Annotated in this window: 59 protein-coding genes and 1 tRNA gene (2 of these 60 cut by a window edge); 28 read left to right on the top strand and 32 right to left on the bottom strand. The window is 66.0% G+C overall.

The window, feature by feature from the left end:
* Both ACGGKE_RS07715 and ACGGKE_RS07710 read left to right on the top strand, forming a co-directional pair.
* Positions 1–721 carry the 3' portion of an SDR family oxidoreductase gene (locus ACGGKE_RS07715; protein ID WP_394436697.1) on the top strand. It extends 17 nt beyond the left edge of the window, so the window shows 721 of its 738 coding nt (coding positions 18–738); its start codon lies beyond the left edge, outside the window; its stop codon occupies positions 719–721.
* Positions 722–843: 122 nt separating this feature from the next.
* Positions 844–1,164, top strand: coding sequence for a DMT family transporter (locus tag ACGGKE_RS07710; protein ID WP_394436694.1), 321 nt, complete (start codon positions 844–846; stop codon positions 1,162–1,164).
* 3 nt (positions 1,165–1,167) lie between these two features.
* Here ACGGKE_RS07710 and ACGGKE_RS07705 read toward each other — a convergent pair whose 3' ends face one another.
* A complete protein-coding gene (locus ACGGKE_RS07705; RefSeq protein ID WP_394436691.1) occupies positions 1,168–1,848 on the bottom strand; it encodes a winged helix-turn-helix transcriptional regulator in 681 nt (226 codons plus the stop codon).
* A gap of 121 nt (positions 1,849–1,969) precedes the next feature.
* Here ACGGKE_RS07705 and ACGGKE_RS07700 point away from each other — a divergent pair, with 121 nt between their 5' ends.
* From ACGGKE_RS07700 to ACGGKE_RS07685, 4 genes are read left to right on the top strand one after another with little or no spacing between them, the layout of a single operon-like run.
* Positions 1,970–2,332, top strand: coding sequence for a DUF1428 domain-containing protein (locus ACGGKE_RS07700; protein ID WP_394436689.1), 363 nt, complete (start codon positions 1,970–1,972; stop codon positions 2,330–2,332).
* Positions 2,333–2,356: 24 nt separating this feature from the next.
* Entirely contained in the window at positions 2,357–3,157 is an 801-nt protein-coding gene (locus ACGGKE_RS07695) for a VOC family protein (protein WP_394436687.1), read from the top strand.
* The gene (locus ACGGKE_RS07690; protein ID WP_394436685.1) at positions 3,157–3,648 is read left to right on the top strand and encodes a VOC family protein; all 492 of its coding nucleotides are present in this window, start codon (positions 3,157–3,159) and stop codon (positions 3,646–3,648) included. Before ACGGKE_RS07695 ends, ACGGKE_RS07690 begins: the two co-directional genes overlap by 1 nt.
* On the top strand, positions 3,645–4,112 hold the full coding sequence (locus tag ACGGKE_RS07685) for an SRPBCC domain-containing protein (RefSeq protein ID WP_394436682.1): 468 nt from the start codon (positions 3,645–3,647) through the stop codon (positions 4,110–4,112). The genes ACGGKE_RS07690 and ACGGKE_RS07685 overlap by 4 nt, the downstream gene beginning before the upstream one ends.
* A 12-nt stretch (positions 4,113–4,124) precedes the next feature.
* On the opposite strand, the gene ACGGKE_RS07680 is transcribed toward ACGGKE_RS07685, so the two are convergent.
* From ACGGKE_RS07680 to ACGGKE_RS07665, 4 genes are all read right to left on the bottom strand, one after another.
* Positions 4,125–5,003 (bottom strand): mechanosensitive ion channel family protein, encoded by an 879-nt coding sequence (locus ACGGKE_RS07680; RefSeq protein WP_394436679.1) that lies wholly within the window; start codon positions 5,001–5,003, stop codon positions 4,125–4,127.
* A gap of 60 nt (positions 5,004–5,063) precedes the next feature.
* Positions 5,064–6,329 carry an oligogalacturonate lyase family protein gene (locus ACGGKE_RS07675; RefSeq protein WP_394441817.1) on the bottom strand — a complete coding sequence of 422 codons (1,266 nt, stop codon included), beginning with the start codon at positions 6,327–6,329 and terminating at the stop codon, positions 5,064–5,066.
* Positions 6,330–6,510: 181 nt separating this feature from the next.
* Positions 6,511–9,300, bottom strand: coding sequence for a TonB-dependent receptor (locus tag ACGGKE_RS07670; protein ID WP_394436676.1), 2,790 nt, complete (start codon positions 9,298–9,300; stop codon positions 6,511–6,513).
* A 245-nt stretch (positions 9,301–9,545) separates the two neighbouring features.
* On the bottom strand, positions 9,546–10,514 hold the full coding sequence (locus ACGGKE_RS07665; protein WP_394436673.1) for a magnesium and cobalt transport protein CorA: 969 nt from the start codon (positions 10,512–10,514) through the stop codon (positions 9,546–9,548).
* Between the two features lie 228 nt (positions 10,515–10,742).
* On the opposite strand from ACGGKE_RS07665, the gene ACGGKE_RS07660 reads away from it, so the two are divergent.
* The 7 genes from ACGGKE_RS07660 to ACGGKE_RS07630 all read left to right on the top strand — a co-directional run bounded on the left by ACGGKE_RS07660 (position 10,743) and on the right by ACGGKE_RS07630 (position 17,718).
* On the top strand, positions 10,743–11,273 hold the full coding sequence (locus ACGGKE_RS07660) for a hypothetical protein (RefSeq protein WP_394436670.1): 531 nt from the start codon (positions 10,743–10,745) through the stop codon (positions 11,271–11,273).
* Positions 11,274–11,397: 124 nt separating this feature from the next.
* A complete protein-coding gene (locus tag ACGGKE_RS07655) occupies positions 11,398–12,105 on the top strand; it encodes a response regulator transcription factor (protein ID WP_394436668.1) in 708 nt (235 codons plus the stop codon).
* A 118-nt stretch (positions 12,106–12,223) separates the two neighbouring features.
* Entirely contained in the window at positions 12,224–12,922 is a 699-nt protein-coding gene (locus ACGGKE_RS07650; RefSeq protein WP_394436666.1) for a carbonic anhydrase, read from the top strand.
* A 3-nt stretch (positions 12,923–12,925) separates the two neighbouring features.
* On the top strand, positions 12,926–14,422 hold the full coding sequence (locus tag ACGGKE_RS07645) for a SulP family inorganic anion transporter (RefSeq protein ID WP_394436664.1): 1,497 nt from the start codon (positions 12,926–12,928) through the stop codon (positions 14,420–14,422).
* Positions 14,423–14,673: 251 nt separating this feature from the next.
* On the top strand, positions 14,674–15,519 hold the full coding sequence (locus tag ACGGKE_RS07640) for a TorF family putative porin (RefSeq protein ID WP_394436662.1): 846 nt from the start codon (positions 14,674–14,676) through the stop codon (positions 15,517–15,519).
* 163 nt (positions 15,520–15,682) lie between these two features.
* Positions 15,683–16,393, top strand: coding sequence for a response regulator (locus ACGGKE_RS07635; RefSeq protein WP_394436660.1), 711 nt, complete (start codon positions 15,683–15,685; stop codon positions 16,391–16,393).
* An 8-nt stretch (positions 16,394–16,401) separates the two neighbouring features.
* A complete protein-coding gene (locus tag ACGGKE_RS07630; protein ID WP_394436658.1) occupies positions 16,402–17,718 on the top strand; it encodes an ATP-binding protein in 1,317 nt (438 codons plus the stop codon).
* Positions 17,719–17,739: 21 nt separating this feature from the next.
* Here the strand turns inward: ACGGKE_RS07630 and ACGGKE_RS07625 are convergent, their stop codons facing one another.
* Positions 17,740–19,410 (bottom strand): alkaline phosphatase family protein, encoded by a 1,671-nt coding sequence (locus tag ACGGKE_RS07625; RefSeq protein WP_394441814.1) that lies wholly within the window; start codon positions 19,408–19,410, stop codon positions 17,740–17,742.
* Positions 19,411–19,487: 77 nt separating this feature from the next.
* Here ACGGKE_RS07625 and ACGGKE_RS07620 point away from each other — a divergent pair, with 77 nt between their 5' ends.
* The 10 genes from ACGGKE_RS07620 (at position 19,488) to ACGGKE_RS07575 (ending at position 29,755) form a co-directional block, all read left to right on the top strand.
* On the top strand, positions 19,488–21,518 hold the full coding sequence (locus tag ACGGKE_RS07620; protein WP_394436655.1) for a protein-disulfide reductase DsbD domain-containing protein: 2,031 nt from the start codon (positions 19,488–19,490) through the stop codon (positions 21,516–21,518).
* Complete coding sequence (locus ACGGKE_RS07615) at positions 21,518–22,255, top strand: TlyA family RNA methyltransferase (RefSeq protein WP_394436653.1); 738 nt, start codon at positions 21,518–21,520, stop codon at positions 22,253–22,255. The genes ACGGKE_RS07620 and ACGGKE_RS07615 overlap by 1 nt, the downstream gene beginning before the upstream one ends.
* Positions 22,256–22,352: 97 nt before the next feature.
* Positions 22,353–23,402, top strand: a complete 1,050-nt coding sequence (locus ACGGKE_RS07610) for an efflux RND transporter periplasmic adaptor subunit (protein WP_394436651.1) — start codon at positions 22,353–22,355, stop codon at positions 23,400–23,402.
* Positions 23,403–23,414: 12 nt separating this feature from the next.
* Positions 23,415–26,519 (top strand): efflux RND transporter permease subunit, encoded by a 3,105-nt coding sequence (locus ACGGKE_RS07605; RefSeq protein WP_394436648.1) that lies wholly within the window; start codon positions 23,415–23,417, stop codon positions 26,517–26,519.
* Between the two features lie 28 nt (positions 26,520–26,547).
* Positions 26,548–27,099: a TspO/MBR family protein gene (locus tag ACGGKE_RS07600; RefSeq protein WP_394436646.1), complete on the top strand. Its 552-nt coding sequence runs from the start codon at positions 26,548–26,550 to the stop codon at positions 27,097–27,099.
* A gap of 38 nt (positions 27,100–27,137) precedes the next feature.
* Positions 27,138–27,482, top strand: a complete 345-nt coding sequence (locus ACGGKE_RS07595) for an accessory factor UbiK family protein (protein ID WP_394436643.1) — start codon at positions 27,138–27,140, stop codon at positions 27,480–27,482.
* A gap of 41 nt (positions 27,483–27,523) precedes the next feature.
* Positions 27,524–28,030: a YbjN domain-containing protein gene (locus tag ACGGKE_RS07590; protein WP_317516490.1), complete on the top strand. Its 507-nt coding sequence runs from the start codon at positions 27,524–27,526 to the stop codon at positions 28,028–28,030.
* Positions 28,031–28,034: 4 nt separating this feature from the next.
* A complete protein-coding gene (locus tag ACGGKE_RS07585) occupies positions 28,035–28,847 on the top strand; it encodes a pyrroline-5-carboxylate reductase family protein (protein WP_394436641.1) in 813 nt (270 codons plus the stop codon).
* Between the two features lie 64 nt (positions 28,848–28,911).
* A complete protein-coding gene (locus tag ACGGKE_RS07580) occupies positions 28,912–29,415 on the top strand; it encodes an asparaginase domain-containing protein (RefSeq protein WP_394436639.1) in 504 nt (167 codons plus the stop codon).
* Between the two features lie 82 nt (positions 29,416–29,497).
* Positions 29,498–29,755, top strand: a complete 258-nt coding sequence (locus ACGGKE_RS07575) for a hypothetical protein (RefSeq protein WP_394436637.1) — start codon at positions 29,498–29,500, stop codon at positions 29,753–29,755.
* Positions 29,756–29,834: 79 nt separating this feature from the next.
* On the opposite strand, the gene ACGGKE_RS07570 is transcribed toward ACGGKE_RS07575, so the two are convergent.
* The 5 genes from ACGGKE_RS07570 to ACGGKE_RS07550 all read right to left on the bottom strand — a co-directional run bounded on the left by ACGGKE_RS07570 (position 29,835) and on the right by ACGGKE_RS07550 (position 32,714).
* A complete protein-coding gene (locus ACGGKE_RS07570; RefSeq protein WP_009822450.1) occupies positions 29,835–30,362 on the bottom strand; it encodes a CarD family transcriptional regulator in 528 nt (175 codons plus the stop codon).
* A gap of 237 nt (positions 30,363–30,599) precedes the next feature.
* Positions 30,600–30,938 carry a ferredoxin FdxA gene (fdxA, locus tag ACGGKE_RS07565; RefSeq protein WP_228165631.1) on the bottom strand — a complete coding sequence of 113 codons (339 nt, stop codon included), beginning with the start codon at positions 30,936–30,938 and terminating at the stop codon, positions 30,600–30,602.
* Positions 30,939–31,054: 116 nt separating this feature from the next.
* Positions 31,055–31,702: a heme exporter protein CcmB gene (locus tag ACGGKE_RS07560; RefSeq protein WP_394436633.1), complete on the bottom strand. Its 648-nt coding sequence runs from the start codon at positions 31,700–31,702 to the stop codon at positions 31,055–31,057.
* Positions 31,699–32,310: a heme ABC exporter ATP-binding protein CcmA gene (ccmA, locus tag ACGGKE_RS07555; protein WP_394436631.1), complete on the bottom strand. Its 612-nt coding sequence runs from the start codon at positions 32,308–32,310 to the stop codon at positions 31,699–31,701. The genes ACGGKE_RS07560 and ccmA overlap by 4 nt, the downstream gene beginning before the upstream one ends.
* Positions 32,307–32,714, bottom strand: coding sequence for a metallopeptidase family protein (locus ACGGKE_RS07550; protein ID WP_394436629.1), 408 nt, complete (start codon positions 32,712–32,714; stop codon positions 32,307–32,309). The genes ccmA and ACGGKE_RS07550 overlap by 4 nt, the downstream gene beginning before the upstream one ends.
* A gap of 41 nt (positions 32,715–32,755) precedes the next feature.
* Here ACGGKE_RS07550 and ACGGKE_RS07545 point away from each other — a divergent pair, with 41 nt between their 5' ends.
* Entirely contained in the window at positions 32,756–33,046 is a 291-nt protein-coding gene (locus ACGGKE_RS07545) for a 4a-hydroxytetrahydrobiopterin dehydratase (RefSeq protein WP_394436626.1), read from the top strand.
* Position 33,047: 1 nt separating this feature from the next.
* On the opposite strand, the gene ACGGKE_RS07540 is transcribed toward ACGGKE_RS07545, so the two are convergent.
* From ACGGKE_RS07540 to ACGGKE_RS07530, 3 genes are all read right to left on the bottom strand, one after another.
* Entirely contained in the window at positions 33,048–33,563 is a 516-nt protein-coding gene (locus ACGGKE_RS07540) for a hypothetical protein (protein ID WP_394441811.1), read from the bottom strand.
* A 29-nt stretch (positions 33,564–33,592) separates the two neighbouring features.
* Positions 33,593–35,926 (bottom strand): patatin-like protein, encoded by a 2,334-nt coding sequence (locus ACGGKE_RS07535; protein ID WP_394436623.1) that lies wholly within the window; start codon positions 35,924–35,926, stop codon positions 33,593–33,595.
* Positions 35,927–35,995: 69 nt separating this feature from the next.
* Positions 35,996–36,694, bottom strand: a complete 699-nt coding sequence (locus tag ACGGKE_RS07530) for an endonuclease/exonuclease/phosphatase family protein (RefSeq protein WP_394436620.1) — start codon at positions 36,692–36,694, stop codon at positions 35,996–35,998.
* A gap of 87 nt (positions 36,695–36,781) precedes the next feature.
* Here ACGGKE_RS07530 and radA point away from each other — a divergent pair, with 87 nt between their 5' ends.
* Both radA and ACGGKE_RS07520 read left to right on the top strand, forming a co-directional pair.
* Positions 36,782–38,149, top strand: a complete 1,368-nt coding sequence (gene radA, locus ACGGKE_RS07525; RefSeq protein ID WP_394441642.1) for a DNA repair protein RadA — start codon at positions 36,782–36,784, stop codon at positions 38,147–38,149.
* A gap of 11 nt (positions 38,150–38,160) precedes the next feature.
* Positions 38,161–38,679 (top strand): CvpA family protein, encoded by a 519-nt coding sequence (locus ACGGKE_RS07520; RefSeq protein WP_394441639.1) that lies wholly within the window; start codon positions 38,161–38,163, stop codon positions 38,677–38,679.
* Positions 38,680–38,682: 3 nt separating this feature from the next.
* On the opposite strand, the gene ACGGKE_RS07515 is transcribed toward ACGGKE_RS07520, so the two are convergent.
* From ACGGKE_RS07515 to ACGGKE_RS07495, 5 genes are all read right to left on the bottom strand, one after another.
* Complete coding sequence (locus ACGGKE_RS07515; RefSeq protein ID WP_394441636.1) at positions 38,683–38,883, bottom strand: hypothetical protein; 201 nt, start codon at positions 38,881–38,883, stop codon at positions 38,683–38,685.
* A gap of 53 nt (positions 38,884–38,936) precedes the next feature.
* Entirely contained in the window at positions 38,937–39,833 is an 897-nt protein-coding gene (locus ACGGKE_RS07510; RefSeq protein WP_394441808.1) for an NAD-dependent epimerase/dehydratase family protein, read from the bottom strand.
* 23 nt (positions 39,834–39,856) lie between these two features.
* A complete protein-coding gene (gene proB, locus ACGGKE_RS07505; RefSeq protein ID WP_394441633.1) occupies positions 39,857–40,990 on the bottom strand; it encodes a glutamate 5-kinase in 1,134 nt (377 codons plus the stop codon).
* A gap of 94 nt (positions 40,991–41,084) precedes the next feature.
* Positions 41,085–42,179 carry a GTPase ObgE gene (obgE, locus tag ACGGKE_RS07500; protein WP_394441630.1) on the bottom strand — a complete coding sequence of 365 codons (1,095 nt, stop codon included), beginning with the start codon at positions 42,177–42,179 and terminating at the stop codon, positions 41,085–41,087.
* Between the two features lie 30 nt (positions 42,180–42,209).
* Positions 42,210–42,827, bottom strand: a complete 618-nt coding sequence (locus tag ACGGKE_RS07495; RefSeq protein WP_394441627.1) for a TetR family transcriptional regulator — start codon at positions 42,825–42,827, stop codon at positions 42,210–42,212.
* A gap of 54 nt (positions 42,828–42,881) precedes the next feature.
* On the opposite strand from ACGGKE_RS07495, the gene ACGGKE_RS07490 reads away from it, so the two are divergent.
* Positions 42,882–43,733, top strand: coding sequence for a metal-dependent hydrolase (locus ACGGKE_RS07490; RefSeq protein WP_394441624.1), 852 nt, complete (start codon positions 42,882–42,884; stop codon positions 43,731–43,733).
* Positions 43,734–43,765: 32 nt separating this feature from the next.
* The gene (locus tag ACGGKE_RS07485; protein ID WP_394441621.1) at positions 43,766–44,299 is read left to right on the top strand and encodes a GNAT family N-acetyltransferase; all 534 of its coding nucleotides are present in this window, start codon (positions 43,766–43,768) and stop codon (positions 44,297–44,299) included.
* A gap of 94 nt (positions 44,300–44,393) precedes the next feature.
* Here the strand turns inward: ACGGKE_RS07485 and ACGGKE_RS07480 are convergent, their stop codons facing one another.
* From ACGGKE_RS07480 to ACGGKE_RS07420, 13 genes are all read right to left on the bottom strand, one after another.
* On the bottom strand, positions 44,394–44,966 hold the full coding sequence (locus ACGGKE_RS07480; RefSeq protein WP_394441618.1) for a GNAT family N-acetyltransferase: 573 nt from the start codon (positions 44,964–44,966) through the stop codon (positions 44,394–44,396).
* 271 nt (positions 44,967–45,237) lie between these two features.
* Complete coding sequence (gene rpmA, locus ACGGKE_RS07475; RefSeq protein WP_009822431.1) at positions 45,238–45,507, bottom strand: 50S ribosomal protein L27; 270 nt, start codon at positions 45,505–45,507, stop codon at positions 45,238–45,240.
* A gap of 29 nt (positions 45,508–45,536) precedes the next feature.
* Complete coding sequence (rplU, locus tag ACGGKE_RS07470) at positions 45,537–45,836, bottom strand: 50S ribosomal protein L21 (protein WP_228165646.1); 300 nt, start codon at positions 45,834–45,836, stop codon at positions 45,537–45,539.
* 123 nt (positions 45,837–45,959) lie between these two features.
* Positions 45,960–47,498, bottom strand: coding sequence for a cryptochrome/photolyase family protein (locus tag ACGGKE_RS07465; RefSeq protein WP_394441614.1), 1,539 nt, complete (start codon positions 47,496–47,498; stop codon positions 45,960–45,962).
* Between the two features lie 66 nt (positions 47,499–47,564).
* Positions 47,565–49,310, bottom strand: coding sequence for a DEAD/DEAH box helicase (locus ACGGKE_RS07460; protein ID WP_394441611.1), 1,746 nt, complete (start codon positions 49,308–49,310; stop codon positions 47,565–47,567).
* 308 nt (positions 49,311–49,618) lie between these two features.
* On the bottom strand, positions 49,619–50,317 hold the full coding sequence (gene rplA, locus ACGGKE_RS07455) for a 50S ribosomal protein L1 (protein ID WP_394441608.1): 699 nt from the start codon (positions 50,315–50,317) through the stop codon (positions 49,619–49,621).
* A 4-nt stretch (positions 50,318–50,321) separates the two neighbouring features.
* Positions 50,322–50,753, bottom strand: a complete 432-nt coding sequence (rplK, locus tag ACGGKE_RS07450; RefSeq protein ID WP_394441605.1) for a 50S ribosomal protein L11 — start codon at positions 50,751–50,753, stop codon at positions 50,322–50,324.
* A gap of 190 nt (positions 50,754–50,943) precedes the next feature.
* Positions 50,944–51,480 (bottom strand): transcription termination/antitermination protein NusG, encoded by a 537-nt coding sequence (gene nusG, locus ACGGKE_RS07445; RefSeq protein ID WP_021226904.1) that lies wholly within the window; start codon positions 51,478–51,480, stop codon positions 50,944–50,946.
* A 21-nt stretch (positions 51,481–51,501) separates the two neighbouring features.
* Complete coding sequence (gene secE / locus ACGGKE_RS07440; protein WP_228165652.1) at positions 51,502–51,708, bottom strand: preprotein translocase subunit SecE; 207 nt, start codon at positions 51,706–51,708, stop codon at positions 51,502–51,504.
* A 170-nt stretch (positions 51,709–51,878) separates the two neighbouring features.
* Positions 51,879–51,954: transfer RNA gene (locus tag ACGGKE_RS07435), tRNA-Trp, on the bottom strand.
* A gap of 67 nt (positions 51,955–52,021) precedes the next feature.
* On the bottom strand, positions 52,022–52,933 hold the full coding sequence (locus ACGGKE_RS07430) for a YihY/virulence factor BrkB family protein (protein ID WP_394441600.1): 912 nt from the start codon (positions 52,931–52,933) through the stop codon (positions 52,022–52,024).
* Positions 52,934–53,023: 90 nt separating this feature from the next.
* On the bottom strand, positions 53,024–53,758 hold the full coding sequence (locus ACGGKE_RS07425; protein WP_394441597.1) for a FadR/GntR family transcriptional regulator: 735 nt from the start codon (positions 53,756–53,758) through the stop codon (positions 53,024–53,026).
* 16 nt (positions 53,759–53,774) lie between these two features.
* Positions 53,775–53,988, bottom strand: the 3' portion of a protein-coding gene (locus ACGGKE_RS07420) for a Gfo/Idh/MocA family protein (protein ID WP_394441805.1). Its footprint extends 710 nt past the window's final position; 214 of the gene's 924 nt are visible here — the last part of the coding sequence; the start codon falls outside the window, past its right edge; the stop codon is at positions 53,775–53,777.

Here is a 53,988-nt window from a genome sequence, read left to right as displayed (position 1 = left end):
TACTATCCTCATCACCGGCGGCGGTTCGGGCATCGGCGCGGCGCTGGCGCATGAATGTCACGAGGCCGGCAATCAGGTCATCATCGCCGGGCGGCGGCGCGACGCCCTCGATGCCGTGGTCGCGAACCATCCCGGCATGGCGGCGGTGACGCTGGACATGGCCGACGCGGCAGGGATCCCCGCCTTCGCGCAGCAATTGCTGGCGGATTTCCCCGCCCTCAATGCGGTGCTGCTCAATGCCGGCATCATGGTGGCGGAGGACAGGATCAACCTCGACGTGGCGGAGAGGACGATCGCGACCAATCTGCTCGGCCCCATCCGCCTGACCCATGCGCTGCTTCCCCATCTGGAGACGCAGCCGACTGCGACGATCCTGACCGTGTCCTCGGGTCTCGCCTTCGTCCCGCTGGTGGCGACGCCCACCTATTGCGCGACCAAGGCGGCGATCCACAGCTGGTCCCTGTCGCTGCGCGCGCAGTTGAAGGACGGCAATGTGGACGTGGTTGAAATCATCCCGCCTTCGGTCCAGACCGACCTGATGCCGGGCCATGCCGAAGATCCGCGCGCGCTGCCGCTGGCCAACTATATCGCCGAGACCATGGCCTTGCTGCGGCGTCAGCCGACCCCGCCCGAAATCCATGTCGAGCGCGTCAAATTCCTCAGTGAAGCGGCGCAGCGCGGTGAATTTCCCCAGGTGTTCGCCGCGCTCAACCAGAGCTGATACCCTTGCCATCGGGGCCAGCGCGTCCTATCTCGCACCGCGTAATCGGGGCAACGTCCCCTTCCGCGCGGTGCGGGTTCAAGTCCGGGACGGCCCGGCTCTCTATGCGAAGGAGAGCCATCATGGCCTGGGTCTATCTGTTCGTCGCCGGCATTCTCGAAATCGTCTGGGCTTATGCGATGAAGCAATCGCACGGGTTCAGCCGTCTCGTCCCCAGCCTCGTCACCCTGGGCGCGATGATCGCCAGCTTCGGCTTGTTGGCGCTGGCGCTGCGCAGCCTGCCGCTCGGCACGGCCTATATGATCTGGACGGGCATCGGCGCACTGGGCGCCTTTGCCGTCGGCATCGCCTTCCTGGGCGAAGGCGTGAGCGCGTCGCGGCTGGTCGCGGCCGCTCTCATCCTGGCAGGCTTGCTGCTGATGAAGCTGACGGCGTCCGCGTGACGCTCAACCGCCCGCGAACGTGACCGGGGCCTTGGGGGGCAGGGGGAAAAGGCGGACGAACCGGTCCGCCACGTCCCTGTCTCCCTCGACAGTCAAGGCGTCGGCGACATCCTCGAACCGCGCGCCGCCATAGATGACCGCCACCAGCGCATTGGGATCGCCGATGAAGATCGCGTCGGCGCCCGCTGCATCGCCGCGGTCGATCCGCAGTGCGCCATCCTTCAGCACCCCGCGAAACTCCTCTTCGCCGAACCGGATGCCGATGGTGGCGTGCAGGTCGCCGATCGCCGAGGGGTCGATCATCGTGCGCAGCGACAGGATGATTGACACGGGGCTCATCGGCTTGCCCGGCTCCATGGTGGGCGATCGCGCCGCCCAGCGTCCCAGCACCTGGAACAGGATTTCCGACTCGCGGCCCCAATCGGTCAGATCGTAAATCTGGCTGGCGGCGGGCGGGGGCAGGCGCCGCCGCACCAGGATGCTGGCCGCCTCCAGTTCCTCCAGTCGCTGGGTCAGCATATTGGCGCTGATTCCGGGCAGGCCGGCGCGCAGATCGGTGAAGCGCTTGGGGCCCAGCATCAGTTCGCGCATGATCGGCATCGCCCAGCGATCGCCGATGATATCCAGCGCATGGGCGACGGCGCAGCCATCCTGATAGGCGCGTTTGCGAATGTTCTGACTCATTGGTTATCTCTCCTAACTTAGCTGTTGCTTTAAATAATCATGGGGCGCAGAAAGTGCAAGCGGTGAGTCGGCGCGTGCGACCAGGATGGCGTGGCACACCCGGAAAATGAGGAGAGAGACGATGGCCTATATGGACGGTTTCGTGATCCCCGTGCCCAAGGGCAACAAGGAGCGCTACAAGGAGGTGGCGGCCTATGCCGCGCCGATTTTCATCGAACATGGTGCGACGCGCGTGGTCGAATGCTGGGGCAATGACATCAAGCCTGGCAAAACAAACGATTTTCGCACCGCCGTCATCGCGGAAGAGGATGAGGAGGTCGTCTTTTCCTGGATCGAATGGCCCGACAAGGCGACGCGCGACGCTGGCGCTGAAAAGGTGATGAAGGACGAGCGGATGCAGCCCAAGGAAGGCGAGGACATGCCCTTCGTCGGCGCCCGGCTCATCTATGGCGGGTTCGAGGTGCTGCTCGACGCGAAAGGCTGAGGTCCCTTTTTCCGGAGGAAGACGATGACCGACATGACCGGCAAATTCTTCTGGTATGAATTGATGACCAGCGATCCGCAGGCGGCGCTGACCTTCTATGGCGATGTGGTGGGGTGGACGTCCAAGCCGTTCGGCGATGCGCTGAACGGTGGGACCTATCATGTCCTGTCGGGCAGCGCGGGCGAAATGGGCGGCGTGATGGCGATCCCGGCCGAAGCCAGGGATTGCGGCATGACGCCCTGGTGGGGCGGCTATATCGGTTCAGCCGATGTCGATCAGGATGCCGAAAGGCTGGTGGCGGCCGGCGGCACGCTGATGCGCGCGCCTGAGGATATTCCCGACGTCGGCCGCTTCGCCGTGATGCGCGATCCGGGCGGCGCGGTCTTCATGCTGCTGAAGGGCTCCAGCCCTGACGCGATGGAGGCGCCAAACCCCATGGCGACGGGCCATGTCGGCTGGCATGAACTGTATAGCGGCGATTTCGACGCCGACCTCGCCTTCTACACCGGGGCGCTGGGCTGGGCGAAGGGCGATGCCATGGATATGGGCGACATGGGCAGCTATCAACTGGTCTCGCAGAGCGGCGGCAGCGATTTTGCCAGCATGAGCGGCGGCATCATGCCGCGGCCCAAGGAAATGCCGATGCCGGCCTGGCTCTTCTATTTCACCGTCGGCGACATCGACGCCGCGGTCGATCGGGTGAGCGCCGGCGGCGGCACCATACTCAACGGACCGATGGAGGTGCCCGGCGGCGCCTGGATCATCCAGGCCAGCGATCCGCAGGGCGCGATGTTCGCGCTGGTCGGCAGCAAGGACGCGGCCTGATGGACAAGATCTCCCCCTGTCTCTGGTTCGATGGCCAGGCCGAGGAAGCGGCGCATTATTATGCGTCGGTCTTCGGCGGCTCGGTGGACCATGTGACCTATTATCCCGAGCAGAACCCATCCCCTTCGCCGATGCCGGGCGGGGGCGTGCTGCTGGTGGAATTCACCCTGTTCGGGCAAAGCTATCAGGCGCTGAACGGCGGCCCGCAATTTCAGTTCGACGAAGCCATTTCGCTGTCGGTGGCGTGCGAGGACCAGGCCGAACTCGACCATTATTTCGATGTGCTGACGGCCGATGGCGGGAAGCCCGGCCCCTGCGGTTGGGTGACGGACCGATATGGTCTGTCCTGGCAGCTGGTGACCAAGGGGATCATGGCCAACTACCGCACCGGCGACCGGCAGGGCATCGCCCGGATGATGCAGGCGATGATGACGATGGAGAAGCTGGACACCGCCGCCATGCAGGCGGCTTTCGAAGGGAGAGCGGCGTGAGCAGCGCGGAACATGAACTGTCGGTCAGTTGCCATATCGCCGCGCCGCGTGCGATCTGCTGGAAGGTGTGGACCGACCTGAAGGACGAATGGTTCTGCCCCAAGCCCTGGCGCGCCGAGGTGATCGAGGAAGATCTGCGGCCGGGCGGGCGCAGCGCGGTCCAGATGTTCGGAACCGATGGCGAGGAGACCGGCCCGATGGAGGGCGTCTTCCTGGAAGTGGTGCCGGAGGCGCTGGTGGTGTCGACCGATGCCTATGCGTCGGGCTGGATCCCGCAGACGCCGTTCATGACCGCGTTCTGGCAATGGGCGGAGGAAGCGGAGGGTACGCGCTTTACCGCCACTGCGCGGCACTGGGACGCCGAAGCGAAGGCGCGGCATGAGAACATGGGCTTCCATCCCGGCTGGGAGCAGATGATGGATCAATATAAGGCGCTGTGCGAGATATCGGCCGCCAGCGCCTGAGCCGCGCGCCGTTCAGGGCGATGGCGGCATTGCGCTGTCCTCGCTCTGGAACGGCACCGGCGTCTTGAACGTGTTGGTGACATAGGGGAAGGGGATTTCGATCCCGGCCGAGTCCAGCGCCGCCTTGACCGCCCGGACCACGCGGTCGCGGCTTTCATGCATGTCGTAGGGCTTGGACCCCGCCCACCAGCGCACCAGGAAATCGATCGAACTGGCGTTGAATTCGCGCGCGAAGATGTCGATGCGGCGCTGATGGTCGATCCCCTCCAGATCGTCCATCGCTTGCCGGATCACGGTGCGCGCCTGCTCCAGATCAGTGTCGTAGGACACGCCGACGATGATCTCGTAGCGCCGCTGCGCCCCGTCGGTCAGTATCTCCACCGGGTTCTTGAACAGGGTGGAATTGGGCACGATCGTCAGTTCGTTCGACAATTTGCGCACATGCGTCTCACGCAGCGAGATATGCTCGACCTTGCCGATAATGCCCTCGCATTCGATCACGTCGCCGATCCGCATCTTCTTGCGCACCATGATCAGGATGCCGGCCAGAAAATTCTGGAAAAAGTCCTGGAAGGCGAAGCCGATGGCGATCGTGCCGACGCCAAGGCCCGCGACCAGGCTGGCGGGCGTCAACCCCGGTAGCACGATCGTCGCCGCGATGATCAGGCCGATGATCCATATGCCGATCGACACAATGGTGTGGATCAGTTGCTTCAGGCTTTCGCGGATCGCAGCGCGGCTGGTGACGCGATCGACGATGCGCCGGGCGAAGCGCGACGCGATCCAGGTGATGACCAGGACGACAAGCGCGATCACCAGATTGGGCACCAGCGCGACGAGGCCGACCCACATGGCCCATAGCTGCTTGGCGAGTATGTCGATCGCGTTCATTCCGGCTCCCCCATGGTCCTGTCCCCTGGGGGCAACGGGTTAGGCCCGCTTTCGATCCCTTCAGCGCGGCTTCGCCACCTCCACGGCATAGATGGCGGGCTTGCCCTCGATATTGCTGCGATAGACCAGCCATTTGCCGTCGGGGGTGAAATGCTGGTTGGGCTCCAGCGTATAATCATGCTTCGACAGGCCGGCGAGCCGTTCTGTCTCCAGCGTCCCGGTGGCGATCAGGGCGGCGGCGTCCAGCGTGCCGCTGGCGCGCGCCCCATCTTCCAGTTGGGGGTGGAACAGGCTGATATATTTGCCCTCGTCATTGCCGTCGCCCGAAAAGCTGCGGCCGTCCGGCGCGGAGCTATAATGATAGCTGCCCTGACCGGGGCCGATGCGCAGCCAGCGGCGCGCGCCGCTCACCACGTCATGGCCGGCCAGCCAGCGCACCCTCTGCGGCTGAATGAGGTCGTACCAGATGGTGCGGCCATCGGGCGCCCAATATTCGTGGCCCGCGATTTCGCCCTGAAAGCGGCGTTGATGCACTTTGGTCCTGGCGCTGCCATCAGTGCGGATGGTCCAGATGCGATCCACCTTCTCCCAGGGCCCCTCATGGCAATACATCAGCAGCGTCGGGTCCTTTGGCGAAAATTGCACATGGTTGAGCCAGTCCTTGGACCGGGTGACGCTGCGTCGCTCGCCTGTCTGGATGTCGATGGTGAAAATCTCCATCGGCACGCCGGCGGCGAGCCGCGCCGCCATCCACTGCGCCTTGGCCTGCGCGAAGGACAGGGGGCGGCCATCAGGGCCGGTGCCGCTGTAGCTGGGCGATCCGGTCTTGGGATCGCGTCGGCCCTGCGCGGCAATGGCGGGCGGCGGCGGCTCCAGTTCGACATGGCCGGCGAGCAGCCGGTCGTCGGCGCTGATCGATTCGATCCGCCCACCCGGCAGCTCGGCTATGCGCCGGCGCTTGCCGGTGTCGAGATCGACCGACCAGATGACCGACGGGCCTTCATTCTCGGTCCCGCCCGTCGGGTTGGTAGTGTAATAAGCCACGGGCGCGCGATTGCCGACGAACAGCAGGCGGTCGATCTTTTCCTTGAGCAGCAGCGCCGTGCTCCAGTCGCGCGTGTCGGCGACCCGAATGCCCTCCGGCGTCAGATAGACCATCCGCCGACCATCGGGAGTGAAGGGATTATAGTTGAAATAGAGCGCGTAATTGCCAGGGCGATCGTCGACCCGGACGATCCGGTGGCCGGTGGTGGCGTCGGTCCATTGCGCCGGCGCCGCCGCCCGCGCCATCGGCGTCGCCGTCATCAGCAGTGCCAGTCCCGCCAGTGCCATCCCACGCATCCCGCTCTCCTGCTAGGTCCATTTGATAGGACAATGGACTAAATAGCGGGATGGCCGCAAGGCAAAGAAGACCCGGCGCAGCCGTAAGGGATGCGCCGGGCCGAAATAGCCGCGGATGTGGCGGCGCGCACCGCGGTCTACGCCGCAGCCGCCCCGGGCGCGTCGGTCAGAACTTGACCGATGCGTTCACGAAGAAGGCGCGGCCATAGACGTCATAGGTCGACGGATAGGTGTTCGCCTGTTCCTGATTGTCGCCCAGGATCGGCGGCTTCTTGTTGAACATGTTGTTCATGCCGATCGACCAGCCGAAATGCTCGGTCGGCTGCACCTGCAGGGCGAGGTCGAACAGGTTGTAGGCCTTGATCTTCTCGACGCTGTAGGTGGTCGTGGCGTCATCATCCTTGACGCTCGACAGGTAGCGATGCGTCAGCCCCACCGTGATCGGCCCGCTGGTCCAGGTGACGCGGTTGTTGAGCCGCAGCTTGGAATAGGGGTTGCCGCAATAGACGCCGAACTTGCCCGCGCAGCTCTGGTTGAGGTCGGGGATTGCCGCCACAGGATTGAGGTCGAAGCGGATGAGGCGCGTACCCGCAACGCGGAAGGCCAGCTTCCCCGTCTTGGCGCCGAACACGCCGAAGTTCAGCGGCACGCTGTAATTGACCTCGAAGTCCACGCCTTCGGTCTTGAGGCCGCCGGTGTTGGACAGCAGGTTCTCCGCCCCCTCGATCGCATAGCTGTCGGCGTTGCGCGGCAGCAGCGAACAATAGCTGCTGTCATAGGGCGTCCAGCCATTGGCCGCGGTGCCGTAGCAGGCCGCGATGATGTTCGCGGTGCCCGGCGTCGAGATATAGTTGTCGATCGAGATATGGTAATAATCGACCGTGGCGGTGAAGCGCGGCAGGAAGCCGGGCTGCAGCACGACGCCCGCGGTCCAGGTGTCCGACGTTTCCTCCCGCAGGTTCGGGTTGCCGCCAGTGACCGATTCGATCTGCGAGCTGCCGCCATTGATCGCCGTGCCGAGCGCGCTTGCCGCGACGCCGGTGGCCAGGCAACTGGCGTTGAGATTGGCATTGGTCACCGCCGCGGCCAGCTCGCACGGGTCGGTGGCGGTCGGGAAGTCCTGCGCCTGACCTGAATAGAGGTCATAGACGGTGGGCGCGCGCACCGCCCGGCTGATCTGCCCGCGGAATGTCACGTCCTTGACCGGCGCATAGATCAGGCCGACCGAATAGGTGCCGACATTCTTCGCCGCGGTGGAATAATGCGAATAGCGATAGGCGCCGTTGGCCTCCAGCTTGTGGACGAACGGCATGTCGGCCAGCAGCGGGACGTCGATTTCGGCGAACAGCTCCTTGACATTATAGCCGCCCGACAGGCCTTCGCCCGCGTTGAAGCCGACCACGTCGCCCGACGACAGGGCGTAGTCGGGATCGTAGCTGCCATGTTCGGACCGATATTCCGCGCCGATGGCGATGCCGGCCGGGCCAGCGCCCAGGTCGAACAGATTGCCGTTGGTGACGGCGAAGCTGGCGACCTGTTCGGTGATCGTGCTGACATTCTGCACGGGAATCGAGATGAAGGCCGCCGCTTCGTCGCTCATATTGCCTGCGCCGAAGATGTTGAGCGGCACGCAGCCATTGCTGGTGTCTGAGCAGACCAGGTTGCCGTCGGCGTCATAGGTCGTCAGCAGCGCCTGGCGGACGCGGCTGTCCGACACGTTGCCGGTCTGCTTTTCCACCTGATTGGTGCGGGAATAGCTGTAATAGCCGTCATAATTCCAGTCGCCGGCAATCTGCCCGCGCGCGCCGATCAGCGCACGATAGGCGGTGTTGTCGACGCTGGAGATGCGCGGCCCCACCTCGTTCATGCGGCGGTAGATGGCGGCGGTGGTATAGCCGTCGCCATCGGTGTCGGCCGCCGCCAGCAGCGCCTGCGAATCGGCGGACAGGAAGGAGGAATCGACGTCCAGCGAGACCGACCCGGTATAGGGGGTGGACGCCAGCCGGTTCTTGACCCGGTTGTTGATGAACTGCCCTTCGGCATAGACGGTCAGATGATCGTCCACCTCATAATGGGTCTGGGCGCTCAGCAGGATGCGCTTCTGCGGCACCTGTAGATAATTGTCCGGCGCATAATTATAGGCGTCGCTCGCCGCATCATAGGCGGAATAGCTGCCGTCCTGCGCGAACTTGTACTGGCTGCCCGACAGGGCCATGCGGGTGCCGGGGATGGAGCCCGATCCGCCGGCGGCCAGCCCGCCTTCGCCATCATCGGTATAGGCCTGGCGCGTGTAGCTGCGCGCGCTCTGCAGCACGGCGTCGCGCTTCGTATAGTCGATATAGAAGGTGGCATTGCCGCGCCCGTCGGCGAAATTGCCGCCGATCAGCAGGTTGCTGTTGAACGTGCCGCCGTCGCCTTCCTCGTTGATGCGATAATTGGCGTTGGCTTCGACGCCGGAGAAATCCTCCTTCATCACGAAGTTGATCACGCCCGCGATCGCATCCGACCCGTAGACGGCCGACCGCCCGCCCGACACTACTTCGACATGGTCGATCAGGCCCGCAGGCACGGTGTTGAGGTCGACGATCTGGCTGCTGTCATAGCTGATGTAGCGGCGGCCATTGACCAGTACGAGCGTGCGGTTCGCGCCCAGGCCGCGCAGGTCGGCGGTCGATACGCCGCCGCCGGGATTGTTGGAGGCACCGGTCGCGCTGGGCACGAGCTGCGGCAGATCATTGATGATCGCCTCGACATTGACCTTGCCGCTCAGCTTGAGTTCCTGCGCCGACACGATGGCGATGGGCGATGCCTGCTGCAAATCGGGACGAGCGATGCGCGATCCGGTGACGACGATGGTGCCTTCGTCGGCGTCGTCCGCGGTCTGGGCAAAGGCCGGCGTCGTCAGGCCGAGCAGCAGCGTCGACGCCAGCAGGCGCCGTTGGAAAGAGGAACGCATGGATGATAGTCTCCCTTGATGAGCGCCTCCCCCAAAGGCGGCGCCGCGACCATTTTTCTGATGAACACACCGGTGCGATGCGGGAGAGGTGGGTCAGCGTCGCAACAGCGTCAAACCCTTTCCATCGCGCCAAACGGCTTTTGTCACGCCTGTGTCATGGGGAACACAACTATTTCAAATTGCTGCATTATCTGGTGAAATGTAGCGCTACGAACGGCAATGTCCCGTCATCGGCGCCTTCGCGGTCACAGCCATTTCAGCTTCTTGAATCGAGCGTAGAGCAGGGCGCAGAACAGCGTGATGACGCCCAGCACGATCGGATAGCCGTAGCGCGTGCGCAATTCGGGCATATGATCGAAATTCATCCCGTAAATGCCCGCGATTGCCGTCGGCACCGCCAGGATCGCCGCCCATGCGGCCAGCTGGCGGGTTATGCCGCCGGTGCGCTGCTGTTCCAGCAGGTTGGACGATTCAAAGACGCTGCTCAAAATTTCGCGCAGGTCCTCCACCATCACCTGCACCCGGCGCACATGATCGCGCACATCGCTGAAATAGGGACGCGCTTCGGGATCGATGCAAGGCAGGTCGATCTTCACGAACTTGGTCGCGACTTCATGCATGGGGACCAGGATGCGCTGGAACCGGATCAGCTGGCGGCGCAGGCTGAAGATGCGGGTGACATCGTCGCGTCCCAGGAAATGGTCGATCATCTGCTGTTCCATCGACAGCACTTCCTCCTCTATCCCTTCGATGATCGGCAGATAGCCATCGACGATGAAATCCAGGATGGCGTGCAGCACATAGTCGGTTCCCTGCGCCAGCCGCTGCGGCACCGCCTCCAGTTCCTCGCGCAGCGTCACATGCGCCCGGGCCGACCCGTGCCGCACGCTGATGATATGGTGCTGACCCACGAACACCGCAGTCTCGCCATAGCAGATCGTCTCCTCCTCCAGATGGGCGGTGCGGGCGACGACGAACAGCTGGTCGCCATAGAGGTCGACCTTGGGCAGCTGGTTGGCCTTGATCGCATCCTCCACCGCCAGCGGGTGCAGCCCATAGGTGCGGGCCAATGTCTGCATTTCCTCCGCCGTAGGATCAGCGACGCCGATCCAGACGAAGTCCGACGTGTCCGCAGCGCAGACGATCCGTTCGTCGATGGGCACGCTGCGCACCCGTTGTCCATTGCGATAAAGAAAGGCGGCGATCACGGTCATGCGCGTCTGTTTCCCAGTTGTTTCCGGCCTCTAGCAGAAAGCGGCGGCAGCGTCCCGTGCGATGGACTGTTGGTCGCGCCCCGCTTTCGCCTCGCACCATTTTTGTCGCTCCTGCATGGCGGCTGACTTTCGCCTGACATAGTTGGGTGGGAATGGGGTGCGATGAAAGACAGCGCGGCGCATGCTGGGGGATGGGGGCAGGCCGCACGACGAAGCTGGAGCCATGCCTTGACCATCCTGACGATCGATTTCGAGGCGTCCTGTCTGCCGCGCCACGGGCGCTCCTTCCCGATCGAGGTGGGAGTCGCGAGCGGCGGGCTGTCGCGCAGCTGGCTGATCCGCCCCGCCGATTGCTGGGCCGGATGGGACTGGACGCAGGAGGCCGAAGCGCTGCACGGCATCAGCCGCGCGCGCATCGAGCGCGACGGGCTGCCGGCCGCGCAAGTGCTGGCGGAACTGGTCGCGACCGTGACGGGGCGGCGAGTCGTCGCCGACAGCCCGCTCGACCAATATTGGCTCGACCGGCTGGCTGCGGCCGCAGAGGCCGCCACGCCTTTTCGCATCGACCATGTCAGCGCTCTGTTCGATGAGCAGCAGGCGAGCGAGGCGCGGATCGCCGCCGCCGTTGCCCATGCCGACTCGCTAGGCCTGGCCCGACACCGTGCTGCAGGCGACGCCCTGTGGCTGGCCGCGTTGATCGATCATCTGCTGGCGCCGGCGCCGCCCCTGACTCTGCCGGCGCTCGTGGCGGCGCAGTAGCGCAATCTTGCAGCGCAGCAATATTTTGTAACGTTCGGCCCACGACGCAGACATTTCCGTCTCCTACAGACTGGGCAACGCCGTTGTCGCCCGCCGGGCGGGCCGAACCGACCGTGCAGGACGAATGCAGCCTCCACTCATCCTGATCGCTGAAACCCGGCAGGACCTGCGCAGCATGACGCGCGACCATCTTGAACAGAGCGGCTTTCGCGTCCTGCCGGCCATGACGGCCACGGACATATTCAACGCCTTGTCGACAACGCCGGTCCGGGCCGTGGTGCTGGATTCTGCGCTGCGCGGCGCGGACGGACTGGACCTGTGCCGCGACGTGCGCGAACGCAGTCATGTTCCCATCATCCTGGTCGGCGCCGACAGTTCGGAAGTCGATCGGGTGGTCGGGCTGGAACTGGGCGCGGACGATTATATGGCCAAGCCCTATTCGGCGCGCGAACTGGCCGCGCGACTGCGCGCGGTGCTGCGGCGGGGCGGCGAACGGAGCAGCGGCCTGCGCCGGCACAGCCAGGCGCTGTTCGACAATTGGGTGGTGGATTTCGCCCGGCGCGAAGTGACCGATCCGACCGGGCAGCCGATCGCCCTGACCGCCGCGGAGTTCGCGTTGCTGTCGATCTTCCTGGATCATTCCCAGACGGTCGTCGCGCGCGCGCGGCTGATGGAACTGGCCGGCGTGCGCGATAGCGGATCGTCGGACCGCAGCGTCGATGTGCTGGTCAGCCGACTGCGGCGCAAGCTGGGGGCGGGCGGGCGGCCTGCGCCGATCGTGACCGTGCGCGGCGTCGGCTACATGTTCAGCGCCGCGGTCGATCGGCGCTGACGTTCGCCAGACACAGTTTTTAACAAAGCCGCTGCGACGCAGCAAAACCCCGTCTCTATCCTTCAAACTATACCGGTCCGCCCCCGACCGGACGTGTCAACCATAAGAGGATAGAGCCATGAACGAGCTTATCGGTCGCGTGTTCAGCTTCGAAACCCATGTGTTTCCGAACGAAAGCGCGCTCTACAACCAGCTGGCGAGCCAGGGCCAGAGCCCCAAGGCGCTGATGATCTCCTGCGCCGATTCGCGCATCGTCCCTGAACATATCATGCAGGCCCAGCCCGGCGACCTGTTCGTGTGTCGCAACGCCGGCAACATCGTCCCGCCCCACGCCAGCCAGCTGGGCGGCGTCACCGCGACGGTCGAATATGCCGTCATGGTGCTGGGCGTGCGCGACATCATCGTGTGCGGCCACAGCGACTGCGGCGCGATGAAGGCGCTGGCGACCGAAGCCGATCTCACGTCCATGCCCAATGTCGCCGCCTGGCTGCGCCATAGCCACGCCGCGCAGAAGGTCTGCCGCGACAGCTATCCCGGCGATCTCACCGACGCGGAAAAGCTGCGCAACATGGCGCTGGAAAATGTCATCGTTCAGCTCACCCATTTGCGCACCCATCCGTCGGTGGCGTCGGGTATCGCGCGCGGCGAAATCGCGCTGCACGGCTGGTATGTCGACATCCACGCCGGCCAGATCCTGGGCCTCGACGGCGAAACCAATCGCTTCATGCCGCTGCGCGAAGGGCACAAGCTGCCCGTCGCGCTTCCCCATGGCCGTCGCCTCGCAGGCGTCGAGCCGCTCGCGCAAGCCGCGGAGTAATCCATGCTCAAGGCCTTTTCCGGCGGCTCCTTCAGCCGTGACTTCACAGCTTCCATCGTCGTGTTCCTGGTGGCGATGCCGCTCTGCATGGGCATCGCCGTCGCGTCCGGCGTCCCGCCGGAAAAGGGCCTGATCACCGGCATCATCGGCGGCATCGTCGTCGGGCTGCTGGCGGGCTCCCCGCTTCAGGTCAGCGGCCCGGCCGCCGGCTTGGCGGTCATCGTCTTCGAAATCGTGCGGGAACAGGGGCTTTCGGCGCTTGGTCCCATCCTGATCCTGGCCGGCGCGATCCAGGTGATCGCCGGCGTGGCGCGTGTGGGCGGCTGGTTCCGCGCCATTTCGCCCGCCGTGGTCCATGGCATGCTGGCGGGCATCGGCGTGCTGATCGTCGTCGGGCAGTTCCATGTCCTGTTCGACGACAAGCCGCTGTCGAGCGGCCTTGCCAATCTGGTGGCCATGCCGGGCCAGCTGCTCGGCCTCACCAACCAGGACGCCGCGACCGCCTTCGCTGTCGGCCTCGTCACCATCCTTGGTATGCTGGGCTGGGAGAAATTCCGCCCCGCGTCGATGAAGCTGGTGCCCGGCGCGCTCGTGGGCGTGGTGCTGGCGACGCTGGTCGCCTTCGCGCTCGCCCTGCCGGTTGCTCGCGTCGTCGTGCCCGAATCGATCCTGTCCGCGATCACCCCGCCCGAAGCCGGGCTGATGACGCAGTTGCTCAATCCCACCGTCATCACCACGGCCATCGCCATCGCCTTCATCGCCAGCGCCGAAACGCTGCTGTCGGCGGCGGCGGTCGATCGCATGCATGACGGCGTGCGCACCAATTACAACAAGGAACTCAGCGCGCAGGGCGTGGGCAACCTGCTCTGCGGCTTCGCCGGCTCGCTGCCGATGACCGGCGTCATCGTCCGCTCGTCCGCCAACGTCCAGGCCGGCGCCAAGACGCGCCTGTCGACCATCCTGCATGGCATCTGGATCCTGGGCTTCGTCGCCCTGCTGCCCTGGCTGCTGCGGGAAATCCCGATGGCAGCGCTCGCCGGCATCCTGGTCATCACCGGCGTCCGCCTGGTCAGCGTCGCGCATGTGAAGCATCTGTTCCATCTCTACGGTCCGCTGCCGGCGATCGTATGGGCGGCGACGCTGATCTGCGTGGTGGCGACCGACTTGCTGACCGGCGTGCTCGTCGGCATTGGCCTGTCGCTGCTGGAACTGCTGCCCCATGCCCGCAAGCTGGGCCTGAAGGTGGAGGAGGAAAGCCGGGGCGAAGCGCATGAAGTCGCGCTGCGCGGCACCGCCACCTTCCTCAACCTGCCCAAATTGTCGGCCAAGCTGGATTCGCTGCCGGCCGCGGGCCTCGTCATCCTCAATGTCGAGCGCCTGGGCCATATCGACCATACTTGCGCGGAGATGGTGCGCGAGTGGGTCGAGCGCCGCCGCAAGGCCGGCGCGCCGGTCGAACTGTTCGGCGCCACCGGCAAGATGCGTCAGTTCGCCGCCTGATCCAAACCCCCTTTCAGGCGACGTTCCTTCGCCGCCGTGCCGCCCCGGCACGGCGGCTTTTTCTTGCGCTATACCATCACTGTTGTTGCAGCCGCGCAACAGGCGCATTCTTCATTTCGCAGATGCGGCGAAAATAGGTTTAATATATCAGCCGCCTTGCCTATTCATGGGCGCATCCGCTGATATCGGGGGCGCCAGACAGACTCCCGGACCGGCGGATGCAGGACGGAACATTCCAACGTAAAAGGGGAATGTTCATGAAGTATCAAATCGCCTGTGCCGCTCTCGCGCTTCTCTCCAGCGCTCCGGCTTTCGCGCAGGAAGAACCCACCAGCCCCGTCACCGTGTCCGGCAGCGTCGCGCTGGTGTCCGACTATCGCTTTCGCGGCGTGTCGATGACCGACAAGGGCGCGGCCGTGCAGGGCGGCATCACCGCCACTCATGAAAGCGGCGCCTATGCCGGGGCCTGGGCATCGAACCTGTCGGGCTGGGGCACGTTCGGCGGGCCCAATCTGGAGCTCGACCTGTTCGCCGGCTACGCTTTCCCGCTGGGCGAGAATGCCACGCTGGACGTCGGCCTGACCTGGTACATGTATCCGTCGGGCGCGGACGAAACCGATTTCGCCGAACCCTATGTGAAGCTGTCGAGCCAGTTCGGCCCGGTCAAGGGCCTGGTCGGCGTCGCCTATGCGCCCAAGCAGGAAGCGATCGGCAAATTCTACAACAGCGCCACCAGCTACGCGACCGGCATCCCCGACAATCCGGGCGACAAGGAAGATAATTTCTACGTCTGGGGCGACATCAGCGGCGCCATCCCCAACACGCCGGTCACGCTCAAGGCGCATCTGGGCTGGTCGAGCGGCAATAGCGGCCTTGGCCCCAACGGCACCTCGCCCGCGCCGACCGGCAAATATGCCGACTGGCTGGTGGGCGCGGATGTCGCCATCCCCGGCACGCCGCTGACCCTGGGCATCGCCTATGTCGACACCGACATCGCCCGGGTCGAGGAAGATTATCTGCGTCCCAACCTGTCGGACGCCGACGGCTCCTCGATCGTGCGCAGCCAGGTCGTCTTCTCGCTGTCGGCCGCTTTCTGATCCGCCATGCGCCGGGCCCTGCCGATGGGCCCGGTGCAACCCCGCTTGCCGACGTGACAAATTGTTGCTGCCGTCACGATCGCGGATATGCGCCCTTTGGCGGAGTTGACCACCGATCCACCGCCGCTTATTCCGCGATCATGCCTTGGCTCCTCCCGCTTTCATGACTGCTCCGTCGATCATCCTGGTCGAAGATGATCCGCCGCTGCGCACGCTTACCGCGCGGGCGCTGCAGGAACATGGCTATCAGGTGCGCCCCGCCTCTTCGGGACCCGAAATGTGGGTGGCCTTCGACGCCGGACCGGTCGACCTGGTCGTGCTCGACGTCATGCTGCCGGGCACCAACGGCATCGACCTGTGCCGCCAGATCCGGCGCAAGAGCGATGTTCCCATCATCTTCATCAGCGCCAAGGGCAGCGAGACCGACCGTATCGTCGGGCTGGAACTGGGCGCTGACGATTATCTGGCAAAGCCCTTCGGCACGCGCGAACTGATCGCGCGCATTCGCGCTATCCTGCGCCGCGTCGGCGTGGAGCGCGGTCCCGACGAACATCGCGAAAGCGAAGCGCATTTCGACGGCTGGTCCGTCAATTTCCCCCGACGCGAATTGCGATCGCCCACCGGCGCGATCGTCGATCTGACCGGCGCCGAATTCGACCTGCTCGGCAGCTTCCTCAGCCATCCCCAGCGCGTCATCGCCCGCGAACGGCTGATCGAACTATCGCGCACCCGCATGGGCGACAGCAGCGACCGCAGCATCGACGTTTTGGTCAGCCGCCTGCGCCGCAAGCTGAGCACCCAGGAAAAGGCCGCGCCGATCACCACTGTGCGCGGCGTGGGTTATATGTTCAATGCAGAGGTCAGCCGCGCTTGAGACGGCATATGCGCGGATCGCTGGGGCTGCTCGGTCGGCTCTTCGCGATCCTGCTGCTGACGGTGCTGCTGGAATTTGCCGTCGGCACGCTGATCTACGAGCGGTCGAGCCAGCTTTATCTGCAGGATGACGAGGCGCGGCGACTGGCCGAACATCTGGTGATCGCGCGCAAGCTGCTGACCGAGCAGCCGCCTGAGGATCGACGCCTGCTCGGCCTCCAGCTCACCACCGATCGCTATGATATTCACTGGTCGGCCGCCGCGCCGCCGCCGCCGCCGCTTTCCCCCGAACTGGAGCGGATGCGGCGGCAGATTATCGCCTGGGAACCCAGTCTGGAAAAATCGGGTCTGTGGCTGCGGCTGACGCCCGGACGCCATTCGGAAGTCAATGGCGGGCTGCGCCTGCCCGATGGCAGCTGGCTCTATTTCGGCATGCCCCATGGCGCCGGCAAATGGGCCTTCACCATCGGACGCATGGGGCTGGCGCTCATCCCGGTCTTGGCGCTGCTGCTGGCGGGCTGGGTCCTCATTCGCCGGACGCTGGCGCCGCTGCGCGACCTCACCCATGCGACCCACCGGATCGGGCGCGGATCGGAAGTGATCGTGCCCGAAGCCGGGACCAGCGACGTGCGCAATCTCATCAGCGCGTTCAACGCGATGCAGGCGCGCATTCATCGCCTGATCAACGAGCGGACGGAGACGCTGGCGGCGGTCGGCCATGACCTGCGCACGCCGCTCGCCCGGCTGCAATTGCGGCTGGAGGAGGTGCGGGACAGCGACATTCGCGACGCGATGGGCGATGATCTGGAGGAAATGGGCGCGATGCTGGAATCGCTGCTCGCTTTCCTGGGCGGTGAAAAGGACCCCGAGCCGGTCGTCCGCACCGACATCGCCGTCAGCATCGCCACGGTGGTCGACGCCTTCCAGGATCATGGCCAGGACGTCAGCTATGACGGGCCCGATCATCTGGAAATGGATGTGCGCGGCCTGTCGCTGCGCCGCGCGGTGCGCAACTTGATCGAGAACGCGCTTCATTACGGCCATCGCGCGCGGGTGTCGCTGCTGCGCAAGGATGACGAGGTGCTGATCCGCGTTGACGATGATGGTCCTGGCATCCCGCGCGAGCGGCTGGAGGAAGTGCTGCGGCCCTTTTCACGGCTGGACGATGCGCGCCAGCGCAATACCAGGGGCCTGGGCCTGGGCCTGGCCATCGTGCAGAAGGCGGTGGCGGCCGAAGGGGGGCAGTTGACGCTCGCCAACCGCCCCGAAGGCGGGCTGCGTGCGGAAATCTGCCTCTATCTGCCCCGGTCCGCCAAGCGCGGCTGACCGGGCGAAGCGCGCGCTGCCTCAGCGGGCCGCGCAACTGTCCCCGTCGCCGGCGATCAGGTCGAGGCAGCGGCCATCAATCTCATTCTGCGGCACCGGCAGGCCAATCAGCGCAGCGAGGCTGGGCATGATGTCCACCGTCTCGATGCCCAGCGGCTGCTCGAACGGGCGCATCCCCTTGCGCCAGAACAGGATCGGCACGCGCCGGTCCATATCCCAGGGGGAGCCATGGGTCGCGACCGAACCCATCACCGCCTGTTCGGGAATGGCCATGACATTGGGTTTGAGCAGCAGCAGCAGGTCGCCCGACCGCGCGGGGTAGAAGCTGGCGCGCGCTTCCTCGATCAGGCTCCAATTTTCGGGGCGGCCGGTCGGCGCAGGAGTGGCGGCGATTTGCGCCTTGGTGAAGACGGCCGCGACCTGTGGATGGGCGCGCAGCAGCGCCAGCGTCGCCGTTTCCACCCGCGCGCGCTCGGCGGCGGAGAGGCCCTTGTCGAAATAGAGGTCGCCCGACGGACCGTCACCCCAGATCAGCGTCCGGCCGGGCATACCGACCTTCTGCGCGACGGTGGCGTTCAGCGCCTTGGGCCTCAGCCCGGTGTCGACCCGGCTTTCCATCGGCATCGCATTCATCCGGTGACGCTCGGGCAGGTCATGCCCGCCATGGTCGGCGGTCAGCACCACGACATAGTCGATGCCGTCCTTGTCCAGCCGGTCGAAGAAGGCGCCCAGTTCCTGGTCCAGCCGGGCGACCTGGATGCAGCTTTCGGTGCCTTCGGTGCCATAGGTGTGGCCGACATAGTCGGTCGCTGACAGGCCGATCGAGATGATGTCGCTTTGCGCCTGTTTGCCCAGATCCATGGTCTCGATCGCCGCGGCGGCGAAGGCCAGCGTCATCGCATCCTGCTCGGGCGAGATGCGGAACGCCTGATAGTCGCCCGCGTCCCGCGCGAAGCGGCCGGTGCCGACGGTGCGATTGCCCGCCTTCACCGGGAAGTCCTTCGCCACGCACTGGGCGGGCAGCTCGAAACCGGGATTGGCCTCTGCCAGCCGCTGGGCCATCGCCTGGTTGACCTTTGCCACCAGCGGCGGCGTCGCCACGCCCTTGTAGCTGACATAGCCCTGCGGACCGCCCAGCCACCAGATCTGGTCGGCGGTGGCGCCGCCCATCATGATCGCGGCGCGATCCTTGCCCGCGACCGACACGACGCGCGTGGCGGGATTGGCGGCCTTCATCCGGCCGCCCAGCGTCGGCACCTTCAGGTGCAGGGGGGATGCGACATAATGGTCGCTGTCGCTGCCGGGCTGGCTTTCATCCTCGGCGCAATAGACGGTCTTGTCGGCGCGCGGAGTGCTGAGGTCGATCCAGTTGTTGGCGATGATGCCCGTGCGCGACGGGCGGCTGCCGGTCAGGATGGTCGAATGGCCCGGGCAAGTCTCGGTCGCGGCGTGGCTCTGATAGCCGCGCGGGAACACCGCGCCCTCGCTGGTCAGCCGCTTGAGGCCGCCGACATAATATTGGCGATATTCGCTGAACAGGTCGGCGGAAAACTGGTCGACGCTGATCGCCACGATCAGCTTGGGCGGCGTTGCAGGCGCGGTCGGCTGGCTCGCGGGGGCGGTGGCAGGCGCCTGGGCCAGAGCGGGCATGGCCGTGGCGAGCAACAGGGCGGCGGCGACTCTCTTCAACATCATGCTATACCTTCTCTTGCCTTGACGGCGGATGGGGAGCGACCTAGCCCCCTTGCACCCAGGCGACCAGAGGCCCGATGCGGATTTTTCAAGTCATATTCATGACGTTTGCCCTGCTGGCGGGCTTTCCCGCCGCGTGGGCGCAGGGCGCGTTCGGTGGCGGCCCCGCGCATATCACGGCGGAGCTGGACAGCGAAAGCGACAGGCCCGCGCCCGGCGGTAGCACGACCATCGCCTTCGCCATGACCCCGCAGCAGGGGTGGCACGGCTATTGGGAAAATCCCGGCGACGCGGGGCTGGGCATGACGGTCGACTGGACGCTGCCCAAGGGGGTGAGTGTCGGCACGCTGCGCTATCCCGTCCCCGAAACGCTGCTGATCGCCGGCCTGATGAACTATGTCTATGAAGGCCCCTATGCGGTGCTGGCTGACCTTCGGGTCGCGGCCGACATCGCGCCGGGCACGCGCTTGCCGATACGGGCAAAGGCGCAGTGGCTGGCCTGCACCGACAAGGTTTGCGTGCCCGAAACGGGCGATTTGTCGCTGGACCTGATCGCGGGCGATGGCGCGGTGCAGCCCGCGGCGCGCAGCCGGTTCGACGCGTGGCGCACGCATCTGCCCCGGCCGCTGGGATCGCAGGCCCATTATGCGGTCGAGAACGGGCGGCTGCGCCTGTCCATTCCCTATCCTGCCGGGGCGCAAGCCAAGGACGTGCATCTCTTTCCGCTGGGCGCGGGGCTGGCGCGCTATGCCGCGCCGCAGACCATCACGCGCAACGATAACCAGATGGTTATCGAAACCGCCGCGTCGGCGGAGGAGGCCCCCGTCGGCCAGGTGCAGGCGGTGCTGCGGACGGGCGACCATGTCGGCTTCCTGCTGACCGCCGTGCCGGGCGCGGTCGCCGTTCCCGCCAAAAGCGGGCAGGCGGGCGCGATCCTGGCGGCGCTGGGCGGCGCCCTGCTGGGCGGGCTGCTGCTCAACATCATGCCCTGCGTCTTCCCGATCCTGGGGCTGAAGGCGATGAGCCTCGCCAAAGCGGGCGGGGACGAACGCCTGGTGCGCCGGGACGCGCTGGCCTATGCCGCTGGCGTCATTCTGACCTGCCTTGCCCTGGGCGGGCTGCTGCTTGCCCTGCGCGCGGCCGGCCATGCGGTGGGCTGGGCGTTCCAGTTGCAGGACCCGCGCATCACTCTGGCCCTGCTGCTGCTGGTGACCGCCATTGCCTTCAACCTTGCCGGCCTGTTCGAATTGCGCGCGATGGGCGGCGGCGCGGGGCTTGCGGCCAGAGGCGGCGTGATGGGCGCTTTCTGGACCGGCGCACTGGTCGCATTCGTCGCGACGCCCTGCACCGGGCCCTTCATGGCGGCGGCGATGGGGGCGGCGTTGCTGCTGCCGCTCGCCGCCGCGCTGGCGATCTTTGCGGGCCTCGGGCTTGGGCTCGCCCTGCCATTCCTGCTGCTCGCCTATGCGCCCGCGCTGCGCCATCGCCTGCCGCGGCCCGGCGCCTGGATGGGACGGCTGCAGAAGATACTCGCCATCCCGATGTTCCTGACCGCGCTTGGTCTGGCCTGGCTGCTGGGGCAGCAGCGCGGCGTTGCGGGCATGACCATCGGCCTTGGCGCGGCGCTCATTCTGGCGTTGCTGCTCTGGTGGCTGGGCACGCGCCAGCATCGTGGGAAGGGCGGCGGGCTGGTCGCGGCACTGGCCGCGCTGGCGCTGCTGGCCGGGGCCGCAACGGCCCTGCCGACCACCGCGCCCGCAGTGGCGGCGAACAGCGCCGCATCTGTCGCTTTCGCTGTCGGGAAACTGGACGCGCTGCGCGCCGCGAACAAGCCGGTCTTCCTCTATTTCACCGCCGACTGGTGCCTCACCTGCAAGGCCAATGAGGCGGCGGCGATCGATCGGGAGGATGTGCGCGCGGCCTTCGCCAAGGCGGGCGTCACCGTCATGGTGGGCGACTGGACCAGTGCCGACCCCGCCATCACCCGCTTCCTGGAAAGCCAGGGGCGGTCGGGCGTGCCGCTTTACCTCTGGTATGCGCCGGGTAAGGATGCGATGGTGCTGCCGCAATTGCTGACGCCCGCGACGCTGACCGGGATGGTGCGCTGATGGCCAAGATCCGCGCCGACCAGCTGCTCGTCGACGCTGGCCTCGCCGAAAGCAAGGCGCGGGCGCAGGCGCTGATCCTCGCCGGGCTCGTCTATCTGGGCGACCGCAAGATCGAAAAGGCGGGGCAGCAGGTGCCGGCCGATGCCGAACTCGACGTGCGCGGCCGCGACCATCCCTGGGTGTCGCGCGGCGGCATCAAGCTCGCCCATGCGCTTGAAGCATTCGACATCGACGTCACCGGCTTCGTCGCCATCGATGTCGGCTCCTCGACCGGGGGCTTCACCGATGTGCTGCTGACCAAGGGCGCGGCCAGGGTCTATGCCGTCGACAGCGGCACCAACCAGCTCGCCTGGAAATTGCGCTCTGACGATCGCGTCATCGTGCATGAACAGACCAGCGCGCGCATCCTGACCCATGCCCATATTCCCGAGCCCGTCGACATCATCGTGTGCGACGCCAGCTTCATCAGCCTGGCCAAGGTGCTGGAAAAGCCGATCGGCTTCGCGCGCCCCGGTGCGCATCTGGTCGCGCTCATCAAGCCGCAGTTTGAAGCGCGAAGGGAGGAGGTCGGCAAGAATGGCGTGGTGCGCGACCCCGCGGTCCATGAACGCGTGTGCGCCGACGTGCAGGACTGGGGCGTCGCGCAGGGCTGGACGATTGCTGGCCTGACGCCAAGCCCGATCACCGGGCCGCAGGGCAATGTCGAATTTCTTCTCTACGCCCGGCTTGGCGGATAATGGGACGCGCTTCGTTTTCTGGCGGCGATACATAATGATACATTGCGCGACCAAGGGTCGGCTTGTGTCCCGCGGAAAGGCCCGATAGCCCGTCACCATGCGCCCGTTCCTGCCCCTCATTCTCAGCGCCCTTTGTCTTGCCGGTTGCAATGGCGAGGAACAGAAGGCGCCGCGCGCCGCGCCCCTCGTCACCGCTGCGCCGATCGCCAGGGCGACCTTCACCGACACGGTCGAAGCGGTCGGCACCGCGCTCGCCAACGAACAGGTGGTGCTGTCCGCGCCGGTGACGGAGCGGATCGAGTCTGTGAACTTCGCCGATGGCGGCTTCGTCAAGCGGGGGCAGGTGATCGCAACCATGGCCGTCGCGCAGGAAAAGGCGGAGCTGGCCGCCGCCCAGGCGCAGGCGCAGCAGGCCAGCCAGCAATTGCAGCGCATCCAGGCGCTCAAGGCGCGCGGCTTCGCCACCGCCGCGTCGCTGGACCAGCAGCTGGCGCTGGCCAACGCGGCCAAGGCGGCGGCCGACCAGTCGCGCGCCGCGATCAGCGACCGAGTGATCCGCGCGCCCTTTGGCGGTTGGGTCAGCCTGCGCACCATCTCTGCCGGGGCCATCATTCCGGCCGGCACCGCGATCGCCACGGTCAGCGACATCAGCCGCATCAAGCTGGACTTCACCGTGCCCGAAACGCAATTGTCGATGATCCGCGAAGGCATGCCGATCAACGCCGTCTCGGCCGCCTGGCCGGACCGGCCCTTCGCCGGCACCATCGCGACTATTGATCCGGTGATCGATCCCGCCACGCGCGCGGTCAGGGTGCGTGCGATTCTCCCCAATGGCGACAAGGCGCTGAAGCCTGGCATGCTGCTGACCGTCAGCGTGCGCGCAAGCCAGCGGGAATCGCTCGCCGTGCCCGAACTGGCGGTGCTGGGCGACGGGGAGGAGCGTTATGTCTTCGCGCTGGATGGCCGCACCGCCCGGCGCGTCAAGGTCGATACCGGCATGCGGCAAAATGGCATGGTGGAGATATTGGGCGGGGTGAAGCCGGGCCAGACCATCGTGACCGATGGCGTCGTCAAGCTGAGCGACGGGGCGAAGGTGCGCCTGGCCCAGGACAAGCCGCAGGCCGGTTCCGCCAAGGCCGCTGGCTGAGGAGGCGGCGCGATGCAGCTGTCTGACCTGTCTGTCCGCCGCCCGGTCTTCGCCGCCGTCGTCGCGGTGCTGCTCTGCATCGTCGGCATCGTCGGCTATCTCAGCCTGTCGGTGCGCGAATATCCGGACACCGATCCGCCGGTCGTGTCGGTCGAGACGGTCTATACCGGCGCGGCCGCTTCGGTGGTGGAAACCCGCATCACCCAGTTGATCGAGGACGCGGTCGCGGGCGTCCAGGGCATCCAGACCATCACCTCCACCTCGGAGGATGGCCAGTCCGACATCAATATCGAATTCGATCCCTCGCGCGACATCGACAGCGCCGCCAATGACGTGCGCGACCGTGTGGGATCGGTGGTCGAGGATCTGCCCGAGGATGCGCTGGCGCCCGAAATCCGGAAGGTGGATTCGGACGCGCGCTCGATCCTGTTTCTGGCCTTTTCGCGCCCTGGCTGGAGTTCGATCCAGCTCAGCGACTATATCGACCGTAACATCGTCGATCGCTTTTCCGCCATCGACGGCGTCGCACGCGTGTTCATCGGGGGCGAGGCGCGGCCGTCGACCCGCATCTGGTTCAACGCGGAAAAGCTGGCCGCCTTTGGCCTGACGCCGGCGGATGTCGAAAATGCGCTGCGCACCCAGAATGTGGAGCTGCCCGCCGGCCGCTTCGAATCCCGCCAGCAGAACCAGACGCTGCGCGTCGAGCGGCCCTTCGCCACGCCGCAGGAATTTGCGGGGCTGGTGGTCGGGCGCGGGGCCGATGGCTATCAGGTGAAGCTGGGCGATGTCGCGCGGATCGAGGAAGGGCCGGAAAATCCCTATAGCAGCTTCCGCTCCAATGGCGGCACGGCCATTGGCCTGGGCATCATTCGCCAGTCGGGCGCCAATACGCTGGAAGTGGCGCAAAAGGCCAAGGCGCTGATCAAGGATCTGGAGCCGACCCTGCCGGCGGGCATGCGGATCGCCATCGGCACGGACGAGAGCCTGTTCATCGAGCGCGCGATCGAGAATGTCTATGACACGCTGCTGGAAGCGGCGCTGCTCGTCATCCTGGTCATCTTCCTGTTCCTGGGGTCGGTGCGCGCGACGCTGGTGCCGGCGGTGACGGTGCCGATCTGCCTGCTCGCCACCTGCGCGGTGATGTGGCTGCTCGGCCTGTCGATCAACCTGCTGACCTTGCTCGCCTTCGTGCTGGCGATCGGCCTGGTGGTCGATGATGCGATCGTCGTCCTGGAAAATGTCTATCACCGGGTCGAGCAGGGGGATGATCCGCTGGTCGCGGCCTATCTCGGCTCGCGGCAGGTGGGCTTTGCCATCATCTCCACCACTCTGGTCGTCTGCGCGGTGTTCGTGCCGATCATGTTCCTGGCCGGACAGACGGGCCTGTTGTTCCGCGAGCTTGCCATCGCGATGATCGCGGCGATCGGCTTTTCCGGCTTCATCTCGCTCAGCCTGGCGCCGATGCTGTGTTCCAAGCTGCTTAAGACCGCGGAGCGCGGACGGCTGGCGCGCTGGGTCGATGATCGCTTCCAGCGGCTGGAGAGCGGCTATGCCCATTGGCTCGACCGCGTGCTGGTGAAGCCGCTCATCCCGGTGGTGGCGGTGCTGCTGTTCCTGGGCGTCGCCGGTGTCTTCTTCACGCGGCTGCCGACCGAACTCGCCCCGGCCGAGGATACGGGCGTGGTCGAATCCAGCATCAGCGCGCCCGAAGGCACGGGCTATGACCAGATGCTGGCCTATATGCTCAAGATCGAGAAGGATCTGAACTTCCTGCGCGAGGACGGGACGCTCCAGAACCTGGTCGTGCGCGCGCCCGGCGGCTTTGGCACCACCGACGATTTCAACAGCGGCAACGTCATCGCCTTCCTGCGTCCGTGGGAGGACCGCAGCATCACCACCGCCGAAGTGGCGACCATCATCAACAAGGTGATCGCCGACCAGCCCGGCGTGCGCGGCAATGCGGCGCCGCGTTCGGGCCTGGGGCGCGGACGCGGGCTGCCGGTCAACCTGGTGCTGGCGGGCGCAACCTATGAAGGGCTGGCGGCGGCGCGCGACCGGATCATGGCGGCGGCCGCCAACTATCCCGGCCTCATCAACCTGGACAGCGACTACAAGGAATCCAAGCCGCAAATGCGGATCGAAACCGATCTGCAACGGGCCGGCGACCTGGGCGTATCGGTCAATGACGTCAGCCAGGCGCTGCAGAGCCTGCTCGGGTCGCGCCGCGTCACCACCTATGTCGATCGGGGCGAGGAATATCGCGTGCTGGTGCAGGCGGAGGATGAGGGGCGCGAGACCGTCGCCGACCTGGAGCGCATCAATGTGCGCAGCCGCACCGGCGGCCTGGTGCCGCTGTCGGCGCTGGTCACCGTCCGCGAAGTGGCGGGGCCGCGCCAGCTCAACCGCTACAACAAGCTGCGGGCGATCACGCTGACGGCGGCGCTGGCGCCCGGCACGTCGCTGGGCGATGCGCTCGGCTGGCTGGAGACGCAGGCGCGCCAGTCGCCCGAAGTCATCGCGCTCGGCTATCGCGGCGAAAGCCAGTCGCTGCGCGAAACCGGCGGGGCGATCTGGCTGGTGTTCGGCCTGACCATCCTCGTCGTGTTCCTGCTGCTGGCGGCGCAGTTCGAAAGCTTCGTCCATCCCGGCGTCATTATCGCCACCGTGCCGCTGGCGGTCGCGGGCGGCGTGCTGGGGCTGGCGCTGACCGGCGGGTCGGTCAATCTCTACAGCCAGATCGGCATCGTCATGCTGGTGGGCCTGGCCGCCAAGAACGGCATCCTGATCGTCGAATTCGCCAACCAGCTGCGCGACGAGGGGATGGCGATCGAGCGCGCCATCCGCGAAGCGGCCAAGCGCCGCCTGCGCCCGATCCTCATGACCTCCATCGCCACCGTCATCGGCGCGCTGCCGCTGGTCATTCGCGGCGGGGCGGGCGCGGCTGCGCGCGAGTCGATCGGCGTCGTCGTGGTGTTCGGCGTCAGCCTGGCGACGATCATCACCCTGTTCCTGATCCCGATCTTCTATTCGCGCGTTGCCAAGCGCACGGTTTCTCCGCAAACCGTCAGCCGCAAGCTGGAATCGGCGCTCAAGGATTCGGCCGAGCCGGCGGAATGACGGACAAGCGCGGGGGGTGTTGCTGCCGATGAACGAAATCGCGTCCCAGGGCCAGTTGCGCCTGGCTTATCTTCGGTGGGCGCTGGTGACGGTGCCCGCCATCGTCTTCCTCGGATTTCTGTCCGGGCGGCTCGCCAATAGCGGCTATGGCAATCGCTGGTTCGATGCGCTGGACAAGCCTGCGCTGATGCCGCCGGGCTGGGCCTTTGGCACGGCCTGGACGATCCTGTATGTGCTGATGGCGCTGGCCTTTGCCATCGTGCTGCACGCGCGGGGCGCGCGCGGGCGGGGCGTGGCGATCGGCCTGTTCCTGCTGCAGCTGGCGATGAACCTGGCCTGGTCGCCGCTCTTCTTTCGCGCGCACCAGGTGAGCGCGGCGCTGATGCTGATCCTGGCGCTGATCGTCATCGTGGTGCTCACCACCCCTTTCTTCTGGCGCATCCGGCGGCTGGCGGGCGTGTTGCTGCTGCCCTATCTCGCCTGGCTGGCCTTCGCCGCCTTCCTCAATTTCGAGATTGGCCGCCTGAACCCCGAAGCGGAAACCCTTGTCGCGCCGGCGCTCAAGACCCAAGTAAGATAGACGAAGGCGCCGGTCGCGCCGCAGGAAGGACAAGAGCAATGCAGAGCGAGAACCGCTTTTTCGACGATCTGGCCAAGCTGGTGAACGGCGCCGCCGGCACCATGGCGGGCATGACGCGCGAATTCGAATCCAACGCGCGGGAACGCGCCAAGGAATGGATCGGCGGCATGGACTTCGTGTCGCGTGAGGAGTTCGACACGGTGAAGGCGATGGCGCAGGCCGCGCGCGAAGAGGTCGAGTTGCTCAAGGCCCGGATCGACGCGCTGGAAGGCAAGGCCGGCGAGCCCGTCACCAAGAGCGTCAAGACGCCCAAGGCGAAGGTCAATGAGCCGCTGGCGCGCAGCATCGAAGGCGTCGCGCCGGTGGCAGACGACAGCGAGTGATCCGTCTGTCCTTTCACCGCTCGCGGTGATAAGGCGCGCCGATGATGGATAGCGACGAATTTGAACATGGCGGGCAGGAAGCCGCGCCGATCGATATGCTGGCTGCCTATTTCGAGGCGCATGGTTGGAGCTTCGACCAGGTCGGCGAAGATGAGATCGTCGGCAACACGCAAGGGTCCTGGGCGCAATATGAGCTGCGGGGGATCTGGCGCGACGAGGATCAGGTGCTCCAACTGCTGGTGCTGCCCGACATCCGCGTCGCGGAGGACAAGCGCGGCCCTATCTATGAAACGCTGGGCCTGATCAACGAACAGCTTTGGATCGGCCATTTCGAGCTCTGGTCGTCCAGCGGCATCGTCCTGTTCCGTCATGGCGCGATGCTTGGCGCGGGCGGGACGTTGACGCTGGACCAGGCGCAGCTGCTGGTCGAAACCGCGATCGACGAATGCGAACGCTTCTATCCGGTGTTCCAGTTCGTCCTGTGGGGCGGCAAGTCACCGGCGGAAGCGATTTCCGCTAGCCTGATCGAAACCCGCGGCGAGGCTTGATCCGATGACCGGCGGCTGGCCCGACCATCTGTTCCTTGTCGGCTGCGGCAATATGGCGGGGCAGATGCTTGCCTGCTGGATCGCCAGCGGGCTTGATCCGGCGCGCGTCACCGTGCTGCGGCCCAGCGGCCGCGCGGTGGCGGACGGCGTGACCGTCGTCACCGACTATCCCGCTGCGCTGCCCCGGGGCACGACGATCTTGCTGGGCATGAAGCCCTATCAGATTGCCGAGGTGGCGACGGCGCTAGCGCCGCTCTGCACCGCCGATACGCCGGTCATTTCCATTCTCGCCGGCACGACGCTGAATGAACTGCGCACGCGCTTCGCGGCGGCGACCGACATTGTGCGCGCCATGCCGAACCTGCCGGTTGGCCTGGGGGAGGGGGTGGTGGCGCTGTTCACCGACGACCGGACGTCGCCAGCCGCTCGCGCGCATGTCGACGCGCTGATCGCGCCGCTGGGTCTGGCCGAATGGATGGCCGACGAAACGCTGTTCAACCGCGTGACGGCGCTGTCCGGTTGCGGTCCGGCCTTTCTGTTCCGCTTCGTCGATACGCTGGCGCGTGCAGGCGAAGCGATCGGCATCCCCGCCGACCAGGCCGCGCGGATGGCGCTGGCGACGGTGCAGGGGGCCGCGAACATGGCGGCAGGTGCGCAGGTCAGCCCGGCGGCGCTGGCCGATCAGGTCGCCAGCCCCGGGGGCATGACTCGCGAGGGGTTGAACATCCTGGACGCCGACGATCGGCTGCTGGCGCTGCTGACCGATACGCTGGCGGCGGCGCGGGATCGCGGCGAGGCCATGGCGCGCGGCGGCTGAAAGGGCGGTTTCAAAGCCGGGAGGCTTGGGCTAGAGGGCGCGCAAACATCCTGCGGAGCCTGCCATGCTGTCCCCCAACGCCCCGATCCTGCTGCTGACCACTGGCGGCACCATCGACAAAATCTATTTCGACGCCCTGTCCGATTATCAGGTCGGCGAAACCGTCATGGCGAAGCTGCTGGAGGTCGCGCGGGTCAAGCGCCCCTTCCGCATCGAGGAAGTGACGCGCAAGGACAGTCTGGAACTGGACGATCGCGACCGGGCGCTGATCGCCGCGCGCGTGGCGGCGGCGCGGGAAAACCACATCGTCATCACCCATGGCACCGACACCATGACGGAGACGGCGAAGCTGCTGCAGGGTCAGCGCGGAAAGACGATCGTGCTGGTAGGCGCTCTGGCGCCAGCCCGCTTCGGCGAGTGCGATGCGAGCTTCAACCTGGGCATGGCCTTCGCCACGGCGCAAGTGGCGGAGCCGGGTGTCTATATCACGATGAGCGGATCGGTGTTCCGCGCCGACAGGGTGATCAAGGATCGCGCCAAGGGCGCCTTCGTGCCCATCGAGGACTGATCGCGGGTCGCTTCGCTTCCGGAACCATCGCACGGCATGGCGCATTGATCCTGCCGGGTGGCATGATGAGGAGGATGACGTTATGGCCGATTATCAGGTCGAGCAGGAGCGCCCGGCGCCCACGACCACGACGGTGATCGAACGGCGCAGCGGCGGTGGCGGCACCACGCTTGCGATCCTGCTGCTGGTGATTGTGGTGGCGGTCGCCGCCTTTTTCCTGATCAGCAGCGAAACCAGCAAGGACAATGCGGTGTCGAGCGCCGCCTCGCAGGTCGGCGAAGCCGCCAGCAGCGTGGGCGATGCGGCGCAGGATGCGGCCGGCGCCGTCAAGGACGAATAAGCGCGCGACCATGGAACCGAAAAGAGACGCCCCGACGGCATGTCGGAGCGCCCCTTTTCACGCGATTATCGAAGCAAGCTTAGCCTTCGACCTTCGCATATTTCGGCGCGGCCTCGTTCAGGATGCGCAGGATCTTCTGCAGCGCGCTGGGCTCGTCCGTTTCTTCCATCGCCGCCAGTTCGCGGGCGAGGCGGCTGGACGCGGCCTCGAAAATCTGCCGCTCCGAATAGCTCTGCTCCGGCTGGTCGTCGGCGCGGAACAGGTCGCGGGTCACTTCGGCGATCGAGACGAGATCGCCCGAATTGATCTTCGCTTCATATTCCTGCGCGCGGCGCGACCACATGGTGCGCTTCACCTTGGGCTTGCCCTTCAGGGTCTCCATGGCTTCCTCCAGCGTCTTGTTGGAGGAAAGCTTGCGCATTCCCACGCCTTCGGCCTTGTTGGTCGGCACGCGAAGGGTCATGCGCTCTTTTTCGAAGCGCAGAACATAGAGTTCCAGCTCCATGCCGGCGATCTGCTCCTTCTGGAGCTCGATCACACGACCGACGCCATGCTTGGGGTAAACGACATAATCACCAACGTCAAAGGACAGCGCCTTGGCAGCCATTTGATACCTTTCCAATTCCTACGGGAGGCGGGCCGTCGCGGAGCAGCGAGGCAAAGCGAGATGCCAGAATGTGCACGGCGCGACCCGTCAAGACATGAAGTTCATTCTCCAGGGCCGCATCTAGGGTAATCCGACCGTTATGGGCGGTTTTAGCAGATTCGTAACAAAATTACCACCCCCAGACACAATGGCTGGGGGTGCGACACGATCTGACACGCTATCGCGGCGATGGGGGGCTCAGTCGCCCTTGCCGGGCTCGGGCGAGAAGAACTGCTCCAGCTTGTTCTCCACGCCGTTCATCGCGTCGGCGTCGGCGGGCGCGTCGCCCTTGACGGTGATGTTGGGCCATTCGGCGGAATATTTGGTGTTGAGCTCCAGCCACTTCTCCAGGCCGTTCTCGGTATCGGGCAGGATCGCCTCGGCGGGGCATTCGGGCTCACACACGCCGCAATCGATGCACTCATTGGGGTTGATGACCAGCATGTTCTCACCCTCGTAGAAACAGTCCACGGGGCAGACCTCGACGCAATCCATGAATTTGCAGCGGATGCAGTTGTCGGTCACGACATAGGTCATTGTTCGAGCACTCTTGTCCTTTGGAAAAGCGCGGCCCTGCTATGCCTGCGACGCGCGAAGGTCAATGAGGATAATGTTGACCGGGGTGTAGGGGCGGTTTGGCGGCCCAGGTGCGGCTATTCGCGGCCTGCGCGGATCGCGGCGCCGCCAGCGAAGGGGGTGATGGCGACCAGCAGCAGCGAGGACGCGGCCAGGAATTTGAGCGCCGCGCCGCTGCCGTCGCCCAAGGTTCCCGCGCCGAAGATCAGCAGCGGCACCGCCAGCGGCAGCGCCAGCAATCCCGCCAGCGCACCGCTGGAGCGCAGGCCCGCCGTCAATGTGGCGACCAGCAGGCCGAGCGCGGCAAGCGCGGGCGTGCCGAAGAGCAGCCCGATCTCCAGCCGCAGGATCGTCGCGCCGCTCAGCTTCAGCAGCGCGGCCGCGGGAAGGGTGGCCACCATCAGCGGTGGGCCGAAACCGATCCAGTGTGCGATCAGCCGGGCCAGCACCACCATCTCCTCACCGATTCCGCGCACGGTGATCTGGTCGAGCACGCCGTTCTGCGCATCCGGCGCGATGAGGCGATCGACCGGCAGCAGGCTGGCGAGCAGCGCGGCGATCCAGATCATGCCGCCGCCCGTCCGGGCCAGCAGCGCCGCGTCCGGCCCGACCGCGAAGGGATAGAGGCTGGCGACCAGCAGCAGGAAGGCGACCGGCAGCCACAGGCCAGCCGATGCCCAGGCCTGGCGCAGGTCGCGGCGGATGAGCAGCCAGAGCAGCGTCATGCCGGCTCCACCGGATCGTCAGCCCGATATTCGTCCAGGGCGATCGTCACGGGCGCGTCGACGGGGAGCGGCTGGTGCGAGGCGGCGACGACGATGCCGCCCGCCGCCAGATGCCGAGTCACGGCATGGCCGAGCAGATCGAGCGAAGCGGCGTCGAGGCCATTGCCGGGCTCGTCCAGCAGCCAGATCGCAGCGCCGCTGGCGATGAGGCGTGCCAGCATCGCCCGTTTGCGCTGGCCGGTCGACAGCATCCGCACCGGCACCGACGACAGCCGCCCCAGCGCCATCGCGTCGATGGCGGCGTCCAGCTGTGCCGAAGTAGCGCCATCGAGCTCGGCCCAGAAGACGAGGGCCTTGCGGAGCGACCAGTTGCTGTCCAGCGCCAGCCTCTCGTCGCAAAGCGCCACGCCGCCGCGCCGCTCGACCCTGCCGGCGAAGGCGGGGAGCAAACCGGCGCAGATGAGCAGCAAGCTGGATTTGCCCACGCCGTTGGGGCCGGTCAACAGCGCGCCGCCGCCCGGTTCCAGCGACAGGTCGACGCCGCGGAACAGCATCCGGCCGCCTCGCAGGCAAGCGACGCCCTCGAGTCGCAAGGCCGCGCCGTTCATGGAGCGACCATGTCCTCCAGCACATGCATGTCGATGTCGGAGAGACCGAAATGATGGCCAATCTCATGCACCACGACATGGGTGATGAGCGCGTCGAGCGGGACGCCGGTTTCAACCCATTCGTCGAGCAGGGGGCGGCGGAACAGGTGGACGGTGGGCGGCGTGTCGCCGGTCTGCGCTTCCTGGCCTACCGGGCGGCCGCTATAGAGGCCGGTAAGCCCAAAGGGATCGTCTATCTCCATTTCCCGCAGCGTGTCGGCATCGGCGAATTCCTCGACGAACAGCACGACATGGGCGAGATGGTCGCGGAAGGGATCGGGCAGGCGACCCAGCGCCTCCAGCGCGAGCGTTTCGATCTCCTGCGCGGTGGGGGCGAAGCGGGGCGGTTGACGGGTCTGCGACATGGCTGCCACATAAGCGCAAAGCGCTGCCGGAGGATAGGGACATGATCGCGAGGCTGAACGATGAGGAGCGTGCCAAGGCGCGCGCCGAACTGCCCGAATGGACCGCGATCGCCGAACCGGATGGTTTGTCCCGCCGCTTCACCTTCGCCGATTTCAATGCCGCCTTCGGCTTCATGACGCGGGTCGCCATCCTGGCGGAGAAGGCGGACCATCATCCCGAATGGTCGAACGTCTATAATCGCGTCGACATCGTGCTGACGACGCATGACGCGGGGGGCGTGTCGCAACGGGACGTGGACCTGGCGCGCGCGATCGACGCGCTGATCGCCTAGGTCAGCGATAGCTCAGCTGCGTCTCGATGCGATCGTCATAGCTTTTGAGCGCCGCCATGACCGACGGATCATCGCCATAGCGCCGGCGCAGCATCGCCAGCCGGGCATCGGTGCCATGGCAGAGTTCAACGATATTTTCCTGAATGAAGGCGCGTCGCTCCGCATCATGGGGCTTTTCTCCCCGGAAATGGTCGCAGCCATCGCGCGCGACCATGAATTCAGTGACTTCCCGCGGGAAAGGTGCGGCGCTGGCCGCAACGTCGGAGGGCGGCAGGTCGAGCGGGAAATAGGGCGCGGGCTGCGCGCGCACGGTGACGACGGGACTGGCGGGGAGTGTCGCGCCGGGCTCCGTCGGCGTGGACGCAGGCGCGGGCGAAGGGACGGGAGCGGGGGGCCGGCGCATGGCGACGGCAGCGGCAGGCTGAATGGCAGCGGTCTGGGCGGCGGCGGGCGCGGCATTGTCCGCCTGCGCGCTGTCATCCGACGCGCGGCAGCCGGCGATCAGCGCCAGCATCATGACCATCGGAACCAGCACAACTCGCCTGCTCACCCGATTTCCTCCCGCAAGCTGGCGATCAGGTCCGCAACATGCGGCAAGCGCGACTCTTCCTCGTCGAGGATCGCCAGAAACGCGGCCCGCCTATAGTCGGCCAGCATGTCGGGCGAAAGGCGGCTTGCCGCAGGGACACTCGAATTCACGATGTCCAGAAGCCGCTCGATGCCGTGCAGCCGTCCCCACAGATAATCATTTTCGCGATACACGCGGCTGAAGAAGGCCCCGAAGTTGTTGAATTCTATCCCTTTCAGCGTCGCCTGGCCGCCGCCTGTCCGGATCGCGCCGCAATCTTCGGGCGAAATCCTGTCGACCTTGACCGGATCATATTCGTCGAGAGTGTCACCCTGAAGCAACGGTAAGGTGGCGATGTCGGTGAAGGGAAAGCCCAGATAGGCGAGCAGCATCGTTCGCCGACCGACCTTGGGAAGGCCCGCAAACGCCTCCGCCAGCATCAGGTCGGCGGCATCGTCGCGCGCCTTGAGGCCCCGCGCCCGCGCCACCGCCTCCAGCGCCGCGGCGGCGTCAGTCGGCACCGCCTTGGCCGCGGCGATGACGGCATCTCCATACATCTCGCTCTCCTCGCACTCGGCATAGAGGGTGAGCGCACCATAGATGGCGTCGTGCATGGCGAGCACCGCCGGGTCGTCGGCCTCCGCCTCCATTTCCAGCGTTTCCGCCAGCCGGCGCGCCAGGAACCGCAGGCGGCGGATGCGGAAGGAAAGATCATGCGCGCGGAAGAAGGCGACCGGTTCCGTGCCCGACCCGCCATTGTCGCCCAGCTGGTCGGCGCCCGCGCTGCGCACCGCCGACCAGATCGCCTGGCGATAGGCTTCGCGCATCATCGCGCTGTCCTCGCCGCTGAGGCGGAAGAGCAGGGTGCAGAGCGATTCGACGATGCCCGACAGTTTGAGATGGCCATAGGCCGGATAGGCGAAGCCGGCCGCGCTGGCCGCGCGCTGCTGCGCCTTGGCGCGCCACGCGGACAGGCGCGCAGGCGTGGGCCGGTCGAGGAAGAGCATGCGGCCGATCGCGGCTTCCACCTCTGCGTCGATCCCCGGCCGCAGCGCGTCGAAGATGCGCCGCATCCGCCGGATCCGCGCCGAATGGCGGTCTATGACGTCCAGATTGTCGCGGATCGGCTGTTCGCGCGGAATGTCGGACAGCGCGCCGAAGATGGTGCGGAAAAATCCCGGCAACGGTGCGCCGGCGCCGGTCGGCGTCTCTTCCTGCTGTCCTTCCTTGTTGAGGCGGATGGAGCGATGGCCCGGCTTGGGATCGATATAGACGAAGCGCCGGTCGACTTCCCGCCGCGAAGGTCGGTTGCGCAACGCGCCGATCGCTTGCGCGAACGGGGCATTGGCCAGCACCGATCCGTCGATCAGCACCGCGTCCTCGGCCGTGCCTCGCGCTGCGTGGCGCGGCAGCGCGCGAGCGAGGAATAAGTCGCGGGTAGGCCAGCTGCGGTGCCTGCTTTTGAGGACCCGGTCCAGTTCCCGCACCGTGAAGGGCGGGAAGGCGCCGGGAAAGCTGGCCGTGGCGCGGGCAGCGAACACCAGTTCCGCCGGGTCGGCGAACAGCCTTCCCCCCCGCCCACGCGCGCGAAAGCCGATCGAGAGCCGATGTTCGGTTTCGATGACCTGGGGCGGGCTGTTGAGGTTGAGGCTTTGCGGATGGCCTTCGAAATCGGTGACGGTGACGAACAGGTCGAGCGGATGGCCTTCGGGCAGCAGCGGGGGGCCGCGATCGGCCGCGGCCATGGCGTCGAACGCGTCGAGCAGCATGGTGGTGAAGATCTCCCCGCCAAAGGGCGGCTCGAACCAGCGCGAACGGATGAAGCGCGACAATTTCATCCGCACCTCCTCACGCGTGGCGGGAGCGACTGTGCGTTCGACCGCGTCGCCGGGATGGCGCGCGGCCATCCACACCAGCGGCGTCGCCCAGAATTTGGTGAGTGCGCGGGCGGGCCGGGCGTCCGGGTCGAGCAGGCGGTCGACATCGGCATTGTCGAGCCACAGGTCGGTCAGCGGCTCCAGCGACTGGCCGGTTTCGATCGCCTGGGCAAGGAAGATGCCGTTAATGCCGCCCGCGCTGGCGCCGGCGATGATGTCGGGCATGATGCGCAGGCGGATCCCGCTCTGCGCCTCGATCGCGCCGAGCAGCGCGCGATACACCGCCTCGCTGCCGCCGCCCGGCTCCGCATTGTCATGATAGGCGCGGCTGGCGCGGGCCAGCCGCCACACTTCCTTGGTGATGCCATGCATGTAGATGGCCAGGCTGATACCGCCATAGCAGACCAGCGCGAGCCGTAATTCCCGCTCCTTCATGAGGGGAAGGTCGCAGAGGCCGGCGGTCTTGTCGAGGGCATCGGCACGGCAGCCAGGCGAATAGCCGCGTCAGCCAAGCGCGAACTCCGCCCATATGGGCAGATGGTCGGACGCCTTGCGAGCGGCGGCGCTGTCATGGACACCGCTGTCCCTGAGCGTCAGCTTGCCGCAATGCATGATCCGGTCGAGCCGGGCGACAGGGCGGCGGGCATGGAAGCTGCGGCCGCATGGCGCAAAACTATAATGGCGGGCGAAGTCGGCGAGGCAGCCACGTCCCGCGCTCCATTCGTTCAGATCGCCCATGAGGATGGTCGGCATGGCTTCGCCCTGAGCGGCGGCATGGATGACCGCCGCAGCCTGCCGACGTCGCCACAGGCCCGACAGGTCGAGATGCATGCCGAATACGCGCACGGTCGCCTGGTTGACCGTGACTTCCGCCATGGTCGCGCCGCGCGGCTCCAGATAGGGAAGATGGAGCACGTCATGGGCGCCGATCTGAGCCTCCTTGCGGACCAATATGGCGTTGCCGTGCCAGCCCATCGAGTCGACCTGCACGTTGATCGGCACGGACTTGTAGCAGCTGAGATTATCCAGCAGCAGCGGCGGAATGGCGGCGGATCGCACCCCGAAGCGGCGATCGGCTTCTTGCAGGGCTATGATGTCGGCATCGATTTCCCTCAACACGTCCAGCACGCGTTCAGGGGCCCGTCGTCGATCCGTGCCTATGGCCTTGTGGATATTGTAGCTCGCGACACGGATCGTTTTCATGCCGTATCAATGCCCGAGCGGCCATGATGTTTCCAGCGCGCGGTGCTTCGTTCTTGAATTGTTCCGATCCATTCGCCATGACAGGTCATGGCCAAGGCAAAGCGCAAGTTCGTCTGTCAGCAATGCGGCACCGTCACCAGCCGGTGGCAGGGCCAGTGCGAGGATTGCGGCGAGTGGAACAGCATCGTCGAGGAGGTGGGCGAGACCGTCTTTTCGGCACGTCATGACTTGCAGAGCGGCGGGCGCGCGATCTCGCTCGTCGCGCTGGATAGCGAAGTTGCGCTGCCGCCGCGCACCAGCACGGGCATCGCCGAGTTCGACCGGGCGCTGGGCGGGGGCATCGTGTCGGGTTCCGCCACGCTCATCGGCGGTGATCCGGGTATTGGCAAATCGACATTGCTGCTGCAGGCCGCCGCGCGCATCGCCGTGCGCGGCCTGTCGGTCGCCTATATCAGCGGCGAAGAGGCGGCCGACCAGGTGCGGTTGCGCGCCCAGCGGCTGGGCCTTGGCGGCGCGCCGGTGCAACTGGCCAGCGCGACATCGGTGCGCGACATTTTGACGACGCTGGGGGATGGCCCGCCGCCGGCGCTGCTCGTCATCGATTCGATCCAGACGATGCACAGCGACCTGATCGAAGGCGCGCCCGGCACCGTCAGCCAGGTGCGGGCGTCGGCGCAGGAATTGATCAAATTCGCCAAGCAGCGCGGCACGGCCATCATCATGGTCGGCCATGTGACCAAGGATGGCAGCATCGCCGGGCCGCGCGTGCTGGAACATATGGTCGACACCGTGCTCGCTTTCGAAGGGGAGCGCAGCCATCAATATCGCATCCTGCGCGCGATCAAGAACCGCTTCGGCGGCACGGACGAAATCGGCGTGTTTGCCATGGTGGCGGAGGGGCTGGAGGAAGTCGCCAATCCTTCCGCGCTGTTCCTGACCCATCGGGACGAGACGGTGACGGGGGCGACGGTCTTTCCCGCGCTGGAGGGGACGCGCCCCGTGCTGGTCGAGATACAGGCGCTGGTGGTGCGGCTGTCGAGCGGCGCGACGCCGCGCCGGGCGGTCGTGGGCTGGGACAGCGGTCGACTGGCGATGATCCTGGCGGTGCTGGAAGCGCGATGCGGCCTCAGCTTTTCTACCGCCGAAGTCTATCTGAACGTCGCGGGCGGCTATCGCCTGTCCGATCCGGCCGCCGATCTGGCGGTGGCGGCAGCGTTGATCTCCGCCCTGTCGGAGCGCCCGGTGCCCGCCGATGTCGTCCTGTTCGGCGAGGTTGCGCTGTCGAGCGAGATACGTCCCGTCGCCCATGCGCCGCTGCGGCTGCGGGAGTCGGCGAAGCTGGGCTTCAACCGGGCCTTCATACCCGCCGCCGCGGCCGATGGGGTGAAGGGCATAGCGGTGAGCGGATTCCGCACGCTTGCGCAGCTGGTTGACCAGATGCTGGGACGCGGATAGCCACGCAGGCGATGAACGCCATCGACATTCTCGTCCTGCTCGCGATCGGCGGGTGTGCCGTGCTGGGCCTGCTGCGCGGCTTCGTGTTGGAGACGCTGTCGCTGATCGCCTGGGTGCTGGCGATCTTCGCCATTCGCCTGTTCCATGCGTCCGCCGCCGAGTTGCTGAGCGCCTTTGTCGGATCGCCCAGCGGCGCGGCGGTGCTGGCGCTGATCCTGGTCTTTGGCGTGACGTTCGGCGCGGGCAAGATGCTCGCCCATGCGATCGGCCGGCGCACGCGGCAGTCGGTGCTTGGCCCAGTCGATCGCGTTCTGGGGGCGGGCTTCGGCGCGGTGAAGGGCCTCATCGGCGCGACGCTGGTCTTCCTCGGCTTCAGCCTGGTCTATGACACCTTCTACGGCAGCGGGGCGCGGCGGCCGGACTGGCTTAGCGACGCCCGCACCTATCCGTTGCTCAACGCCAGCGGACAGGCGATCAGCGAATTTCTGGCCGAGCAGCGTGATAAGCCCGCCGCGCCTGAGGATCGCTGAGGATCAGTCGTAGCTTTGTTCGGTATGCTGAGTGACATTGTTGTCGCCGGTCACCTGATCCTCGTGCAGTTCCTCGCCATGCCAGATGTTGCGGGCCAGGAAGATGACGATCACGATCGCCAAAATGAGGGCGACGATCCAGCATCCCGCGCGTTGCAGGCGGCGGGCGCTGGGCTGTTCGGACGGGGGCATGCGTTCGGTCATGCGGGACAAAGCGCCGACCCGCCATCGTGGTTCCGCGGCCTGCTAACCCAAGATCAGAGCCAGCCCTTTTCCCGATAGGCGGCGACCGTGGCCTTCAGCCCGTCCTCGGTTGGGATCTGGGGCATCCACAGGCGGCGGGGCGGCTGCATCGCTGGCGTGACCACCCAGTCGGGATGGCAGAAATAATCCACGCGATCGGGGGTCAGCCTGGCATTGCCGCGCCGGATCAGCCGATCCGCGCGCGCCGCCATGCCGAGCGCCCAGCGCGGCGTCGCCACCGTTCGCACCGGCCGCCCGACCGCCCGGCCGATCGCCGCGCCGAAATCCCGATGGTCCCAGCCGTCGGGCGTGCCGTCATCGACTTCATAGATGCGGGTGAGGCTGTTTTCCGTTTCCTTCGCCGCCGCGAGCAGCAGCCGCGCTAGATCGCCGACATGGATGACGGACAGGCGTCCGCCCGGCGGCAGCATCATGATGCCGCGCTTGGCCATGCGGAACAGCTCCAGCATCTCGCGGTCATTGGGGCCGTAGATGGCGGGCGGCCGCACGATCGTCCAGTCGAGCCCGCTGGCCTTCACATGGCGTTCGGCCAGTTTCTTCGACCAGCCATAGTCGGACAATTGCGGCTCGCGCGCGGCGAGCGAGGAGACATGGATCAGCCGGCGGATGCCACGCCGGCGCATGGCGTCGATGACCGCAACCGTGCCGCGCGCGTTGCCCGCTTCGAACCCGGCGCGACCCGGCGCGTTGACGACGCCCGCGATATGCACCACCGCGTCGGCGTCGCGCACCAGCGTATCGAGCGCGGCCGCATCCTCGAGCGACCCCGGCACCCATTTCAGCCGTGCGCGCGGCGGCTGCGCCCGGCGCGTCAGCGCATTGACGCGCAGGCCTTCGCCCAGCGCCTGTTCCAGCGCTTCGGCGCCGACGAATCCCGTCGCACCCGTCATCGCAATCCGAAAAGGGCTCATGGTCAGATCATCGCCAGATGGTCGCGATGGACCAGCACGGATCGGGGCATCTCGCCCAGCAGGGCGGCGATGTCCTCGCTGCGGCGGCCGGCGATCTTCGTCGCGGCGCCGCTGTCATATTCGATGAGGCCGCGCGCGATGACGCGGCCATCCTGGGCGACGATGTCGACCACGTCGCCGCGATCGAATGTGCCTTCGACGCGAGCAACGCCGGCTGGCAGCAGGCTGTTGCCCTTTGCCAACGCCTGTTCGGCCCCAGCATCGACGGTCAGCCGCCCCTGCGTCGTCAGGCGGCCCGCCAGCCAGCCCTTGCGCGCGCCCTTGGCTTGTGCGGCGGCGAGGAAGATGGAGCCCCGGCCATCATTGGCCCAGTGCGAAAGAGGCGCATCGACCTTTCCCGAGATGATGGCGAGATGCGCGCCCGCGCCAGTCGCGATGCGCGCCGCCTGGATCTTCGACACCATGCCGCCTGAGCCCATGCCCGACGCAGAGCCGCCATCCGCCATCGCCGCGATCCGCGCGTCGATCGTCTCGATCGTTTCAATCAGCATGGCGTCGGCATCGACGTGCGGGTTGGCGGTGTAAAGCCCGTCGACATCGGAAAGCAGGACAACCGCGTCAGCCCGTGCCGCCTGTCCGATGCGCGCCGCCAACCGATCATTGTCGCCGAAGCGGATTTCCGCGGTGGCGACGCTGTCATTCTCGTTGACCACCGGCACGACGTCGAGCGCCATCAGCCGCTCCAGCGTTGCCGATGCGTTGAGGTAGCGACGCCGGTTTTCCAGATCGTCGAGGGTCACCAGCATCTGCGCGGCGGTGATGCCCTGCTGATCGAGCAGGCCGGCCCAGCATTGCGACAAGGCGATCTGCCCCGTGGCGGCGGCGGCTTGTGCATCGTCCAGGCTGCCGCGGCCGCCCTTGGGCAGCTTGAGGCGGCGCGCGCCGAGCGCGATCGCGCCCGAGGAGACGATGATGACCTGTTGTCCCGCCGCCTTGCGCGCGGCGACATCCGCCACCAGCGTGCGCAGCCAGTCCACCCGCACCTGTCCCGCCGGGTCGACCAGCAGGGCGGAGCCCACCTTGACGACAAGGCGGCGGACAAGGGCAGGGGGAAAACCGGAGAGCGGGTGAGTCACGACAGGGAGGTTCCGTTCGCATCGAGCGACGTCGGGAAGCGGGTGGCGTCACGGTTTCGCGCTTCGCGCGAACCGGCAGGGCTGGCACTGGGCTTCAGATCGGCGACCATGGCTTTTCGGCCTCGGGCGCGTCATCCTCCTCGCCCTCGACCGGTTCATCCAGCATCGGCAGCACCGCGTCCAGCAACGCGCCGACGCCTTCGCCGGTCGCGCCCGAAATGATGAACACATCCTCCACGCCCGCTTCCTCGCGAAGCTGCGCGGCAATGTCCTCCATCAACTCCTGGCCGAGCAGGTCGCCCTTGTTGAGCGCGACGATCTGGGGCTTTTCATCAAGGCCGCCGCCATAAGCCGCCAGCTCGTCGGTGACGATGCGGAAGGCTTCGACCGGATCGTCGCCGGTCGCGTCGATGAGGTGGAGCAGCACTCGGCAGCGTTCGATATGGCCCAGGAACCGGTCGCCTATGCCTGCGCCCTCGGCCGCGCCTTCGATCAGGCCGGGGATGTCCGCCAGCACGAATTCGCGGTCGCGGTGCAGCACGACGCCCAATTGCGGCTTGGTGGTGGTGAAGGCATAGGCGCCGACCTTCGCCTTGGTATTGGTCACCTGGTTGATGAGGGTCGATTTGCCGGCATTGGGCATGCCGACCAGGCCGACGTCGGCCAGCAGCTTCAGGCGCAGCCACACCCACATTTCCTGACCCGGCCAGCCCGTTCCGTGCTGACGCGGGGCGCGGTTGGTGCTGGTCTTGTAGGACAGGTTGCCGCGGCCGCCATCGCCCCCGCGCAACAGCACGATGCGCTGGCCGACTTGCGTGAAATCGGCGAGCAGTTCCTGCTCATATTCCATCGACCCGTCGTCCTCATCCTCGGTTCCTTCGATGGGAACGGGGTCCGAGAGGATTTGCGTGCCAACCGGCACCTTGATGACCAGGTCGTCGCCGCCGGCGCCATAGCGGTTCTTGCCCATGCCGGGCTGGCCGCGCTGCGCCTTGAAATGCTGGGTGTAGCGAAAATCGATCAGCGTGTTGAGGCCGGCCACCGCTTCGAAGATGATGTCTCCGCCCTTGCCGCCATTACCCCCGTCCGGACCGCCATATTCGACATATTTTTCGCGCCGGAAGCTGACCGCGCCGGGACCGCCCCAGCCGGACTTGATGTAGATTTTCGCTTGATCGAGGAAATGCATGGCGCGCCCATAACGCTATTAGCGCGAAAGTTAAACCTTGGCCTGCGCGGCAATCGTCGCGGCCTCCTGCATCAGGGCGAAGGTGAGGCTGCGGGTCGCGATTTCCCGCGCTTTTGCGCGGGGCAGGCCGATCGCGGATGCCATCGCTCCCCCCAGTTGCGAATCGCCCAAGGCAAGCAGGATCAACATCAGCGTATTTTCGCGGATCAGTTCAGCCATATCGGCGCTGAGCGCGCTGCCCGCGAGCCGATCGACCAGGCGATGAATCGCGTCAACCACGGGATCGAGCGCATCCTCATTGCCCGACGCCAGCATCCAGCTCGCCAGCGCGCCCGCGCCCTGCGCGTCGAACGCATCGAATGTCATGTCGACGATGGCGCGTGGACCCACCTCGCCGCGCCGCGCCGCATCCACCGCTTCACCGATGCTGGTGGTGATGCTGTCCGCCAGATGCGCGGCCAGCGCCTTCTGCAGTCCGGCGGCCGACCCGAAATGATGGAGGAGATTGGCGTGAGTGCGCTCGATGCGGCCGGCTACGGCCTTGAGCGTCACGGCCTGGGGCCCCGCTTCGATCAGCAAGGCCCGCGCGGCTTCAAGGGCGGCAAGGCGGCTTTCGTCCGGGCTGAGGCGTGCGCGTTTCATTGACATGCGTGTCAGTTGCTCTTATTTACATCAATGTCAGTAAGCAACGGAGGTGTCCGCATGACTCCCACCGACCTCACCATTACCCCGCGCGACCGTCGCTTCGGTCGGGACCGCCGGGCGGAACGACATTGGCTGAACGGCGACCCGATCGCCACGGCTTTCTTCAACGCCCTGTCGATCACCTTTCCGCGCGGCGAAGCCTTCTTCATCGAGTCCGTGCGCGCCTTCCGCGACGGCGTGCCCGCCCAATTGGCGAGGGAGATTGCGGCGTTCATCCGGCAGGAAGTGGTGCATAGCCGCGAGCATCTCGCCTTCAACCGGCAGGTGACCGATCATGGCTATGACGTGTCGCAGCTGGATGCCGACGTCACAATGGTGCTTGATCTCGCCAGGCAGAGGCCGCCGATCATGAGCCTGGCCGCCACGATGGCGCTGGAGCATTTCACGGCAATCCTGGCGCACGAACTGCTGCGCGATCCCCGTCATCTGGATGGCGCCGATCCGGACATCGCCGCGCTCTGGCGCTGGCATGCGATCGAGGAAATCGAGCATAAAGGAGTGGCGCATGACACCTGGGTTCACGCCACCCGCGATTGGTCGCGCGTCCGGCGCTGGTGGGTCAAGTCGGTGATGATGCTGATCGTGACGAAGCATTTCCTGCATCATCGCGCCCGGGGCATGATGGAATTGCTGCGTCAGGATGGGGTGACTGGCGTGGCCGCATGGGGTGGGTTGCTGCGCTATGCGCTGGTGCGGCCGGGTATATTGCGGCGGGTGGCCCTGCCTTGGCTCGGCTATTTCCTGCCCGGCTTTCATCCCTGGGCAGTGGATGATCGCGACCTGATCGCGCGCGCTGACACGCCCTATGCGGCCGCCCGGCAGGATGCGCCATTGCCGTCGGCGGCTTGACCCGGCCGGCCGCGGCGGCTCTTAATCGCGCGATGATCTCTGCACCGACGCTCGAAACCGCCCGCCTGACCCTGCGCCCGCACCATGTGGACGATTATGCCGCCTGTCGATCGCTCTGGGCCGATGGGCAGGTGGTACAGCATATTGGCGGGGTGCCGCAGGATGCGCAGGCGGTGTGGTTCCGGCTCCTGCGATATGCCGGCATGTGGGCAATGCTGGGCTATGGCATGTGGGCGATCGAGGATCGCGACAGCGGGGCCTTCCTGGGGGAGGCGGGGCTGCTCAGCGCGGCGCGCGGCCTGCCCGAGCTGGATGGAGTGCCCGAAGCGGGCTGGGTCCTGACGCCGGCGGCCTGGGGCAAAGGCGTGGCGTCCGAAGCGATGACGGCAGTGCTGACCTGGGCCGACGCGCAGGTCGAGGCGCCGTCGCTTCGCTGCATCATCCATCCTGACAATGCAGCGTCGATCAAGGTGGCGGAGAAGCTGGGCTTTGCCGCGCTGGTCGATACAGAATTGGCGGGCACGCCGACGCGGGTCTTCGACCGTCCCAAAGCTGTCTGGAGCTGAGCCTTATCACAATGATCCGGCGGAGGATGATCCCCGCTCGCGCGGGGATGACGGGTGAACGTCGGTCAGCCGCCAACGACCTGCTTTGGCTGAGTCAGGCCGCTACGGGCAGGGCGTCGCCATAGAGGTCCATGGCCGGATCGTCGTTCATGCCGCCGCCTTCGCCTTCTTCGAAGATCAGGCAGTCGACCAGCGCATTGCGACCCAGGCTGTGCCGCTTCTGCGTTTCGCCGGTGAAGCGAAAGCCGAGCTTGCGCAGAACATTGCCCGACGCGGGATTGTCGGCGAAATGGCCGGCGCGGATGTTGCGCACGCCGCTCGCACGGGCCATGCTGACGACTGCGCGCGCGGCTTCGGTCGCAAAGCCCAGTCCCCAATAGGGTCGCGCGATCCAGTAGCCGAGTTCGGGCGCCCCATTCTGGTCGGGATGGAGGCCGCAGCCGCCGATGAGGCGCGGTGCGCCGCGCGTGCGCGTGAAGGCCAGCAGCCGCGGCATCTGCGGGTGGTGGGGCAGCGCCAGGAAAGCCTGCGCGTCCTTGATCCCATAGGGGCTGGGGACATGCGCAAGGTTGCGCAGAACGGCGGGGTCGTTGATGGCGGCGGCCAGCGCCGGGGCGTCTTCCGTCCAGCCGGGACGCAGCAGCAGCCGGGGGGTGCGGGCGAACATTCTCGTCTCTCCTCTTGTGCGCGCCGTTAGCCGCCAATGATGACGGCTTGACGACGGTTTCCTCCGGATGATTCCCCGCCCGCAAGACGCGCGAGAAGGCGTTGAGTTCCAGAGACTTGAGGGAATTTTGGAGGGGTTCTTGCCCAACGGAAAAAGGGCGCTCCCTCGCTATGGAGGAGCGCCCTTTTTCCCTCGAACTCCGGGTCAGGCCAAAGGCCGGCACACCGGAAGGATCGCCCCTGTCGAAGGACGATCCGTCATCGATCGTCCGTTATTCGGCGGCTTCGGCCATTGCGTCGACCGACACATATTTGCGGCCGAGCTTGCCGGTGTGGAATACCACCTTGCCTTCGCCGAGCGCGAAGAGGGTGTGATCCTTGCCCATGCCGACATTGCGGCCCGGATAAACGCGGGTGCCGCGCTGGCGAATGATGATGTTGCCGCCGATCACGTCCTGACCGCCGAACTTCTTCACGCCAAGGCGCTTCGACTCCGAATCGCGACCGTTGCGCGACGAACCGCCAGCTTTCTTATGTGCCATGACCTAAACTCCTTGAATTCTCAGTTGGCTCAGGCGCCGATCGACACGATCTTCAGGATCGTGTGATTCTGGCGGTGGCCATTCTTGCGGCGATAATTGTGGCGGCGGCGCTTCTTGAAGACGATGACCTTCTCGCCCTTGGCCTGCGCGATGATTTCGGCCGCGACGGTCAGCTTGGCGGTGTCCTTCAGGTCGCCGTTTTCGCCGGCCAGCAGGACGTCGTCCAGCGTGACCTTGTCGCCGGCTTCGCCAGCCAGCTTTTCAACGACGATCTTGTCTCCGGCGGCGACGCGATACTGCTTGCCGCCCGTGCGCACGATAGCGAACATGGCTTGTCTCTTCTCGTTCAAATCTGCTTTACGCAGATCATCGAGGAGAAATCCTGTCGACCCGCGCGGGAATGTGGCCCGTTAGTGGAATGACTCGCTGCTGTCAACTAAGCGGCGCCGGTTTCACGCCAGATCGTCGAGGAAATTTGCCGCCTGCATGCGCGTCGCCTCGCGATCGGCCGGCTTCATCTTGTCCCAGGTGCGATAGGCCATGGCCATGCGCGGATTGCGCGCCAGCCGGCGTTCGTTGCGGGCGATGAAATCCCAGTAGAGCGCGTTGAAGGGGCAGGCATCCTCGCCGACGCGCTTCTTCACGTCATAGCGGCATCGCTCGCAATAATCTGACATGCGGTTGATATAGGCACCGCCCGCGGCATAGGGCTTGCTGCCGAGCAGGCCACCATCGGCGAACAGCGCCATGCCCAGCGTGTTGGGCATTTCCACCCACTCATAGGCGTCGGCATAGACTTCCAGATACCAGATATGCACCTGATGCGGCGCGATCCCGGCGATCAGGGCGAAGTTGCCGGTGATCATCAGCCGCTGGATATGATGCGCATAGCCATGGTCGATGGTCTGGCCGATCGCCTGGGCCAGGCAATGCATGTCGGTCTCGCCGGTCCAGTAGAAGCCCGGCAGGTCGCGCTTCGCCTCCAGCGCGTTGCGCGCGCCATAGTCCGGCCCTTCGTGCCAGTAGACGCCGCGTATATATTCGCGCCAGCCGATGATCTGGCGAATGAAGCCTTCGGCGCAGTTGAGCGGCACCTTGCCGGCGCGATAGCGCCTGTCGACCTCCTGGCAGAGCGCCAGCGGATCGAGCAGCCCGGCGTTGAGATAGGGCGAGAGGATCGAATGCCACAGAAAGGGCTCGTCGGTCAGCATCGCGTCCTGATAGTCGCCGAAGCGAGGCAGGGCCTCGTCGAGAAATTGCCTTTGCTGGTGCAGCGCCTCCTCATGCATCGCGGCGAAGTGGAAATGATCGAGGCTGCCGATATGGTCGGAAAAGCGCTCCGCCACCATGTCGAGCACGTCGCGGGTGATCGCGTCGGGCCGGAAACGGATCGGCTGCGGCATCAGCAGGTCGCGGCCGGGCGCCGGCTTGCGATTGTCCGCATCGAAATTCCATTGGCCACCTTCGGGTCCGCCATCCTCGTCCAGCAGCAGCCCTGTCTTGCGGCGCATGTCGCGGTAGAAATATTCCATGCGCAGCTGCTTGCGGGCGGCCGCCCATGTGTCGAATTCGGCATGGGAGCAAAGGAAGCGGTCATCTTCATGGATGGTGACGGCTATGGCAAAGCGCGTGTCCCAGCTTTCCAGCATGGCGCGCACGCGCCATTCGCCCGCTTCGGTGACATGGATGGCGCGCGACCTGTGCCGCTCCACCGCACGCGCGACTTCGCCGGTGAAGCTGCCGCTATTGTCAGGCGCGTCCAGCTTCACATAGTCGACCGTCCAGCCAAGGTCGCGCAGCCGCTGCGCATGATGGCGCATGGCGGACAGGATGAAGGCGATCTTGGCCTTGTGATGCTTCACATAGGTCGTCTCGTCGGTGACCTCCATCATCAGGACGATGCTGTCCTTCTTGTCCGCAGCGCGCAAGGCGGCGATGTCAGGCGTCAGCTGGTCGCCCAGGACGGGAATGAGCAAAGGGCCGTCGGTCATTCGGATGGAATGATCGACGGCCCTTCAATATCCCTGCCTGCCCCAAGGGGCATGTCTGCGCGTGGCTTAGCGGCCGCGCGGCGGACCCTTTCGCCCGCCCTTGAAAGGACGAGGCGCATAGCCGCCGGGGCGAGGGCCCCGGTCATTGCCGCGCGGTCCGCGATCATTGGGACGACCCCCCGCGCGCTTGTGCTCGCGCGCCTGATCACGAGGCGCGCCTTCGACCATTTCGAACGCCACATCCGCGCCTTCGTCATTGGCTTCGCCCGTGCGCTTGAGCGCGGAGGTGAAGCGGCTGACGATCGCCTTGGGAATTTCGAACATGGTTTCATTGGCGGCGATGCGGATCGCGCCGATATCCTGGCGCGACACATGGCCGCGGCGGCAGATCAGCGGCAGGATCCAGCGCGGATCGGCATTCTGCCGGCGGCCGATGTCCATCCGGAACCATTGCGTGTCCTCAAAGCCCGGACGCGGCCCGTCATTACGGGCGGGCGCCTCGCTGCGGTCCAGCAGTTCCTCGGGCGCCGGGAGCGCGGCGCGGGCGCTCTTGACCAGCATCGCGGCGATTTCTTTGGCAGACTTTTCGGCCAGCAGCTCGGCGCCCAGCGCCCAGTCGGCCTCGTCCAGTTCCGCCTTTTCCATCAGCGTGGCGCGCAGCCGGGCATTGTCCTGCTCCAGGATCGCTTCCTTGCTGGGCGGGGTGCCCCATTCGACCGGGATCTTCGCCCCACGCAGCATCGATTCGACGCGGCGGCGGCGGGGATAGGGGACGATGAGGACGGCGGTGCCCTTCTTGCCGGCACGCCCCGTGCGGCCCGAGCGGTGCTGCATCGTTTCCGCGTCACGGGGCAGTTCGACGTGCACGACTAGGCTGAGCGAGGGCAAGTCGATGCCGCGCGCGGCGACGTCGGTGGCGACGCAGACGCGGGCGCGCTTGTCGCGCAGCGCCTGCAGCGCATGGTTGCGCTCATTCTGGCTATGCTCGCCCGACAAGGCCACGGCCGCAAAGCCGCGCTCGGTAAGGCTCGAATGCAGATGGCGGACATTGTCGCGCGTGGCGCAGAACAGGATGGCTGTTTCCGCTTCATGATAACGCAGCAGGTTCACCACGGCATTTTCGATGTCGGACGGCGCGACCGTCACCGCCTGGTAGCTGATGTCGCCATGGCCGCGCTCTTCCGACATGGTCGAAATGCGCAGCGCGTCCTTCTGGTACCGCTTGGCCATCGCCACGATGGGCTTGGGCATGGTGGCGGAAAAGAGCAGCGTGCGCCGATCTTCGGGCGCGCTGTCCAGGATCGCTTCCAGATCCTCGCGAAAGCCCATGTCGAGCATCTCGTCCGCTTCGTCCAGCACCACCGAGCGCACGGCCGACAGGTCCAGCGCGCCGCGTTCCAGATGGTCGCGCAGGCGGCCGGGCGTGCCGACGACGATATGCGCGCCATGGCTGAGGTTGCGGCGCTCCTTGGCCGCGTCCATCCCGCCCACGCAGGTGGCGATGCGGGCGCGCGCGGCGCCATAAAGCCATTCCAGCTCGCGGCTGACCTGCAGCGCCAGTTCGCGCGTCGGTGCGATCACCAGCGCCAGCGGCAGGCCCGCAACGGGCAGGCGCTCCGCTTCGCCCAGCAATTCGCCCGCCATGGCCAGGCCGAAGGCGACGGTCTTGCCGGAACCAGTCTGCGCCGACACCAGGAGGTCGCGGCCATGCGCTTCCTTCTGCGTGACTTCGCTCTGGACCGGAGTCAGTGCTTCATAGCCCTTGGCGACGAGCGCCTGGGACAGGAGGGCGGGGAGAGTTTCAAAAGCCATATTCTTGTTTTCCATCGGTAAAAAGCGACCCGCCATTCCCGACGGATACGAAAGACCGTTCATGCTTCCGGATCGGAAGCCCAGGGGTCGGTCGCGCCCCTGGTTCCAAAATCCTCCCCCGCAGGGGGAGGGGGACCGCCGCCGCAGGCGGTGGTGGAGGGGTGTCCCCCTGTCGAGGGTGTGACACCCCTCCGTCAGCACTTCGTGCTGCCACCTCCCCTTTCAGGGGAGGATATTTCCAAAATAAGAAGGCCGCCTTCCCCCGCTAGGGGGGGAAGGCGGCCCCTTTATCTTTTATTCGGCGAAAATCAGACCGAGGCGACTTCCGCCACATCGACCTTCACGCCCGGGCCCATCGACGAGGACAGGGCGATCTTGCGGACATATTTGCCCTTCGAACCCGACGGCTTCGCCTTGACGATCGCGTCGACGAAGGCGTCGAAATTCTTGCGCAGATCTTCGGCGGCGAAGCTCGCCTTGCCGAGGCCCGCATGGATGATCCCGGCCTTTTCGACGCGGAATTCGATCTGACCACCCTTGGCGGCCTTCACGGCTTCAGCGACGTTCGGCGTGACGGTGCCCAGCTTCGGGTTCGGCATCAGGCCCTTGGGACCCAGAACCTTACCCAGGCGACCGACCAGACCCATCATGTCGGGCGTGGCGATGACGCGCTGGAAGTCGATGTTGCCGGCCTGAATCGATTCGAGCAGGTCTTCGGCGCCCACGACGTCGGCGCCGGCGTCGAGCGCGGCCTGTGCCTTGTCATTGCGGGCGAACACGGCGACGCGCACGTCCTTGCCGGTGCCGGCGGGCAGGGTGACGACGCCACGGACCATCTGGTCGGCGTGACGCGGGTCCACGCCCAGGTTGATCGCGATCTCGACGCTTTCGTCGAACTTGGCGGTCGCATGGGTCTTGATCAGGCCCAGCGCCTCATCGACGCCGTGCAGCTTTTCCTTGTCAATGGCAGCGGCCAGGGCCTTCGCCTTCTTCGTCAGCTTTGCCATGGTCTTAGCCCTCCACCACGTCGAGGCCCATCGCGCGAGCGGAGCCTTCGATGATCTTCGTTGCAGCGTCGATGTCGTTCGCGTTGAGGTCAGGCATCTTGACCTGAGCGATCTCGGCGAGCTGGGTGCGGGTGATCTTGCCGGCGACGGCCTTGCCCGGCTCCTTCGAGCCCGACTTCAGGTTGATCGCCTTCTTGATCAGATAGGTGGCCGGCGGCATCTTCGTGACGAAGCTGAACGAACGGTCCGCATAGACGGTAATGATGGTCGGCAGGGGCGTGCCCTTGTCCATCTTGTCCGTCGAGGCGTTGAACGCCTTGCAGAATTCCATGATGTTCACGCCGCGCTGACCCAGGGCAGGGCCGATCGGCGGCGAGGGGTTGGCGGCTCCAGCGGGCACCTGGAGCTTGATATAGCCCGTAATCTTCTTGGCCATTTTCACTCACTCTGTTGCTGGACGCGCCCGAAGGTGCGCCCAATTCAAGTTTAGCGGTTCAGACAGCGGACTTGAAATCCGCCTCCCGCACGATGTCCCTTGAATGTCATCCCGGCAGAGGCCGGGCTCTCAGGCCGCAAGGGGCAGCCTGAAACCATACGACCCCAGCTTTCGCCGGGGAGGCGCATGTTTATTTCGACAGTTCGACCTGTTCGAAATCCAGTTCGACCGGGGTGGCGCGGCCGAAGATCGACACCGACACCTTGACCCGGTTCTTTTCGAAATCCAGTTCCTCGACCACGCCGTTGAAGCTGGCGAAGGGGCCGTCCAGCACCTTGACGCTGTCGCCGATCTCGTAATCGACATTGACCTTGTGCTTGGGCGCGGCCTCGGCTTCCTTCTGCGCGCCGAAATAGCGTGCGGCCTCGCTCTCGCTGATCGCCTGCGGCTTGCCCGACGAACCCAGGAATCCGGTCACCTTGGGCGTGTTCTTCACCAGGTGATAGATGTCATCGTTCATGCTCAGCTTGGCGAGGACATAGCCGGGCATGAACTTGCGCTCGACCTGGACCTTCTTGCCGCGCTTGACTTCGGTCACCGTCTCGGTGGGCACCTCGACCTGCTCGACCAGCTGGGAAAGGCCCATGCGCTCGGCTTCGGCCAGGATGGATTCCTTGACCTTGCTTTCGAAGCCCGAATAGGCGTGGATGATGTACCAGCGCGCCATGTTGCTTTTCTATACTCCCAATCAGGCCTGACCGGCCGCAAGACCCAGCAGCCACTGGACGATCGCGCCGAAGAAGGTGTCGATGCCAAAGAAGAAGAGGCCCAGCAGCGACGTCATGATCACCACCATCACGCCAGTCATGACCGTTTCGCGGCCGGTGGGCCACACGATCTTCGACGCTTCGGTCTTCACCTGATTGACGAATTCGCCGGGGGAAACCTTCGCCATCGCCTGCCTTCTCAACTTCGTATCAACGCCAATTCGCGAAGCAACAGTCCGCCCTCCCGATCCCGCCTGTTCCAGCGTCCGGGGGTGCGGCCGCATGCTCCGCGACCTTGTTTCGCCTGCGCACTTAGCCGCGATCCCTTTGGTTTTCAAGGGATCGCGGCCAGTTCGCTTGGCAGGAGTGGAGGGACTCGAACCCCCGGCATTCGGTTTTGGAGACCGACGCTCTACCAGCTGAGCTACACTCCTGTGCCGGCGAAGGAGGGCGCTTTAGCGTGGCGGGGCAGGGAGGGCAAGCGCGTTTATTGCGATGGCCTCATCGCGCTTCGGGCTCGTCAATCTGCGTGTCCGCGCTGGTCTGGCGCTCGGCTTCCTGGTTGAGCTGCGCGCCGAGCAGGACCACATAGGCCGAGACATAGAGCCACAGCTGCAGAACGACGACCGCGCCGAGCGACCCATAGGTCTCGTTGTAATTTCCGAATTCGGAAACATAGAAGGACACGCCCAGCGTCGCGAGCAGCCACAGGATGGTCGCGGTGATGGAGCCGGCGGTCAGCCAGCGCCAGCGCGCCTTGCGGCGGTGCGGCCCGAAGCGGTAGATGAGCGCGAAGATCAGGCTGGCGAACATGCCAGCGAGGATCCAGGTAATGGCTTTGGTTGCGAAGATGGCGATCGGTCCCCAGCCGCCGGTCAGCGCCTCCAGAAAGCCGATGACGGACGCTGTCAGGACACCGACCACGACAACCAGCACCGCAGAGAAAGTGATGCCGAGCGAAACGCGGTAGAAGGAGAAGATCGACCGGGCTTCCGTTTCCTCATAAATGATGTTGAGCGCCTCGATCGTCGCCGACGATGCGCGCGTCGCGCCATAGACCGCGAAGGCGAGGGCGATGAGCAGGCCAAAGCCGACGGCCGGCTTGGTCGTGGTGACGATCGCCATCAGCTGGTCGAAGATCAGCTTGGCCGCTTCCCTGGGCACGACGGTGATGAGCGAACGGACATTTTCCGCGACGAGCTGCGGATCGCCGATCAGGCCATAGGTCAGGACAACGGCCAGCAACAGCGGCGCGATTGATAGAAAGGCGTAATAAGCCACGGCGGCCGACAACAGGCTGAGATGATTGGCGGAGGTCTTGCCGTAGACGCGCTTGAGAACTTCCCACCAGCCGCGGGGCGGTATCTTCCATGGCGCATCGACATGCACCTGCTGCGCGACGGTATCGGTCATTGCTATCCCCTGCTGGCCCTCAATGGGAAGCAAGCGCGCGAACCGGAAGGCTGGTTCCCATGTCTTGACGTCAACAAGGGCGCGACGGGGTCATTCCGACAGGGCGATGTCCATGTCCGCCAGCGCCAGGCGCAGCAATTCGGCCATGGCGTTGCGCGCGGCGGCGGTGTCGCGCGCGGCGATGGCGCGATGCACCGCCTGGTGGTCGGGCAGGGGATCGCGCGGCAGCAGCTTCTTGCGATGTTTGAAGGTGGTGGTCCAGCTGACCGCGGCGCCGACCGAACTGGCGAGCGCGGCGAGCGCATCATTATGCGCGGCGGCCAGGATGGCGTGATGGAAACGCTGGTCGGCGGCGCGGCCTTCGGGCGTGGAGAGGCCGTAGCGGCTCATTTCCGCCAGCGCGGCATCCATGACCGCCAGCTGTTCCTCGGTGCGGCGGCGCGCGGCAAATTCGGCGGCGGCGGGCTCGATGACGCCGCGCAGTTCGAACAGGTCGCGGATGAAGTCCCGGTCTGGCTCGCCGGCGAACATCCAGGCGAGCATTTCTGGATCGAGCACATTCCAGCGCGCGCGGGGCAGCACGCGGGTTCCCGCCTTGGGCCGGCTTTCCAGCATACCCTTGGCGATCAGGATGCGCACGGCCTCCCGATAGGCAGTGCGCGATACGCCCAGCCGCTCGGCCGCCTCTATCTCGCCTTCGAACAGGTCGCCGGGCTTGTGCCTGCCGGCCAGGATGGCGGTGCCCAGGTCGCGGGCGATCGCCTGATGGATGCGGAGCGCGCCTTCGTCGGTCCCGAACCGGCCCTCCTGTCGCGCGCTCCCCATGGCTTTTCCCTTTATGTCAGTCCTCGAACGCAGCCGTAGGACAATGGCGCCCGCAAAGGAAGGCGTCCGCCACCAATCGCAGCGGCGCTGTGTCGGCATCGACGGAGCGGGTTTCCACCAGATCGACGAAGCGCCGATACATGGATGGATATTCCTCGTCCGGCGCCTTCATCTGCACTTCGCCATCGAGCCGCAGCGTGTTGCCACCTTCCGACAGAAGCAGGCTGCCC

The sequence above is a fragment of the Sphingobium naphthae genome (assembly GCF_043589935.1).
Classification (GTDB): Bacteria; Pseudomonadota; Alphaproteobacteria; order Sphingomonadales; family Sphingomonadaceae; genus Sphingobium; species Sphingobium naphthae_A.
The sequence above is the reverse complement of the archived record's forward strand: the minus strand, read 5'-3'. Positions and strand labels throughout refer to the sequence as shown.

Bases quoted from the DNA above. Each gene is read 5' to 3' on its own strand.
- ACGGKE_RS07710 (WP_394436694.1), top strand. From the start codon at position 844: ATGGCCTGGGTCTATCTGTTCGTCGCCGGCATTCTCGAAATCGTCTGG.
- ACGGKE_RS07705 (WP_394436691.1), bottom strand. From the start codon at position 1,848: ATGAGTCAGAACATTCGCAAACGCGCCTATCAGGATGGCTGCGCCGTC.
- ACGGKE_RS07700 (WP_394436689.1), top strand. From the start codon at position 1,970: ATGGCCTATATGGACGGTTTCGTGATCCCCGTGCCCAAGGGCAACAAG.
- ACGGKE_RS07695 (WP_394436687.1), top strand. From the start codon at position 2,357: ATGACCGACATGACCGGCAAATTCTTCTGGTATGAATTGATGACCAGC.
- ACGGKE_RS07690 (WP_394436685.1), top strand. From the start codon at position 3,157: ATGGACAAGATCTCCCCCTGTCTCTGGTTCGATGGCCAGGCCGAGGAA.
- ACGGKE_RS07680 (WP_394436679.1), bottom strand. From the start codon at position 5,003: ATGAACGCGATCGACATACTCGCCAAGCAGCTATGGGCCATGTGGGTC.
- ACGGKE_RS07670 (WP_394436676.1), bottom strand. From the start codon at position 9,300: ATGCGTTCCTCTTTCCAACGGCGCCTGCTGGCGTCGACGCTGCTGCTC.
- ACGGKE_RS07665 (WP_394436673.1), bottom strand. From the start codon at position 10,514: ATGACCGTGATCGCCGCCTTTCTTTATCGCAATGGACAACGGGTGCGC.
- ACGGKE_RS07655 (WP_394436668.1), top strand. From the start codon at position 11,398: ATGCAGCCTCCACTCATCCTGATCGCTGAAACCCGGCAGGACCTGCGC.
- ACGGKE_RS07650 (WP_394436666.1), top strand. From the start codon at position 12,224: ATGAACGAGCTTATCGGTCGCGTGTTCAGCTTCGAAACCCATGTGTTT.
- ACGGKE_RS07645 (WP_394436664.1), top strand. From the start codon at position 12,926: ATGCTCAAGGCCTTTTCCGGCGGCTCCTTCAGCCGTGACTTCACAGCT.
- ACGGKE_RS07640 (WP_394436662.1), top strand. From the start codon at position 14,674: ATGTTCATGAAGTATCAAATCGCCTGTGCCGCTCTCGCGCTTCTCTCC.
- ACGGKE_RS07635 (WP_394436660.1), top strand. From the start codon at position 15,683: ATGACTGCTCCGTCGATCATCCTGGTCGAAGATGATCCGCCGCTGCGC.
- ACGGKE_RS07630 (WP_394436658.1), top strand. From the start codon at position 16,402: ATGCGCGGATCGCTGGGGCTGCTCGGTCGGCTCTTCGCGATCCTGCTG.
- ACGGKE_RS07625 (WP_394441814.1), bottom strand. From the start codon at position 19,410: ATGTTGAAGAGAGTCGCCGCCGCCCTGTTGCTCGCCACGGCCATGCCC.
- ACGGKE_RS07620 (WP_394436655.1), top strand. From the start codon at position 19,488: ATGCGGATTTTTCAAGTCATATTCATGACGTTTGCCCTGCTGGCGGGC.
- ACGGKE_RS07615 (WP_394436653.1), top strand. From the start codon at position 21,518: ATGGCCAAGATCCGCGCCGACCAGCTGCTCGTCGACGCTGGCCTCGCC.
- ACGGKE_RS07610 (WP_394436651.1), top strand. From the start codon at position 22,353: ATGCGCCCGTTCCTGCCCCTCATTCTCAGCGCCCTTTGTCTTGCCGGT.
- ACGGKE_RS07605 (WP_394436648.1), top strand. From the start codon at position 23,415: ATGCAGCTGTCTGACCTGTCTGTCCGCCGCCCGGTCTTCGCCGCCGTC.
- ACGGKE_RS07600 (WP_394436646.1), top strand. From the start codon at position 26,548: ATGAACGAAATCGCGTCCCAGGGCCAGTTGCGCCTGGCTTATCTTCGG.
- ACGGKE_RS07595 (WP_394436643.1), top strand. From the start codon at position 27,138: ATGCAGAGCGAGAACCGCTTTTTCGACGATCTGGCCAAGCTGGTGAAC.
- ACGGKE_RS07590 (WP_317516490.1), top strand. From the start codon at position 27,524: ATGATGGATAGCGACGAATTTGAACATGGCGGGCAGGAAGCCGCGCCG.
- ACGGKE_RS07585 (WP_394436641.1), top strand. From the start codon at position 28,035: ATGACCGGCGGCTGGCCCGACCATCTGTTCCTTGTCGGCTGCGGCAAT.
- ACGGKE_RS07580 (WP_394436639.1), top strand. From the start codon at position 28,912: ATGCTGTCCCCCAACGCCCCGATCCTGCTGCTGACCACTGGCGGCACC.
- ACGGKE_RS07575 (WP_394436637.1), top strand. From the start codon at position 29,498: ATGGCCGATTATCAGGTCGAGCAGGAGCGCCCGGCGCCCACGACCACG.
- ACGGKE_RS07570 (WP_009822450.1), bottom strand. From the start codon at position 30,362: ATGGCTGCCAAGGCGCTGTCCTTTGACGTTGGTGATTATGTCGTTTAC.
- fdxA (WP_228165631.1), bottom strand. From the start codon at position 30,938: ATGACCTATGTCGTGACCGACAACTGCATCCGCTGCAAATTCATGGAT.
- ACGGKE_RS07560 (WP_394436633.1), bottom strand. From the start codon at position 31,702: ATGACGCTGCTCTGGCTGCTCATCCGCCGCGACCTGCGCCAGGCCTGG.
- ccmA (WP_394436631.1), bottom strand. From the start codon at position 32,310: ATGAACGGCGCGGCCTTGCGACTCGAGGGCGTCGCTTGCCTGCGAGGC.
- ACGGKE_RS07550 (WP_394436629.1), bottom strand. From the start codon at position 32,714: ATGTCGCAGACCCGTCAACCGCCCCGCTTCGCCCCCACCGCGCAGGAG.
- ACGGKE_RS07545 (WP_394436626.1), top strand. From the start codon at position 32,756: ATGATCGCGAGGCTGAACGATGAGGAGCGTGCCAAGGCGCGCGCCGAA.
- ACGGKE_RS07540 (WP_394441811.1), bottom strand. From the start codon at position 33,563: ATGATGCTGGCGCTGATCGCCGGCTGCCGCGCGTCGGATGACAGCGCG.
- ACGGKE_RS07535 (WP_394436623.1), bottom strand. From the start codon at position 35,926: ATGAAGGAGCGGGAATTACGGCTCGCGCTGGTCTGCTATGGCGGTATC.
- ACGGKE_RS07530 (WP_394436620.1), bottom strand. From the start codon at position 36,694: ATGAAAACGATCCGTGTCGCGAGCTACAATATCCACAAGGCCATAGGC.
- radA (WP_394441642.1), top strand. From the start codon at position 36,782: ATGGCCAAGGCAAAGCGCAAGTTCGTCTGTCAGCAATGCGGCACCGTC.
- ACGGKE_RS07520 (WP_394441639.1), top strand. From the start codon at position 38,161: ATGAACGCCATCGACATTCTCGTCCTGCTCGCGATCGGCGGGTGTGCC.
- ACGGKE_RS07515 (WP_394441636.1), bottom strand. From the start codon at position 38,883: ATGACCGAACGCATGCCCCCGTCCGAACAGCCCAGCGCCCGCCGCCTG.
- ACGGKE_RS07510 (WP_394441808.1), bottom strand. From the start codon at position 39,833: ATGACGGGTGCGACGGGATTCGTCGGCGCCGAAGCGCTGGAACAGGCG.
- obgE (WP_394441630.1), bottom strand. From the start codon at position 42,179: ATGCATTTCCTCGATCAAGCGAAAATCTACATCAAGTCCGGCTGGGGC.
- ACGGKE_RS07495 (WP_394441627.1), bottom strand. From the start codon at position 42,827: ATGTCAATGAAACGCGCACGCCTCAGCCCGGACGAAAGCCGCCTTGCC.
- ACGGKE_RS07490 (WP_394441624.1), top strand. From the start codon at position 42,882: ATGACTCCCACCGACCTCACCATTACCCCGCGCGACCGTCGCTTCGGT.
- ACGGKE_RS07485 (WP_394441621.1), top strand. From the start codon at position 43,766: ATGATCTCTGCACCGACGCTCGAAACCGCCCGCCTGACCCTGCGCCCG.
- ACGGKE_RS07480 (WP_394441618.1), bottom strand. From the start codon at position 44,966: ATGTTCGCCCGCACCCCCCGGCTGCTGCTGCGTCCCGGCTGGACGGAA.
- rpmA (WP_009822431.1), bottom strand. From the start codon at position 45,507: ATGGCACATAAGAAAGCTGGCGGTTCGTCGCGCAACGGTCGCGATTCG.
- rplU (WP_228165646.1), bottom strand. From the start codon at position 45,836: ATGTTCGCTATCGTGCGCACGGGCGGCAAGCAGTATCGCGTCGCCGCC.
- ACGGKE_RS07465 (WP_394441614.1), bottom strand. From the start codon at position 47,498: ATGACCGACGGCCCTTTGCTCATTCCCGTCCTGGGCGACCAGCTGACG.
- ACGGKE_RS07460 (WP_394441611.1), bottom strand. From the start codon at position 49,310: ATGGCTTTTGAAACTCTCCCCGCCCTCCTGTCCCAGGCGCTCGTCGCC.
- rplA (WP_394441608.1), bottom strand. From the start codon at position 50,317: ATGGCAAAGCTGACGAAGAAGGCGAAGGCCCTGGCCGCTGCCATTGAC.
- rplK (WP_394441605.1), bottom strand. From the start codon at position 50,753: ATGGCCAAGAAGATTACGGGCTATATCAAGCTCCAGGTGCCCGCTGGA.
- nusG (WP_021226904.1), bottom strand. From the start codon at position 51,480: ATGGCGCGCTGGTACATCATCCACGCCTATTCGGGCTTCGAAAGCAAG.
- secE (WP_228165652.1), bottom strand. From the start codon at position 51,708: ATGGCGAAGGTTTCCCCCGGCGAATTCGTCAATCAGGTGAAGACCGAA.
- ACGGKE_RS07430 (WP_394441600.1), bottom strand. From the start codon at position 52,933: ATGACCGATACCGTCGCGCAGCAGGTGCATGTCGATGCGCCATGGAAG.
- ACGGKE_RS07425 (WP_394441597.1), bottom strand. From the start codon at position 53,758: ATGGGGAGCGCGCGACAGGAGGGCCGGTTCGGGACCGACGAAGGCGCG.